This is a genomic window from Pseudomonas sp. NFPP07, assembly GCF_900115645.1.
Taxonomy (GTDB): Bacteria; Pseudomonadota; Gammaproteobacteria; order Pseudomonadales; family Pseudomonadaceae; genus Aquipseudomonas; species Aquipseudomonas chlororaphis.
Window position 1 is genome coordinate 57,672 of record NZ_FOXG01000001.1, and the last position, 56,730, is coordinate 114,401.

54 protein-coding genes and 1 pseudogene (2 of these 55 running past the window's edge) are annotated in these 56,730 nt (G+C 62.6%); 32 read left to right on the plus strand and 23 right to left on the minus strand.

Annotated elements, in window-relative coordinates; all coding sequences use genetic code 11:
- Both BM019_RS00235 and BM019_RS00240 read left to right on the plus strand, forming a co-directional pair.
- Positions 1-99, plus strand: the 3' portion of a protein-coding gene (locus BM019_RS00235; RefSeq protein WP_009044917.1) for a 3'-5' exonuclease. 444 nt of this gene lie to the left of the window's left edge; only the last 99 of its 543 coding nucleotides appear in the window; its start codon lies beyond the left edge, outside the window; the stop codon is at positions 97-99.
- An 81-nt stretch (positions 100-180) separates the two neighbouring features.
- Positions 181-465 carry a pyrimidine/purine nucleoside phosphorylase gene (locus BM019_RS00240; protein WP_007930001.1) on the plus strand — a complete coding sequence of 95 codons (285 nt, stop codon included), beginning with the start codon at positions 181-183 and terminating at the stop codon, positions 463-465.
- Between the two features lie 80 nt (positions 466-545).
- On the opposite strand, the gene BM019_RS00245 is transcribed toward BM019_RS00240, so the two are convergent.
- Both BM019_RS00245 and BM019_RS00250 read right to left on the minus strand, forming a co-directional pair.
- On the minus strand, positions 546-1,349 hold the full coding sequence (locus tag BM019_RS00245; RefSeq protein ID WP_062825103.1) for an MOSC domain-containing protein: 804 nt from the start codon (positions 1,347-1,349) through the stop codon (positions 546-548).
- Between the two features lie 99 nt (positions 1,350-1,448).
- A complete protein-coding gene (locus BM019_RS00250; RefSeq protein ID WP_009044919.1) occupies positions 1,449-2,384 on the minus strand; it encodes a chemotaxis protein CheV in 936 nt (311 codons plus the stop codon).
- A 539-nt stretch (positions 2,385-2,923) separates the two neighbouring features.
- Between BM019_RS00250 and BM019_RS00255 the strand changes: the two genes are divergently transcribed.
- From BM019_RS00255 to BM019_RS00265, 3 genes are all read left to right on the plus strand, one after another.
- On the plus strand, positions 2,924-3,391 hold the full coding sequence (locus BM019_RS00255; RefSeq protein ID WP_009044920.1) for a hypothetical protein: 468 nt from the start codon (positions 2,924-2,926) through the stop codon (positions 3,389-3,391).
- Between the two features lie 504 nt (positions 3,392-3,895).
- Positions 3,896-4,789: a sensor histidine kinase gene (locus BM019_RS00260; RefSeq protein WP_085531666.1), complete on the plus strand. Its 894-nt coding sequence runs from the start codon at positions 3,896-3,898 to the stop codon at positions 4,787-4,789.
- Complete coding sequence (locus tag BM019_RS00265) at positions 4,786-5,445, plus strand: response regulator (protein ID WP_009044922.1); 660 nt, start codon at positions 4,786-4,788, stop codon at positions 5,443-5,445. Before BM019_RS00260 ends, BM019_RS00265 begins: the two co-directional genes overlap by 4 nt.
- Here BM019_RS00265 and yegS read toward each other — a convergent pair.
- On the minus strand, positions 5,442-6,344 hold the full coding sequence (gene yegS, locus BM019_RS00270; protein ID WP_092417354.1) for a lipid kinase YegS: 903 nt from the start codon (positions 6,342-6,344) through the stop codon (positions 5,442-5,444). The genes BM019_RS00265 and yegS overlap by 4 nt on opposite strands.
- 224 nt (positions 6,345-6,568) lie before the next feature.
- On the opposite strand from yegS, the gene BM019_RS00275 reads away from it, so the two are divergent.
- Complete coding sequence (locus tag BM019_RS00275) at positions 6,569-6,832, plus strand: hypothetical protein (protein WP_009044924.1); 264 nt, start codon at positions 6,569-6,571, stop codon at positions 6,830-6,832.
- 58 nt (positions 6,833-6,890) lie between these two features.
- Here BM019_RS00275 and glp read toward each other — a convergent pair whose 3' ends face one another.
- Both glp and moaB read right to left on the minus strand, forming a co-directional pair.
- The gene (gene glp, locus BM019_RS00280) at positions 6,891-8,078 is read right to left on the minus strand and encodes a molybdopterin molybdotransferase MoeA (RefSeq protein WP_175510572.1); all 1,188 of its coding nucleotides are present in this window, start codon (positions 8,076-8,078) and stop codon (positions 6,891-6,893) included.
- A 22-nt stretch (positions 8,079-8,100) separates the two neighbouring features.
- Positions 8,101-8,640: a molybdenum cofactor biosynthesis protein B gene (moaB, locus tag BM019_RS00285; protein ID WP_007923271.1), complete on the minus strand. Its 540-nt coding sequence runs from the start codon at positions 8,638-8,640 to the stop codon at positions 8,101-8,103.
- 79 nt (positions 8,641-8,719) lie between these two features.
- On the opposite strand from moaB, the gene BM019_RS00290 reads away from it, so the two are divergent.
- Both BM019_RS00290 and BM019_RS00295 read left to right on the plus strand, forming a co-directional pair.
- The gene (locus tag BM019_RS00290) at positions 8,720-9,115 is read left to right on the plus strand and encodes a glycosyltransferase family protein (protein WP_062825099.1); all 396 of its coding nucleotides are present in this window, start codon (positions 8,720-8,722) and stop codon (positions 9,113-9,115) included.
- A 71-nt stretch (positions 9,116-9,186) separates the two neighbouring features.
- The gene (locus BM019_RS00295) at positions 9,187-9,408 is read left to right on the plus strand and encodes a YgdI/YgdR family lipoprotein (RefSeq protein WP_007923269.1); all 222 of its coding nucleotides are present in this window, start codon (positions 9,187-9,189) and stop codon (positions 9,406-9,408) included.
- Positions 9,409-9,489: 81 nt separating this feature from the next.
- Here BM019_RS00295 and BM019_RS00300 read toward each other — a convergent pair whose 3' ends face one another.
- The 4 genes from BM019_RS00300 to BM019_RS00315 form a co-directional block, all read right to left on the minus strand.
- Entirely contained in the window at positions 9,490-10,380 is an 891-nt protein-coding gene (locus BM019_RS00300; protein ID WP_009044927.1) for a pseudouridine synthase, read from the minus strand.
- Between the two features lie 88 nt (positions 10,381-10,468).
- A complete protein-coding gene (locus tag BM019_RS00305; protein WP_007923266.1) occupies positions 10,469-10,789 on the minus strand; it encodes a hypothetical protein in 321 nt (106 codons plus the stop codon).
- 56 nt (positions 10,790-10,845) lie between these two features.
- A complete protein-coding gene (locus tag BM019_RS00310) occupies positions 10,846-11,274 on the minus strand; it encodes a S24 family peptidase (protein ID WP_009044928.1) in 429 nt (142 codons plus the stop codon).
- A gap of 112 nt (positions 11,275-11,386) precedes the next feature.
- On the minus strand, positions 11,387-11,623 hold the full coding sequence (locus BM019_RS00315; protein ID WP_009044929.1) for a glutaredoxin family protein: 237 nt from the start codon (positions 11,621-11,623) through the stop codon (positions 11,387-11,389).
- 216 nt (positions 11,624-11,839) lie between these two features.
- Here BM019_RS00315 and BM019_RS00320 point away from each other — a divergent pair, with 216 nt between their 5' ends.
- Positions 11,840-13,798: a cation:proton antiporter gene (locus BM019_RS00320; RefSeq protein WP_092417356.1), complete on the plus strand. Its 1,959-nt coding sequence runs from the start codon at positions 11,840-11,842 to the stop codon at positions 13,796-13,798.
- Between the two features lie 49 nt (positions 13,799-13,847).
- Here BM019_RS00320 and BM019_RS00325 read toward each other — a convergent pair whose 3' ends face one another.
- The gene (locus BM019_RS00325; protein WP_092417357.1) at positions 13,848-15,056 is read right to left on the minus strand and encodes an ammonium transporter; all 1,209 of its coding nucleotides are present in this window, start codon (positions 15,054-15,056) and stop codon (positions 13,848-13,850) included.
- A 332-nt stretch (positions 15,057-15,388) separates the two neighbouring features.
- On the opposite strand from BM019_RS00325, the gene BM019_RS00330 reads away from it, so the two are divergent.
- From BM019_RS00330 to BM019_RS00375, 10 genes are all read left to right on the plus strand, one after another.
- Complete coding sequence (locus BM019_RS00330) at positions 15,389-15,703, plus strand: ElaB/YgaM/YqjD family protein (RefSeq protein WP_007923257.1); 315 nt, start codon at positions 15,389-15,391, stop codon at positions 15,701-15,703.
- A gap of 1 nt (position 15,704) precedes the next feature.
- A complete protein-coding gene (locus BM019_RS00335; RefSeq protein WP_009044932.1) occupies positions 15,705-16,091 on the plus strand; it encodes a phage holin family protein in 387 nt (128 codons plus the stop codon).
- On the plus strand, positions 16,088-16,429 hold the full coding sequence (locus BM019_RS00340) for a hypothetical protein (protein WP_007923255.1): 342 nt from the start codon (positions 16,088-16,090) through the stop codon (positions 16,427-16,429). Before BM019_RS00335 ends, BM019_RS00340 begins: the two co-directional genes overlap by 4 nt.
- A gap of 135 nt (positions 16,430-16,564) precedes the next feature.
- Positions 16,565-17,728 carry an EAL domain-containing protein gene (locus BM019_RS00345; RefSeq protein ID WP_009044933.1) on the plus strand — a complete coding sequence of 388 codons (1,164 nt, stop codon included), beginning with the start codon at positions 16,565-16,567 and terminating at the stop codon, positions 17,726-17,728.
- Positions 17,729-18,044: 316 nt separating this feature from the next.
- On the plus strand, positions 18,045-19,376 hold the full coding sequence (locus BM019_RS00350; RefSeq protein ID WP_092417358.1) for a deoxyguanosinetriphosphate triphosphohydrolase: 1,332 nt from the start codon (positions 18,045-18,047) through the stop codon (positions 19,374-19,376).
- 858 nt (positions 19,377-20,234) lie between these two features.
- Positions 20,235-21,857 carry a ShlB/FhaC/HecB family hemolysin secretion/activation protein gene (locus tag BM019_RS00355; protein WP_239691040.1) on the plus strand — a complete coding sequence of 541 codons (1,623 nt, stop codon included), beginning with the start codon at positions 20,235-20,237 and terminating at the stop codon, positions 21,855-21,857.
- A gap of 111 nt (positions 21,858-21,968) precedes the next feature.
- A complete protein-coding gene (locus tag BM019_RS00360; RefSeq protein WP_092417360.1) occupies positions 21,969-26,939 on the plus strand; it encodes a hemagglutinin repeat-containing protein in 4,971 nt (1,656 codons plus the stop codon).
- Between the two features lie 297 nt (positions 26,940-27,236).
- Positions 27,237-27,863 (plus strand): response regulator transcription factor, encoded by a 627-nt coding sequence (locus BM019_RS00365; protein WP_009044936.1) that lies wholly within the window; start codon positions 27,237-27,239, stop codon positions 27,861-27,863.
- 191 nt (positions 27,864-28,054) lie between these two features.
- A complete protein-coding gene (locus BM019_RS00370) occupies positions 28,055-30,076 on the plus strand; it encodes an ATP-binding protein (protein WP_239691033.1) in 2,022 nt (673 codons plus the stop codon).
- A gap of 206 nt (positions 30,077-30,282) precedes the next feature.
- Positions 30,283-33,231: an HD domain-containing phosphohydrolase gene (locus BM019_RS00375; protein ID WP_092417362.1), complete on the plus strand. Its 2,949-nt coding sequence runs from the start codon at positions 30,283-30,285 to the stop codon at positions 33,229-33,231.
- 6 nt (positions 33,232-33,237) lie between these two features.
- Here BM019_RS00375 and BM019_RS00380 read toward each other — a convergent pair whose 3' ends face one another.
- Both BM019_RS00380 and BM019_RS00385 read right to left on the minus strand, forming a co-directional pair.
- Positions 33,238-33,720, minus strand: coding sequence for a GAF domain-containing protein (locus tag BM019_RS00380; RefSeq protein WP_092417363.1), 483 nt, complete (start codon positions 33,718-33,720; stop codon positions 33,238-33,240).
- A complete protein-coding gene (locus tag BM019_RS00385) occupies positions 33,717-34,607 on the minus strand; it encodes an ATP-binding protein (protein WP_009044939.1) in 891 nt (296 codons plus the stop codon). The genes BM019_RS00380 and BM019_RS00385 overlap by 4 nt, the downstream gene beginning before the upstream one ends.
- Positions 34,608-34,771: 164 nt before the next feature.
- Between BM019_RS00385 and BM019_RS00390 the strand changes: the two genes are divergently transcribed.
- Positions 34,772-37,093: a hybrid sensor histidine kinase/response regulator gene (locus BM019_RS00390; protein WP_009044940.1), complete on the plus strand. Its 2,322-nt coding sequence runs from the start codon at positions 34,772-34,774 to the stop codon at positions 37,091-37,093.
- Here BM019_RS00390 and BM019_RS00395 read toward each other — a convergent pair.
- The 3 genes from BM019_RS00395 to msrB form a co-directional block, all read right to left on the minus strand.
- Entirely contained in the window at positions 37,077-37,538 is a 462-nt protein-coding gene (locus BM019_RS00395) for a MarR family winged helix-turn-helix transcriptional regulator (protein ID WP_092417364.1), read from the minus strand. The two genes, BM019_RS00390 and BM019_RS00395, sit on opposite strands and share 17 nt — an antisense overlap.
- Complete coding sequence (locus BM019_RS00400) at positions 37,535-38,020, minus strand: glutathione peroxidase (protein WP_092417365.1); 486 nt, start codon at positions 38,018-38,020, stop codon at positions 37,535-37,537. Before BM019_RS00400 ends, BM019_RS00395 begins: the two co-directional genes overlap by 4 nt.
- Before the next feature lie 113 nt (positions 38,021-38,133).
- Complete coding sequence (msrB, locus tag BM019_RS00405; protein ID WP_007931439.1) at positions 38,134-38,526, minus strand: peptide-methionine (R)-S-oxide reductase MsrB; 393 nt, start codon at positions 38,524-38,526, stop codon at positions 38,134-38,136.
- 224 nt (positions 38,527-38,750) lie between these two features.
- Here msrB and BM019_RS00410 point away from each other — a divergent pair, with 224 nt between their 5' ends.
- A complete protein-coding gene (locus tag BM019_RS00410) occupies positions 38,751-39,962 on the plus strand; it encodes a pyridoxal phosphate-dependent aminotransferase (RefSeq protein ID WP_025805478.1) in 1,212 nt (403 codons plus the stop codon).
- Between the two features lie 301 nt (positions 39,963-40,263).
- On the plus strand, positions 40,264-41,154 hold the full coding sequence (gene htpX, locus BM019_RS00415) for a protease HtpX (protein WP_007931437.1): 891 nt from the start codon (positions 40,264-40,266) through the stop codon (positions 41,152-41,154).
- A 69-nt stretch (positions 41,155-41,223) separates the two neighbouring features.
- On the opposite strand, the gene BM019_RS00420 is transcribed toward htpX, so the two are convergent.
- Positions 41,224-41,886, minus strand: a complete 663-nt coding sequence (locus BM019_RS00420; protein WP_092417366.1) for a thiopurine S-methyltransferase — start codon at positions 41,884-41,886, stop codon at positions 41,224-41,226.
- A 101-nt stretch (positions 41,887-41,987) separates the two neighbouring features.
- Here BM019_RS00420 and BM019_RS00425 point away from each other — a divergent pair, with 101 nt between their 5' ends.
- Positions 41,988-42,755: a DODA-type extradiol aromatic ring-opening family dioxygenase gene (locus BM019_RS00425; protein ID WP_092417367.1), complete on the plus strand. Its 768-nt coding sequence runs from the start codon at positions 41,988-41,990 to the stop codon at positions 42,753-42,755.
- 113 nt (positions 42,756-42,868) lie between these two features.
- On the opposite strand, the pseudogene BM019_RS00430 reads toward BM019_RS00425, so the two are convergent.
- Positions 42,869-44,576, minus strand: a pseudogene (locus BM019_RS00430) (DEAD/DEAH box helicase).
- Between the two features lie 85 nt (positions 44,577-44,661).
- Between BM019_RS00430 and BM019_RS30705 the strand changes: the two are divergent.
- The gene (locus tag BM019_RS30705; protein ID WP_175510547.1) at positions 44,662-44,997 is read left to right on the plus strand and encodes a hypothetical protein; all 336 of its coding nucleotides are present in this window, start codon (positions 44,662-44,664) and stop codon (positions 44,995-44,997) included.
- Positions 44,963-45,754 carry a crotonase/enoyl-CoA hydratase family protein gene (locus BM019_RS00440; RefSeq protein ID WP_009044947.1) on the plus strand — a complete coding sequence of 264 codons (792 nt, stop codon included), beginning with the start codon at positions 44,963-44,965 and terminating at the stop codon, positions 45,752-45,754. Before BM019_RS30705 ends, BM019_RS00440 begins: the two co-directional genes overlap by 35 nt.
- Positions 45,755-45,831: 77 nt before the next feature.
- On the opposite strand, the gene BM019_RS00445 is transcribed toward BM019_RS00440, so the two are convergent.
- Entirely contained in the window at positions 45,832-46,587 is a 756-nt protein-coding gene (locus BM019_RS00445; RefSeq protein ID WP_092417368.1) for a spermidine synthase, read from the minus strand.
- A 161-nt stretch (positions 46,588-46,748) separates the two neighbouring features.
- On the opposite strand from BM019_RS00445, the gene BM019_RS00450 reads away from it, so the two are divergent.
- A complete protein-coding gene (locus tag BM019_RS00450; RefSeq protein ID WP_007931431.1) occupies positions 46,749-48,095 on the plus strand; it encodes a class II 3-deoxy-7-phosphoheptulonate synthase in 1,347 nt (448 codons plus the stop codon).
- 46 nt (positions 48,096-48,141) lie between these two features.
- Here BM019_RS00450 and BM019_RS00455 read toward each other — a convergent pair whose 3' ends face one another.
- Positions 48,142-49,353: a winged helix-turn-helix domain-containing protein gene (locus BM019_RS00455; RefSeq protein WP_092417369.1), complete on the minus strand. Its 1,212-nt coding sequence runs from the start codon at positions 49,351-49,353 to the stop codon at positions 48,142-48,144.
- 64 nt (positions 49,354-49,417) lie between these two features.
- Positions 49,418-49,639, minus strand: coding sequence for a DUF1127 domain-containing protein (locus BM019_RS00460; RefSeq protein WP_009044950.1), 222 nt, complete (start codon positions 49,637-49,639; stop codon positions 49,418-49,420).
- A gap of 97 nt (positions 49,640-49,736) precedes the next feature.
- Between BM019_RS00460 and BM019_RS00465 the strand changes: the two genes are divergently transcribed.
- Complete coding sequence (locus BM019_RS00465) at positions 49,737-50,591, plus strand: LysR substrate-binding domain-containing protein (protein ID WP_162136185.1); 855 nt, start codon at positions 49,737-49,739, stop codon at positions 50,589-50,591.
- On the opposite strand, the gene BM019_RS00470 is transcribed toward BM019_RS00465, so the two are convergent.
- Positions 50,581-51,330: a sulfite exporter TauE/SafE family protein gene (locus tag BM019_RS00470; protein WP_092417370.1), complete on the minus strand. Its 750-nt coding sequence runs from the start codon at positions 51,328-51,330 to the stop codon at positions 50,581-50,583. The two genes, BM019_RS00465 and BM019_RS00470, sit on opposite strands and share 11 nt — an antisense overlap.
- 107 nt (positions 51,331-51,437) lie before the next feature.
- On the opposite strand from BM019_RS00470, the gene BM019_RS00475 reads away from it, so the two are divergent.
- The 4 genes from BM019_RS00475 (at position 51,438) to BM019_RS00490 (ending at position 54,679) form a co-directional block, all read left to right on the plus strand.
- Positions 51,438-52,388, plus strand: a complete 951-nt coding sequence (locus BM019_RS00475) for a LysR family transcriptional regulator (protein ID WP_053262160.1) — start codon at positions 51,438-51,440, stop codon at positions 52,386-52,388.
- 75 nt (positions 52,389-52,463) lie between these two features.
- Positions 52,464-52,925: a MarR family winged helix-turn-helix transcriptional regulator gene (locus BM019_RS00480; RefSeq protein WP_009044953.1), complete on the plus strand. Its 462-nt coding sequence runs from the start codon at positions 52,464-52,466 to the stop codon at positions 52,923-52,925.
- A gap of 279 nt (positions 52,926-53,204) precedes the next feature.
- A complete protein-coding gene (locus tag BM019_RS00485; RefSeq protein ID WP_009044954.1) occupies positions 53,205-53,624 on the plus strand; it encodes an organic hydroperoxide resistance protein in 420 nt (139 codons plus the stop codon).
- Between the two features lie 41 nt (positions 53,625-53,665).
- On the plus strand, positions 53,666-54,679 hold the full coding sequence (locus BM019_RS00490) for an alpha/beta hydrolase (RefSeq protein WP_092417371.1): 1,014 nt from the start codon (positions 53,666-53,668) through the stop codon (positions 54,677-54,679).
- Between the two features lie 81 nt (positions 54,680-54,760).
- Here BM019_RS00490 and BM019_RS00495 read toward each other — a convergent pair whose 3' ends face one another.
- Together BM019_RS00495 and earP are read right to left on the minus strand one after the other, a co-directional pair.
- Positions 54,761-55,333, minus strand: a complete 573-nt coding sequence (locus BM019_RS00495; protein WP_007931398.1) for an elongation factor P — start codon at positions 55,331-55,333, stop codon at positions 54,761-54,763.
- A gap of 48 nt (positions 55,334-55,381) precedes the next feature.
- Positions 55,382-56,515, minus strand: coding sequence for an elongation factor P maturation arginine rhamnosyltransferase EarP (gene earP / locus BM019_RS00500; protein ID WP_092417372.1), 1,134 nt, complete (start codon positions 56,513-56,515; stop codon positions 55,382-55,384).
- A 122-nt stretch (positions 56,516-56,637) separates the two neighbouring features.
- Here earP and BM019_RS00505 point away from each other — a divergent pair, with 122 nt between their 5' ends.
- Positions 56,638-56,730: the 5' end (the start) of a hypothetical protein gene (locus BM019_RS00505; RefSeq protein WP_092417373.1), read on the plus strand. It continues 303 nt past the right edge of the window; the window shows 93 of its 396 coding nt (coding positions 1-93); it begins with the start codon at positions 56,638-56,640; its stop codon lies beyond the right edge, outside the window.

The window sequence follows — 56,730 nt, forward strand, 5'->3', positions numbered from 1 at the left end:
CTGCAACTGGCCGGACTGCAGTTCACCGGCCAGCAGCATCGCGCCCTGGAAGATGCCCGCAATACGGCGCGTTTATTGCCTCTGATTCTTCCCGGCTGATCCGTCCGCGCAACAGGTGACGCATCTGAAGGCCTTGTGCATACTGGCCGGCCTTTTTGACCCCTTTTTGAGGAATCGCCCATGTTTAAAGTCAACGAGTACTTCGACGGCACCGTCAAGTCGATTGCCTTCGGCACGGCCGAAGGTCCAGCCACTATCGGCGTCATGGCTCCGGGCGAATACGAGTTCGGCACGGCTCAACGGGAAATCATGCACGTGGTTTCCGGCGCCCTGACCGTCAAGCTGCCTGACAGCAACGACTGGGAAACCTTTGCCGCCGGCAGCCAGTTCAACGTACCGGCCAACAGCAAGTTCCAGCTGAAAGTGGCCGTCGACACCGCCTACCTGTGCGAATACCGCGGCTGATCCCTCCGGGAGCTGATCCTCGGCGATAAAAAAATGCCCGTATCTGACGATACGGGCATTTTTCGTTTCTACACCACCGACTATTCCAGCACGGTGACCGGCATACCGACCTCCAGCCGGCCGATGCCATCGTTCACCAGATTCTGCCCGAACATCGCCCCGCCTTCTTGCGCCCGGTACTGCTGCAGCGTGGCCAGCGGTTCACGGTCGGCGCTGCGCTCGCCAGTCTGCGGATCGATGGTGGTGAGGATGCAACGCGCACAAGGCTTGACCACCCGAAACTCGATATCGCCGATGCGGATGCGCTTCCAGCCATCTTCGGCGAAGGCCGGGCAGCCCTCGATCACCAGGTTCGGGCGAAAGCGCAGCATTTCCAGGGGACGGCCGACACGACTGGACAGGTCTTCCCGGGAGGACTCGCCAATCAGCAACAGCGGAAAACCGTCGGCAAAGGCCACCTGATCGTCATCCTTGCCGTAACCGGCCTGAGTGGTGCGCGCACGCTCCGGGGGGACCTGTACCAGGCGGGTCGGCTTGCCGATGAAGTCGCTCAGCCAGGCATGGGCTTCGTCGCCGGCATCCGGTACGCGCAGGGTATCGCGCCAGATGGTCACGCCACGTAACGGGGCATCCGCACCAGGCAGTGGCACATCGAGGGATGGGTAGCCGGGAGCACTGAGGGTCAGCCCTCCCTCGGCGTTCCAGAGCGCCGAAAGCTGGCTCATATGCGGGACCGCGCGTTGGGTCAGGAAGCGTCCGCTGGGCTCATCGACCAGCATCCAACGTCGATCTCCCTCCAGCCCCAGCCTGTCCAGCGCGACCTGTTGCAGGGACTCGCCCTTGCCGGATTTCAAGGGGTATCGATAAAGCGCGCTGAGACGCATGGCCAGCTCCCGGGTAGCAAAAAAAGCAACCTTATACGAGCCGGCCCGCGAATCAAAGAAGCACCTGCCGCACAGACGTCGCTCCGGCCAATGCTCCCGTCAGGCGGGAACTTCGTCCAGCATCAGGCGCTGGCGCACCACGTCGACCAGTTTGTCCGGCTGGAACTTGGACAGGAAGTTGTCGCAACCGACCTTCTTCACCATCGACTCGTTGAAGCTGCCGGACAGGGAGGTATGCAGCACCACGTAAAGGCCGCGCAGACGAGGATCGTTGCGGATTTCGGTGGTCAGGCGATAGCCGTCCATTTCCGGCATTTCGGCGTCGGTGAACACCATCAGCAGCTTGTCGGTCATGTCGACCCCGGTATCGGCCCAGGCCTTGAGCATCTTCAGGGCCTTCAGGCCGTCGCTGGCAATGTGCATCTTCACCCCCAGCTGGCCCAGGGTGTCGCGCAATTGCGACAGCGCCACGTTGGAGTCGTCCACCAACAGCACTTCACGGCCGCGGGCACGCTCGAGCACCGGATCGTCGAGCTTGTCGCGCGAGACCTTGGCGTTGTAGGGAACGATTTCGGCCAGGACCTTTTCCACGTCGATGATCTCGACCAGTTGATCGTCGACCTTGCTGATCGCCGTCAGGTAATGCTGGCGCCCGGCACTGGTCGGCGGCGGCAGGATGGCTTCCCAGTTCATGTTGACGATGCGGTCGACGCCTCCCACCAGGAAGGCCTGCACCGAGCGGTTGTACTCGGTGACGATGATGGTGCTGTTGGGACCCGGCACCAGAGGCCGCATGCCGATCGCCTGGGACAGGTCGATGACCGGCAGCGTCTGCCCCCGCAGGTTGACCACGCCACAGACGAACGGATGGCGCTGGGGCATCAGCGTCAGCTTTGGCAATTGCAGGACTTCCTGCACCTTGAACACGTTGATCGCGAACAACTGTCGCCCGGCCAGACGAAACATGAGGATTTCCAGGCGATTCTCACCCACCAGTTGCGTGCGTTGATCTACCGTGTCGAGAATGCCGGCCATGTAATGACTCCTGGGCTTGTTCTGATGAATTCACTAACGCGGGTTATCGGCGCGATTCGCCGAATCTTGACCTGCGTACAAAATGCCATGCAAAGGCATTGATGTCACATTAACATCATGCTTTACTGACTTCGCGATTTCATCCGCCCAAGCTCCCGCCGCGACCTCGTTTTCAGCACTTGGTTCCCCTTTATAAGGGAATCCCCTACCGGCAATCAGGACCAACCTGATATTCGCAATATCCAATAGCCATTAATGTGACGCCATTCTCATTGCATGAATGGAGTCAGGCTTTTGTTTGTGATCGCAGGAAGATGGGCTGGTGCCCCTTCGAGCCCCCCCGCCTCCGCTGTCCAAGCGTGGCCGACACACCGTGCTCGGCAGTCTGTCGCCTGCGGACTAAACACCAGCACAGCATCTTCGTCCATTGAGAACCAATCAGATTCGTCCTATATCCCACGGCATAACCGACGTAATACCTTACAGCCGCTCACAAAACGGACCATTCCATCATCTGACGTGGCGTCGTGGAGACAAGCATGCTGATCGACGATAAAGAGTGGCACCAGTCACCCGACTTTCTGCTTGAGGCAGAAGCACTATTGGCCAAGTCTGTTGAATGCCTGAACCATCTCAACCTGATCAGGAACGATCAGGACGCCATCGATTGCATGTTGTCCACTCTGCTCAAGCTTGCCGAGAAAACCGACGCGCTGGCGCTGCGCAGCACCGCCGAATTCTCGCGCCAGGTTCATGCGTTGCTGGATCACTCCCATCCTCATCCGGACATGAACGAGCAGATCCTCGACACTCTCGGGGAGTGCTTCAGCCTGATGGCCTGGCAGCTTGAACTCGTCGATCCGGTGACCGGGCAACTGAACCTCGATGGCAACGAACAGGCCACTCTCATCGAATCCCTCGCCGTGCAAATCGACCCTTTGCCCGCCCCCCTGTCCTGCCACCAAAATTCGTTCAAAGTTTTTTCGATCGCCAAGAGAAACGCATAGACCCTGTCGTTAATACCTAACTTCAGTCGTTAGATATGTCGTGACATTGACCAGCATCATGTCGTTATCCAATATTTCATGCCTGTTAACGACAGAACCAACTAAGACAACTAAATAAAACCAATCCCGAGACTTCAAGTGCTCTGAATCTCGCCTACCCGTTCGCGCAAGGCCAGATACAGTCACTGTTTGAGCGGAGCCAGTTAAAACAAGCGAATCGGAACATACGTCCCAAAAGGCAATATTCCTGACCCGCTGGACATATATAGAGGCGCGACCAACGGTAGCTAAGCTGATACTATGCCAGCCACTAAACGACATCCTTAATGGCACTGTGATTTCAGATTGATCTTGTTACACACCTGATCAGTGCAAGGCTTGCTCCCAACGAATAGACCGCGTTAATTGAAGCCGCATACTCAAACAATACCGTATTCCAAACCGGGGCCCGTCAGTCGACTTGACCGGTCTCCCCGCAGCGAACATTCATTGGCTCCATCCGCTATGTACGCCAGCCTCAAGTCAACTGCCACCAGACTTCTCTCTCGAATAAACCTGCGCTGGCTCAACCTGTTGCTGTGCTCATGCTCGGCACTTGGAAGTCTGGCTGTCTATTGCCTGTCGACGACCTTTCCCCTCAGCCTGCTGATCCTGAATCTGGTGGCCCTGGCCAGTGTCTGGGCCTATTACGGCGATTCGCGCAAATCGATCAAGTTCCAGCCTCAGGAACTGGCGGATCGCTTGCTGGAAGTCCAGGAAAACGAGCGCCATCGCCTCAGTCGTGAATTGCATGATGATATTGGTCAGCTGTTGACTGCCGCCAAGCTGCAAAGCGAATGGCTCAAGCGCCGCCTGCCCGAAGACCTGCAACAGCATTGCACGACGCTTCAAAGCACATTGGAAGAAACCCTGGCCAAGGTGCGCGATGTATCGGCCATTCTCAATCCCCGGCAATTGGCCAGCCTGGGCCTGGAAGCCAGCCTGCGGGCACACTTGCTGAAGACCCTGGAAAACACTTCCGTGCACTGGAGCCTGGAATGCAAGCAACGCCTGGCAGGCATCCCCGAGGAGATGGCGGTGGCCGCCTTTCGTATCACTCAAGAAGCCGTCACCAACATGCTGCGTCACGCCCAGGCGGATAACCTGCTGGTACGACTGCAACGCCTGCCCGAGGGCCTTTCGCTGTTTATCAGCGATGATGGCCGTGGCTTTTCCCCGGCGACCAATCCAGGCGCGCAAGGACAACGCGGCATGGCGGGCATGGCGGAAAGAATCGCGCAACTGGGTGGCACCCTGAAGGTTTCCAGCCAGCCCGACCAGGGCACACAAATCGAAGCACTCTTCCCCTGGGCGCCTCGCGCACTCGAACGGGCCAGTACGAATAAGGTTTTACATTGACCTGCAATTTACTTCTGGTGGATGACCACTCGCTCATCAGGGCTGGCGTGCGTGCCCTGGTCATGGACATTCCTGGCTATGCCGTGATCGGTGAAGCCAACGATGGCGCACAAGTACTGGAAATGGTCGAGAGGCTGTCGCCGGACATTATCCTGCTGGATATTTCCATGAAGGATATCGGCGGCCTTGAAGCCCTGAAGAGACTCAAGGTGGTGCACCCGCAGAGCAAAGTACTGATTCTCTCGATGCACACCGATCCGGCGCTGATCATGCAGGCCCTGGAATCCGGTGCTCATGGTTATCTGCTCAAGGACACCACCGCCAACGAGCTCGAGCACGCGCTCGACGCCTTGCGCAACAACGAGCGTTATCTCAGCCCGGCCATTGCCCACACGGTGATCAACCAGGCGCTGATCCGCGTGCAGAAGCCCCATCCGGAACCCGTTGAAACCCATAACCTGACCGCACGCCAGCTGGAGATCCTGCGCCTGATCGTTCGCGGCAAATCGACCCGCGAAATCGCTCATGGGCTGGGCCTGAGCATCAAGACCGTGGAAACCCACCGCTCGCAGATCATGAAACGCCTGCAGATCTATGATGTGGCCGGTCTGGTCCTGTTTGCCGTCCGCGAACAGATCATCAGCCTCGACGATTAAGACGCCGAAGCCGCCAACAGCGGGGAGTCTTCCGGCAAATGCACCCGCAATGCCCCTGGGAGCGCGCGAAAACGCAGGTTTTCGCCTTGCAGGGGCTCACCGTCGAGATTGATATCCAGCCCCTCGGACACCTTGATTTCAACCCAGGGCAGGCGCGTGCGCACAAACAGGTTGTCGATTCCCCAGCCGCCGGCCAGCAGGTCCTTCAAGGTGCCCACCAGCTCCTGGGGGGCCGGCAGGATACTGACATCCAGCAATCCGTCATCGGCCATCGCCTCAGGGCACAGCAGATGCCCACCACCGGCCTGGCGCCCGTTGCCGATCCCCAGGGCCAGCAACTCGCCGCGCCAATGGAAATCCGGCCCCTGCAGTTCACCGTATGCCGCATGCAGTTCGTTGAAACGGGACAAACCAGTGAACAGATAGGCCGCCCCCCCCAGAATCTTTTTCAGGTCCTCGGAGGTATTGGCCGTCACCTGGCTGCCGAACCCGCCCGTGGCCATGTTGAGAAATACCTGGCCACCGACCTCGCCGAGGTCGATCGCCCGTGCCGGCACGTCGAGCAGGTTCAATGCCTCATGGGGCAGCAACGACACGCCAGCCGCCCGCGCGAAATCATTGGCCGTGCCCAGCGGCAGCAACACCAGGCTGGCATCGTGGGCCTGCGCCGCCATGGCCTCGGCGATATCACGCAAAGTGCCATCACCGCCTCCCGCGATCAGGCGGGTGTAACCGGCCACGAGGGCTTCATCCACCAGGCGCTGGGCGTCGCCCGCTTCCCATGTCAGGCGGACCGCCAGCTCCCAACCCTCTTCACGCTTGCGCTCGACAGCCGCGCGGACCTCTTCGTTGAGGGCCTGCTTGCCGTGCAGTATCAGCATCGCCTTGCGTTCGCTCATCGCTCATCACTCCTGTCATTCGAGGGCCATTGAAGGATGTTGACCCTCAGCCCATGAGAAAAAGTCCGATCGGGATGTAATCAATTTGTCCCCGTCAGGCCGTCTGCTGGCTGACCGGTAACTTTTCTGACCGCAGATTGAGAATCACCTGAATTGACCCGAAACAGACAATCGGAGAATGTTCATGGCAGGCGAACGACGCCTCAAACAGGGAAGCGAAACACATGGATGACAAGAAATGCTTTGAACGCTCGAACTCCGCGCTCACTCGACTGGAAGGGAGCATCCTGCTCAGTACAGGCAAACACCCGGAACTGAGTGTCCATCAAGTACATACCCGTGACCCCGAGCATAAGCCCGACAGCAAGCTTCATGCCTTGCTCAAGAAGCTCGCGTGGGTGTTGGCCTATGCCGGATTTATATCGGCACTGCTGTCCTGGGGACTGAACAGCCGTTTTGGCTTGCTGATCCTTTTACTCCTGCGTTGATGGGTGGGGCTCTGGAGGATGGACCCGGCGCTGCCGATCAGGTCCACCTCCCCTGGAGTCAGCCCAGGACTTCACTCAATGGGATGAAGTTGACCCAATCGCCCTCAACCAGCGTTCGCTCTTCCAGTACCTCGACCAGCCCCTCGGCCCAAGCGGCACTGCGCAAGACCCCGGAACTCTGGTTCCGATAGATGATTGCCCTGCCCTGTTCCAGGCGCCCACGCAGATACTCTCGGCGGTTCCCCGGCTTCGGCCAGGCAAACCCGGCTGGAACCTGGAACTGCAAGGGCTGCAGCTCCTTCACTCCCTGGCGCCGCAAAATATAGGGGCGGGCCAGCAAGGCAAAGGTCACCAGTGTCGAGGCCGGGTTACCGGGCAGGCCGATCACCGGCACACCGCGGAAATGCCCGAAGGTCAACGGTTTGCCCGGCTTGATCGCCAGCTTCCAGAGGGCCAGCTCGCCCTCTTCTCTTAAGGCGATGCCCAGGAAATCCGCCTCGCCCACCGATACACCGCCGGTGGACAGGATCAGATCCACATCCGCCAGCTCGGCAAGGCGATGCCGGGTCGTGGGCAGATCGTCGGGCAGGATGCCGCCGTCGATCACCTCACAGCCCAGACGCTGCAACCAACTGCACAGCAGGACACGGTTGCTGTTGTAGATCTGCCCGGGACCCAGCGCTTGCCCGGGCTCTACCAGCTCGTCGCCGGTGGAGAGCACGGCGACCCGCACTCGACGCACCACCTCCAGTTCCGCGCAACCCAAGGAAGCAGCGAGCCCCAGCTCGATCGGCCCCAGCTGCGTTCCGGCCACCAATACACACTCGCCGACCGTGGTTTCCTGGCCTTGGGGACGAATGTTCTGCCCGGCGCTGAGCGGCTCGGTAAAGGACACCCGCCCATCGGTCTGAACCTCGGCGTTCTCCTGCATTTCCACGCAGTCGGCTCCCGCCGGGACCGGCGCCCCGGTGAAGATGCGTGCGCAGGTACCGGGCGCCAAAGGCTCGGGCGCCTGGCCGGCGAAAATGCGCTGGCTGACTACAAGGGCCTCACCACGCCAATCCGCGGCACGCAAGGCATAACCGTCCATGGCGCTGTTGGGCCAGGGCGGAAGATCCAGGGTAGAAACCAAATCGTCGGCCAAGACCCGGCCTTGAGCCGCCGCCAGCGGCAGCCGCTCGCGCTCGAGAATGGGAGTAGCCTCGGCCATCTCCAGCAAACGGGCCAATGCGACCTCGACCGGCATCAAGGCGCCGGTCTTGCCCGGCTTACCCACGGGATTCACAAGGCGCCGCCTGTTTCAGGTGCGTGACGAAATTACACGGCCGGTGCCGCGAATCCAGCTGCTCGGCGAGGATGCCGTCCCAACCGGTACGCACCGCGTTGGTCGAGCCCGGCAGGCAGCACACCAGCGTGCCGTTGGCCAGCCCGGCCAGGGCCCGGGACTGCACGGTGGAAGTGCCGATGTCGGCGACCGAGATCTGGCGGAACAACTCGCCAAAGCCGTCGACCTGTTTGTCGAGCAGGCAAGACACGGCTTCCGGGGTGCTGTCGCGGCCGGTGAAACCGGTGCCGCCGGTGATCAGCACCACCTGGACCAGGTCGTCGGCGATCCAGGTCGCCACTTGTGCGCGAATCTTGTAGAGATCGTCCTTGAGCAGGACGCGCGCGGCCAGGTTATGGCCTGCAGCGCTCAGGCGATCGACGAAGACCTGGCCGGAGGTATCGGTCTCCAGGGTCCGGGTATCACTGACAGTCAGCACCGCGATGTTCAGGGGTGCAAAAGGTACATCAGCCTTGGCTTTCATAGGCTCGATCCAGTTGTAGGAGAAACAGCCCGGTGTTATATCACAGCGCTCTCTTTGCCCGCCCCTGTGGAGACGTGCCATGACCCAGCGCGCAGATTTGCTGCCCTGCTCCATTCTGCTCCTGGCCGGTGGACGCGGCCAACGCATGGGCGGAAGGGACAAGGGGTTGCCCTGCGACGTGCCGCGCATCGATGCGCAACTGATCGACGCCATGCGACAAAGCGCCGCCCTGCATCCGGACAAACCGCTGATGTTGCGCCATGGCGAGCACTGGGAACCCTTGCTGTGTATCATTCCGCGCACGCTGCTCGGCACCTTCGACGGAGCCTGGCAGAACGGTGAGCGCAGCCCCGGACGTATCATGCGCGGGCTGGATGCTCAGGCCCTGCAATGTCCGGCAAACGATCCCCGATTGGCTAATCTGAATACACCAGAGCTGTTAAGCCAGCAGCACGGCGTGTCAGAATGCCCTTAACTCAAGGAACTTGCAGGCGTTGCATACGTCTCAAGCACAGCAACTAAAAGTATTCATCTCGGAGACACATAATGATTCAGCGGACTCTCGCCACTCTCATGCTTGCACTGGGCCTTGCCACTCTCGCCGGTTGCGCATCGCCTACTGTGATCACCCTGAATGACGGTCGCGAAATCCAGGCCGTCGATACGCCGAAATACGATGAGGATTCCGGTTTCTACGAGTTCGAACAACTGGACGGCAAACAAACCCGCATCAACAAGGATCAGGTTCGTACGGTAAAAGAGCTGTAATCCATACCGTTACTGCCTTGAACGATAAAGCCCGCTTTCGCGGGCTTTATCGTTTCTGGCAACAGCAAGCAGTGGCCTGGATTACCACTGCAAGGTGATCCGACTCTCGAACTCGCGCTCCTCCCCTGTCAGCGGGTCGGTAAAACGCAGCCCCTGGGCCAGCAGCTTGAGCGGCTTGGCGTAATCGTCCTCCACATCCTTGAGCGCATCGGGATAAAACGGGTCGTTGCAGATCGCCGCCCCCAGCGCACTCATGTGCACCCGCAACTGGTGCTTTTTGCCGGTCACCGGATACAGCCCATAACGCCAGAGGTCACCGTTCTTTTCCCGGACCTCCAGTGCCGTTTCCGTATTAGGCGTACCAGGCCCTTCCTGCATGCGGAAAAAGGGCTCGCCATCGACCAGGCGGCTTTTATGCACCCGCGGGAACTCAAGACCGGGCAAGGCCGGTGCGATGGCCTCGTAGCGCTTGTCGATCCTGCGCGTCGGGAACAGCGACTGATAGGCCGAGCGACTTTGCGGATTGGCCGAAAACAACACCAGGCCCGCCGTATGCCGGTCGATGCGATGCAGAGGCACCAGGTGGGGATTGTCCAGGCTGCGGATCAGGCGGCGCAGCAAGGTTTGCTCGACATATTCCCCCGCCGGGGTGACCGGCAGGAAATGCGGCTTGTCCGCCACCACCAGGTGCTCATCGACGTAGAGGATCGACTCCTGCACCGGGATGATCTTTTCGTCGGGCACTTCGCGAAAATAATGAATGCGCAGGCCTTCGCGGTACGCCAGGTCGACACCGATCGGTAGTCCCTGTCCATCGAGCACCCGGCCGCGGGCGATCCGGCTCAGCCACTGCTCGCGGCTGATGGTGCTGAAATGGTCACACAGGCAATCCAGTACGGTTGGCCATGAACCGGGGGGCAGGTACAGGGTGCTGGCCTGATGCTGTGCGGCAAAAAAAGGTACGGAAGACATACAAAAGCTCGAGCGGACAATGCAGAGCGACATTATCCAACATGGGTCCCGGGGAGCCTAGGAGAGTTTCCCCCTCCGGAACCTGCGACTAAGCCCGGGCCACGCCGGCTTGCGCGGCGGCATCGGTGAACTCCTTCAGCCAGCGCAGCACATCGACCGCCTCCCAGCGGGCCGGGTCATACAGCGCATACAACAACCCCTGATACCCCACCACGTCCAGTTGCCGGTGATAACCCGCACGCTGGAACAGGGCTTCGATTTCCGCGAAACAGGTATTGAAATGCAGCTTGTTGAACGGTGTCTTGCCTTCCGTGACCAGGCCGTCCAGGCGCAGCTCGAGTACCGCTTCGCGCACCACATCGGCAGACATGCGGTTCACACTGCTCTTCAATTGTTCGACATTGACCATCATCAGTCCTTCTACCCTCTCATTCATCCACTGAGCACACGCCCTGCGCCTCGATATCAGCCACGGCCGACATAACTGACCACCCACAACACCACGCCCCAGATTTGCGCCGAGTCCCGATCGTCCAGGGGGATCGGTGCAACCGAAGGTCGCGCCGCCTTGAGCAGCAGCCCACCCTTGGGATCGGGCGCCAGCAGGCGCACGCCATAGGCGTCTTCGCCATCGAGATGGGCCACCACGTACTGATCCACCGCCGGGGCCGCCGAACGATCGACGATCAGCCGGTCGCCGGGATAGATCCCGAAGCCCAGCAGACTGTCGTCATCCACCAGCACCGCACGGATCTGCGGCGCTCCGAGCCCCACAGTGCGATCCAGGGAAAAACCGCCTTCGAACGTGAGCCCGGCGGCAAACCCGTCGTGCCCTGCATGCTCGGGCGACAGGTGCTGCAAACGCTCGGCGCGGGCGAGGATTGTGAGAGACATGACGAACCATCCCGATAACTGTACGCATATACAGTAACCGAATAATCGGGATCCCGCCAAGGGATTGCAGCGCAGGCGACAAACGGAAAGGGTCGTGCCAGCGACAGCCGGCTCAGCGCAGGAAGGCCACCACCTGCTCGGCATCGAACGGCCAGCCCAGCTCGGCGCCGTTGTCCACCCGGCGCAGGACCGGGATACGCAGGCCATACGCCTCGAACAGGGTTTCGTTTTCCGCGATATCCACCAGCTCGACCATCAGCCCGTGCTCCACCAGCGGCATCAACTCCGCCTCGGCGAGTTCGCACAGGTGGCAGCCCAGGGTGCCGAACAGCTGACATTCAGGAGGCATGACAGACAGACCGAAAAGAGACAGGCGCTTATTCTAGGCTCGCGGGAAAAAGCCGTCGACCGATGAACGCAATACCCTGCGGCCAACAATGGCCATCGTCGAGCATTCTGCCAAACAGCTGATGCAGGTCAGCGCCGCCAACTTGCGGTTGAGCGACCCTCGCGGCTTTTTTTGCCTCTACGCTCTGTCATTACAACCCGCCGCCCGGAGATGTCTGTGTTCGCCAATCTGTTGATCATCCTTGCTTCATCCCTGGTGGTGATTGCCCTGTTCCGCCGCCTGCGCCTGCCGCCCGTGCTGGGCTACCTGTGCGTGGGCCTGCTGGTGGGGCCGACCGCCTTCGGCTGGGTCAACGACAACGAAAACCTGCCTGACCTGGCGGAGTTGGGGGTAGTGTTCCTGCTGTTTTCCCTGGGACTGGAGTTTTCCGTCTCGAAAATGCTGGCCCTGCGCCAGGTGGTATTCGGCCTGGGCAGCCTGCAAGTGCTGTGCAGCGGCGCCGTCCTTGGCGGCCTGCTGATTCTCGCCGGCGTACCGCTGATCCCGGCGCTGCTGCTCGGTGCGGGCCTGGCGCTGTCCTCCACCGCCATCGTCAGCAAGGAGCTAGGCAGCCTCGGGGAAATCTTCAGCAGCCACGGGCAGAATGCGATCGGCGTGTTGCTGTTCCAGGACGTGGTGGCCGTGCTGTTGCTGACCCTGGTGCCGGTATTCGCCGGCGACACCGAACAGGCCTGGTACTGGGCCCTGCCCCTGACGCTGGGCAAGACCGCCCTGCTGTTCATCGGCCTGGCGCTGGCCAGCCGCTGGCTGCTGCCACGGCTGTTCCACGAGGTGGCCGCCTCCCATTCCGCCGAGCTGTTCGTGCTGCTGGCCCTGGTCATCGTCCTGCTGACCGCCTGGCTGACCCACCTGCTCGGCCTGTCCCCCGCCCTTGGTGCGTTCCTCGCCGGCATGCTGCTGGGGGAAAGCCGTTACCGGCACCAGATCGAGGCCGATATCCGGCCGTTCCGCGACATTCTGCTGGGGCTGTTTTTCGTCAGCATCGGCATGCTGATCGACCTGCAATTGTTCGCTAGCCATGCCCTGCTGGTCCTCGGCCTGACCCTGGCCCTGATGCTGATCAAGGGCGCCGTGGTGGCACTGTTGCTCAAGCTGCGCGGCAGCGACGGCGAGACGGCCTGGCGCAGTGGCCTGGCCCTGGCCCAGGGCGGCGAGTTCTGTTTTGCGCTGATGGCGCAGATGCAGCAGAGCCAGTTGATGCCGGCCGAGCTGAGCGGCCTGCTGCTGGCCGCGACCTTCTGTTCGATGCTGCTGACGCCCCTGCTGCTGCGCGCCGCCCCGGGCATTGCCGCGCGCCTGCACCGCAAGCCGAACCAGGAGGCCCACCTGGAAGAAATCAGCGCCCTCAACGCCGCATTGCAGGACCATGTGGTGATCTGTGGATATGGCCGCGTCGGCCAGTCGATCGGCCGTTTCCTGCGCCGCGAACAGCAACGTTTCATTGCCCTGGACGACGACCCGGTGCGGGTCCAGGAAGCCGCGGCCGGCGAAAGCTGCGTGCATTACGGCGACTCCCGCCGCGCCGAGCTGCTGGCGGCGGTCGGCCTCGAACGCGCGCGGCTGCTGGTGATTGCCGTGGACAAGACCGACATCGCCCTCAACGTGCTGAAAAGCGCGCGCCGGATCAACAGCGACGTGCCGATCCTGGTGCGCACCCGGGACGACAGCCAACTGGCCGAACTGAAAGCCGCCGGCGCCAGCGAAGTGGTGCCGGAGCTGCTGGAGTCAAGCCTGATGCTGGCGTCCCATGCGCTGGTGATGCTCGGGCTGCCGGAACACCAGGTACAGATCAAGGTCGATGAAGTCCGCCACAACCGCTATCGCCTGCTGCATGGTTTCTACCATGGCGCGCAGACCGACCTGCTGGACAATCGCGGCCAGCCGCGGGTGCTGATGCATGCGGTCAATCTCGGCAGCGCGGCCCACGCCTGCGACCTGGCCCTCGGCGAGCTGGCGCTGGAGCAATTGGGCGTGGATGTGCAAGGCGTGCAGCGCGATGGCCGCGACCTGGAGCTGGCCGCCGGCACCCTGCTGCGAGCCGGCGATACGGTGTTGATGTCCGGCCCGCTGGCGGCCATCGAAGCGTCGGAGGCGCGCCTGCTCGGCGGCCAATGATCAGCGGCAAGCAGCCCTCGCCGGGGACTCCAGCCAGGGCCGCATGGGCTCAGTCCTGGCTGACCGCGCCGATCTTGTGCAGCGACAGGTCGGCGCCGTAATACTCCTGCTCCTGGGTCAGGCGCAGGCCGCAGAGCGCCTTGATCGCGCCGTACACCATAAAGCCGCCGACCAGCGCCACCAGCACGCCCAGGCCGGTACCGATCAACTGGCTGACCAGGCTGACACCGCCCAGGCCACCCAAGGCGCTCTGGCCGAAGACCCCGCAGGCGATACCGCCCCACACGCCGCACAGCCCGTGCAGTGGCCAGACACCCAGCACATCGTCGATCTTCCAACGGGTCTGGGTGGCGATAAAGCACCAGACGAACAGCGCGCCGGCAATCGCCCCGGTGATCAGCGCGCCCACCGAGTGCATCAGGTCGGAGCCGGCGCAGATCGCCACCAGCCCGGCCAGCGGGCCGTTGTGCAGGAAGCCCGGGTCGTTGCGCCCGACGATCAGCGCCGCCACGGTGCCGCCGACCATGGCCATCAGCGAATTCACCGCCACCAGCCCGCTGACCGCCTGCAGGGTCTGCGCGCTCATCACGTTGAAGCCGAACCAGCCGACAATCAGGATCCACGACCCCAAGGCCAGGAACGGGATGCTCGACGGCGCGAACGCCACCAGCTTGCCGTCGCGATAACGACCGTTGCGCGGCCCGAGCAACAGCACCGCGGCCAGCGCCAGCCAGCCGCCCATGGCATGCACCACCACCGAGCCGGCGAAATCATGGAAGCCCGCGCCAGAGTTCTCCTGCAACCAGGCTTGCAGGCCATAGTTGCCGTTCCACACCAGGCCTTCGAAGAAGGGATAGATAAAGGCCACGATCAGCGCCGTGGCGCAGAGCTGCGGGACGAACCGCGCACGCTCGGCGATGCCGCCGGAAATGATCGCCGGGATGGCCGCGGCGAACGTCAGCAGGAAGAAGAACTTCACCAACCCGTAGCCGTGATCGGCACTGATCACCGCCGCCGGTTGCAGGAAGCTGACGCCATAGGAGATCCAATAGCCTATAAAGAAATAGGCCAGGGTCGAGACCGCAAAGTCGCTGAGGATCTTCGACAAGGCGTTGACCTGGTTTTTCTGGCGCACCGTGCCCACCTCGAGAAAGGCGAAGCCGGCATGCATGGCCAGGACCATGACCGCACCGATGAGGATGAACAGGGTATTGGAACCATGGACCAGAGTGTCCACAGCGCTTTGCAGATTTTCCATGGAATGGGCAGACCTGATATTCAGGAAAAAGCCACGAGCCGCTCGAACGCTTTTTTGCACCAACTTGGCACCGAAGGTCCTGTCGACCCAGGTATTACGACCCATTTTGGCGCGACGCTTTTGCGAGAGGGATGTATCGCTCGGGGTGTTTCCATAAGTGTTGATTTTTTAGGGTAAGGTTTTAGCTGCCAGGCACCGCATCCTGCGCGCTTTCGGCGCAACCACCCGTGTTTACGCACCAGGACAAAGCAAAAGCTGTACCAGACAATTGCACTGAACCTTCGCGCAAGGCTCATACTCGAACCCTTCAGAACGCCACTACGGAGATAACCATGGCCAGCAAAACCACCAAGACAGCTCAAGAAACACTGATGGCGGACTTTCAGGCACTGGTCAGTGACACGGAACGTCTGCTGGAACACACCGCCACCCTGGCTGGCGACCAGGCAGACCAATTACGCACGCAGATTCACGACAGCCTGCTGCGCGCCCGCGAGACCCTGCAACTGACTGAACAATCGCTGCGCGAACGCGGCCAGGCGGCGGTCACCGCCACCGAAGACTATGTGCAGAGCAACCCCTGGCAAGCAGTGGGCATCGCGGCGGGCGTGGGCTTTCTGATCGGCCTGCTGGCGACCCGGCGCTGATATGGCTATCGGTGAATCCGGCTCCACGGCGGGCCAAGGCTCTTCAACGCGGCGCCTGGGCGCTGCTTTCCTGGGTTTGTTGCACAGCCACGTCGAACTGTTCGGCATCGAGTTGCAGGAACAGAAAGCCAGAACCGTCAGCCTGCTGCTGTTCGCCGGGCTGGCCCTGGTGTTCGCCCTGCTGTTGTTGATAGGCCTGTCGGCGCTGGTGCTGATCCTGTTCTGGGACACCTATCGCCTGACCGCCATCATCGGGCTGTGCGTCTTCTATACGCTGGCGGCGCTGTTCTGCGCCCTGCGCCTGAAGGCGGCGATTTTCGACGAGTCCTCGCCCTTCCACGCCACCCTTGAAGAGCTGGCCAACGACAGGGAGCGCCTGCTGCCATGAGCCTGCCTGACATCCCGCAAACCAACTCCCGGCGCGAGATGCGCAAGGCGCTGATCCGCCTGCGCATGGAAATGCACCGCCAGGAAATCCGCCACGAATCCCAACAGTTGCTGCAACCTTTGCAGCGGGTCCGGGGCCTTGGCCAGAGCTGGCAACAGGGCTTGGGCATCAAGCACGCGCCGTTGTGGGGCGTGGCTGCCGTGACCCTGTTGGGGTTTCTCACCGGCAAAGGCGCCAAGAGCGGCAGCGTCAGAAGCTTCGCCCGGCTGGTGCGGCTCAGCGCCGGCCTGTTGCCGCTGATCAAGCTGGTCATGCAAGGTTCTTCGAACAAGCACTGAGCCGCCATCTGGCTGCATTCTTGCAATCATTCCCGCAATAGCTGCGCACCCGGCCTCTCCCACGAGAGGTCGGGTCGTGCCTGCCTGTTGCGTCGGCGCAGCGCCAGGATCAACAAGATCAACCAAGGAGGCCCCGTGATCGACGGGCAACCGCTTGCCTGCTTTCAACCCTTCATCGACACCGCCACCGGCCGTATTGCCGGTGTCGAAGCCCTGGGCCGCCTGCGCCAACCGAACGGCCAGCTGCTGTCGGTCGGCCCATTGTTCAACGATCCCCGGACCTCCTCGAGCGCCCTGCGGCGGCTCGACCGGCTGATTCGCGCCGACGCCCTGAGCCGCCTGCATGAAGCGCCCGCCGACTGGTTCCTGAGCATCAACATCTCGCCCCGCTGGATCAGCCGCCTGCGCGCCGGCCAGCCCTTGCCGAGCCTCAGGCAATTGCAGCAACAGGGCGTCGATCCGCGGCGCGTGGTCTTCGAAATCACCGAACTGAGCGGCAACAGCCAGCGCCTGAGCGAAGTGGTGGCGCGCTACCGCGAAGCCGGTGTGCGGATCGCCATCGACGACTTCGGCGCCGGTTACTCCCAGCTCGACCGGGTGCTGGCCCTGCAACCGGACATTCTCAAGCTCGACATGCGCCTGTTCCAGGCCGCGGCCCGTGGCGGGCCCAGCAGCGACGTGGTCAAGGCCCTGGCGCAGATGGCCGAGAAAACCGGCTGCTGGATTATCGCCGAGGGGGTCGAGAGCGAAACCGAACTCAACTTCGCCCTGGAATGCGGCTCGCGCTATGTCCAGGGCTTCCTGTTTGCCCGGGCCGAGCAGGCGTTCTTCGCCAGCGATGCTTTCGTCGCGCCTTTTGCCCGGGTACGCCAGCGCTATGTGCAACAGAAACTGACCGAGCGCGGACGCCTGATGCAGATGCGCCAACAACTCGCGGAGCTGATGGCCCTGCTGCAGGACTGGGCCCAGGCCCGGGCCCCGATCGAACGGTTGCCCCAGCTGGATGCCTTTCCCTGGTTGCTGCGCTTCTATCAATGCGATCGCCACGGCACCCAGCTGACGCCGAACCTGGAATGGCGCCACGACCGCTGGCAGGCCGACCACAGCTACGTCGGCCACAACTGGTCGTGGCGCCCGTACTTCTACCACCTGCTGGCCGAGGGCTGGGACGAGCGGCGGCTGACCCTGTCGAACACCTACCGCGACGCCACCAGCAACCAGTACTGCCTGACCGCCGGGCAGTTCTTCGACAATGGCCAGCGCCTGCTGTTGATCGATATCGATGCCGCGGGGCTTTAGGGTCTGTACGAAAAGTCGGCGAGCGAAGGTCAGGCAAGGCAAAAACAGGCGAGGAACGGCCGGGGTCGCGTTCGACTTTAGGGGCCTAAATGAGCATTCCGATCGGACTCGCGCACGAGCCTGTTTCTGCGTAACGCCGCAGGCGTCTAGCGCGCAGCATGGCCCGCGTAGCGCCGAAGGCGCCCAGCGCGCAGCCACTTTTCGTACAGAGCCTAGTGGCGTGCGTGGTCGGCCCCGTTATTCAACCTGTTCCCCTTGCAGGCGCTGGCGCGAACCGGGAAGCTAGCCCATCAGTCATTCGACGGAGAGACCCGCCTTGGATTGGCATACCCTGCTTACCCGCGAACGCCTCGGAAAGCCGCTGCACAGCTCTGAAGAACTGGGCCGCAGCCCCTTCCACAAGGATCACGACCGCATCATCTTCTCCGGTGCCTTCCGCCGCCTGGGCCGCAAGACCCAGGTGCACCCGGTGTCCAGCAACGACCATATCCACACGCGCCTGACCCATTCCCTGGAAGTCAGTTGTGTTGGTCGCTCCCTGGGCATGCGGGTCGGCGAGACCATTCGCGACGCCCTGCCCGAGTGGTGCGAACCCAGCGACCTGGGGATGGTGGTGCAATCGGCCTGCCTGGCCCACGACATCGGCAACCCGCCGTTCGGCCACTCCGGCGAAGACGCGATCCGCCACTGGTTCCAGCAGGCCGCCGGACGCGGCTGGCTGGACGCCATGCACGAAAACGAGCGCAACGACTTCCTCAACTTCGAAGGCAATGCCCAGGGGTTCCGGGTGCTGACCCAACTGGAATACCACCAGTTCGACGGCGGCACGCGGCTGACCTACGCCACCCTCGGCACCTACCTGAAGTACCCCTGGACCGCGCGCCACGCCGACTCCCTGGGCTACAAGAAGCACAAGTTCGGCTGCTACCAGAGCGAGTTGCCGTTGCTCGAACAGATCGCCACCAAGCTCGGCCTGCCGCAACTCGAGGAACAACGCTGGGCCCGCCATCCGCTGGTGTACCTGATGGAGGCCGCCGATGACATCTGCTATGCCCTGATCGACCTCGAGGACGGGCTGGAGATGGAGCTGCTCGACTATGCCGAAGTCGAGTCGCTGCTGCTCGGGCTGGTGGGCGACGACCTGCCGGAAACCTATCGCCAGCTCGGCCCGCGGGACTCGCGCCGACGCAAGCTGGCGATCCTGCGCGGCAAGGCCATCGAGCACCTGACCAACGCCGCCGCCCGGGCCTTCGTCGAACAGCAGGACGCCCTGCTCAGCGGCACCCTGCCGGGCGATCTGGTGGAGCACATGCACGGCCCGGCCAAGCGTTGCGTGCTCAATGCCAAGGACATCGCGCGCAAGAAGATTTTCCAGGACAAGCGCAAGACCCTGCACGAGATCGGTGCCTACACCACCCTGGAAATCCTCCTCAATTCGTTCTGCGGCGCCGCGCTGGAACAGCACGGCGGACGCACGCCGTCGTTCAAGAACCGGCGGATTCTCGACCTGCTGGGCAACAACGCGCCGGATCCGAACGGCTCGCTGCATGCCTCCTTCCTGCGCATGATCGACTTCATCGCCGGCATGACCGACAGCTACGCCAGCGAAATGGCCCGGGAAATGACCGGGCGTTCCAGCCCGCAATGACCCGCCGTCGAGCGGCTACCTCGCGTTATCGAGGTGGCCGTTCGAGCGGTTTCTCGTGAGTCGACAACTAAGGAATTCCCCCAGTCTCTTCTCAGGCAGTAACCGGCCACCGCCGTTACTTCAACTTTGAAATCCCGGCCACTTCACACTGTATTGAGAGTGCCGTTCACTTCCAGCAAGTTCGCCAGACGTCATCCAGATCGACAATATTCCACACACCCGCACCCACCTAGAGCACTTGCTCTATAACTAGCGATATTGACCGATACATACAGCCCGATAAGCAAGCCAACTAGGCTGAATTAAACAGATCGTTAACGACACAACCAAACATCCTACCTTTACCTTTCGATACATCTGCCTAGCCTTCAGGCAGAAACCCTTGCAGCACAAGGCCCCTAAGGATGCCCCACGATTACAAATTCCGTACAAATCAACTTTATCGTTTCCGCTAGTCTCGACCCCTAATGGGTTAACCAGGATTAATTTCACTCCGCGACAGATCGTTCCCCTTTCATGACCCTGCCCGAATGATCGGTGCAAAAAACAAATAGCAAGCGAACTAAGTACCCACATTAAAACTTCGGCTTCACCTGTTAGTTCAGCAGGCATTTGCAAAATAGTTTCACCCCCCGCTGTAACAAAGAGCGCGCTCAGGACTCAAGCGTCAAAATGGAAGTGAGTACACGGAATGAATCCGTGTCGATAAGTTGTTCCCGCACTTCCTCATCCGTTTTCCACTATTAAGGATGTCGAGTGCCCTATACGTCCTCAAGTCACCCCAGCTGTCACCCTGGCCTGCGCGGCTGGTTGCTGCTCTCGCTGCTGGCCGGGGCCCTGCCCGTGGCCGCCGCCGATATGCCACAACCGGGTCAGGAAGCCCTGCGCCTGCAGCAACAGCAACAGCGCGACCTGCAACAACTGCAGCTGGAACAGCGCCAGCGCCAGTTGCAGCGCGGCAGCTTCGGTACGCCGGCGGTAACTCCCGCCGAAACCGCCCACGGTGGCGAGGATGAACAGTGCTGGGCCCTGAGCGGCACGCGGATCGCCGGTGTCACGCTGTTCAAGAAAGACCAATTGAACCGCCAGCTCGAACCCTATATCGCGCCCTGCATGGGCGTGAACGGGATCAACCGCCTGCTGGCGCAGATCACCCGGATCTATGTCGAGGCCGGCTACATCGCCAGCCGCCCTTACCTGAGCAGCGCCCCCGCCGCCGGCCATTCGCTGGATATCGTGGTCGACGAAGGGTATGTCGAGGCCGTCGAGCTGGCCGACCAGAGCCTGCCGGTTTCCCTGGCCGGGGCCTTTCCCGGCATGCTCGGCGAACCGTTGAACCTGCGCGACCTGGAACAGGGCCTGGACCAGCTCAATCGCCTGCGCTCCCTGGACCTGACCGCCGATATCGCCCCCGGCAGCCAGCCCGGCGCCTCGCGGATCATCCTGCGCTCGCGCAGCAGCGGCGCTTCGCGCTGGGCCCTGGGGCTGGGTGTGGATAACCTCGGCAGCGCCAGTACCGGGCGCGATCGCAACTCCGTCAACCTGAGCCTCGACAGCCCGCTGCAACTCAACGACGCGCTCAACCTGAACTTCAGCGACACCCTCAATCACGGCCCGCGCTACAGCCGCAGCGCCAGCGTTTTCTATTCGATCCCCTACGGCTACTGGACCTACAGCCTGTTCGCCAGCCATGCCGAGTACCGTGCGCCGTTCAAGCTCAGCAGCGTGACCTTCTACAACAGCGGGCGCACCGACCTGCTCAGCCTGCGCGCCGACCGCGTGCTGTGGCGCGACCAGGGCCACCAGTTGAGCGCCAACCTGCAACTGGCCCACAAGGATGTCGACAGCTACCTGGAGAAGGTCCGCCTGGGCATCCAGAGCCCGACCCTGACCGTGGCCGAAGCCGGGCTCAACCTGTTCTGGCTCGACAGCGCGGTATGGAACCTCGATGTCAATTACGCCCAGGGCCTGACCTGGTTCGGCGCCGACCGCGACTCGCAACAGGTGCAGAAAAACCTGCCGCAGGCGCAGTTCCGCAAGTACCGCGCCAGCCTCAGCCAATGGCGCAATGGCCGCTTCGGCAGCCAGCCCTGGCAGTGGCAGAGCCAGCTGTCGCTGCAGTACAGCCCCGACCCGCTGCCGGCCATCGAACAACTGCTGGGCACCGACGACTCCGCCGTGCGCGGCTATCGCGAAAACAGCGCCTCGGGCGCCATCGGCGGGATCTGGCGCAACACCCTGCGCCTGCCGTTGCAGAACGATCTGCCGGTCAAGCTGACCCCGCGCCTGGCCTTCGACCACGGCCGGATCAAGGCGCAAGAAGGCGCCAGCAGCGAGCGCCTGAGCAGCGCCAGCATCGGCCTGAACCTGAGCTGGAAGAACCTGCAAGTCGATGTCGATTACCAGCACAGCCTGGAAACACCCGAGCGTTTTCACCATGAATCGCCCACCTGGCTGACCCGCCTGAGTGTGCAGATCTGAGGTTCCGCGAACCGTGCATCAGCCTGAAAAAAACAGCCGAGCCTGAACACCACAGCAGCGTTGCAACGAACAACGCGCACTGCCACTCGGCCCACACATAGAGAGCTTCTTATGCCCGATAACACATCTGTGTTTCACCTGTCCCCCAGGGGCAAACTGCGCCTGGCCATCGCCAGCCTGCTTCTGGTCTCCCATCTGCCGCAGGCGCTGGCCGGCGGCATCACCGTGGCCCCGGGCCCGGGCGGTATCCCGCAGCTGCAGAACCAGAACGGCGTGCCTATCGTCAACATCGTCGCGCCCAATGGCGCCGGGCTCTCCCATAACCAGTTCCTCGACTACAACGTCGATCGCCAGGGCGTGGTGCTGAACAACGCCCTGCAAGCCGGCGCCTCGCAACTGGCCGGGCAGCTGGCTGCCAACCCGCAGTTCCATGGCCAGGACGCCAGCGTGATTCTCAACGAGGTGATCAGCCGCAACGCCTCGGCGCTCAACGGCGCCCAGGAGATCTTCGGCCGCGCCGCCGACTATGTGCTGGCCAACCCCAACGGCATCTCGGTCAACGGCGGCAGCTTCATCAATACGCCGAACGCCAGCCTGCTGGTGGGCCGCCCCGAGCTCAACGACGGCAAGCTGCAAGCCCTGAGCACCCGCGACGCCAAGGGCCAGTTGACGGTCGAGGGCCGAGGCCTGAGCAACACCAAGGGCAGCATCAACCTGATCGCCCCGCGCATCGACAGCCAGGGCGACCTTACTGCCGGCGACCAGCTCAACCTCACCGTCGGGCGCAACCGCGTGGACCCGGCCAGCGGCAAGGTGCTGAGCACCGATCCGGTCGGCAACACCCAGGAGCAGCGCATCGACGCCAGCCTGTTCGGCGCCATGCAAGCCGGACGCATCAACATTGTCAGCACCGCCGAAGGCGCGGGCGTGCGGGTCGGCGCGGTGCAGGTCAAGGGCGACAACGGGGTGAATATCGCGTCCGCCGGCGACCTGCACATCAGCGGCCAGGCCAGGCCCGACAGCCTCGACGCCACCCGTACCGGCGTGCACAGCAGCCAGGGCGACGTGCAGTTGCGCAGCGGCCAGGACCTGAGCCTCGCCGCCACCGATGTCAGCGCTCGCGACATCAAGCTCGACGCCGGGCGCAACCTCACCCTGAGCGCCATCGAAAGCCGCAAGCTCCAGGAAAAGCGCGAGCAGTGGCACAACAGCACCATCGGCATCACCTGGGAAACCTACGACCGCACCCTGACCGACAGCGACAGCCGTCAGCACGGCAACCAACTGACCGCCCGCCGCGATGCCGAGCTCAAGGCCCGCGCCAACACCGAAATCCAGGCCAGCCAGATCAAGGCCAAAAACAACCTGACAGTCGACAGCGGTGCCGACCTGCGCCTGACCGCCGCCACCGAAACCCACGACCAACGCGACCAGGGCCGGCACCGCAAGCACCTGTGGAAAGCCGACTGGGACAAGTCCAGCAGCGAACAGCGCAGTATCACCAGCCAGTTGGAGGCCAAAGAACAGTTACAACTGACCAGTCGCAAGCAGCTGCAACTGCAGGGCGCCGAACTGGCCAGCAACAATATCGAGCTGACCGGGCGCCAGGTGGACATCACCAGCGCCAGCCGCACCCAGAGCAACAACGACAAGTCCTACTCCGGCGACCTGGTCGGCGGTAGTTTCTTCGGCAAGAACGGCGACGGCGACAAGGGCAAGACCCTGAACAAGGGCAGCAAGGTCAACGCCAAGGGCGACCTGATCGTCAAGGCCGACGAAGTCCGCATCAGCGGCAGCCAGGCCCGTGGCGGCAAGCAGGCCAGCGTGATCAGCGAAAACGGCTCGCTGATCATCGACGGCGTGCAGGACCGCTCCCACGACAACAGCTACAGCAAGGACAGCAAGTTCTTCGGCATCACCAAGGACGAAAGCCGGCAGAACCGCAAAGACAGCACCACCGTCACCAGCGACCTGCGCTCGGACAGCAACCTCGAGCTTAAAAGCACCCAGGACATCGCCATCAGCGGCGCGCAAGTGACCGCGACCGGCAAGCTCGAAGCCAAGGCTGGCGGCGACATCAAGATCGACTCGGCGCAGGACACTACGCAGAGCGAAAAAACGACCCACACCCGTGGCTTCGACGCCTATGCCAAGGAGAATGCCCCGGGCACCCGGCAATACCGTGCCGGCGTGCGTTACGAAGACCAGCAGAAAACGGTCAAGACCAGCGACACCCAACAACAGGGTTCGAGCCTCAGCGGCGGCAGCCTGGAAGTCGCTGCCAAGGGCAACCTGAGCATCAAGGGCGGCGACCTGAAAGCCACCCACGGCGATGCCAGCCTCAGCGGCCAGCAGGTCGAGCTGCTGGCCGATCACGACCAAAAGAGCAGCAGCACCGACACCCGCACCACCGGCGGCGGCTTCTACTACACCGGCGGCCTGGACCGCGCCGGCAACGGTGTGGAATTCGCCCACAGCAGCACCCAGGACACCCGCGATACCCGCACCGCCAACACCACCGGCATCAATGCCACCGGCAACCTGACCATCAAAGCCGGCAACACCCTGGTGACCGAGGGTGCCCAGGTCAAGGCCGGCGACAAGCTGCTGGTGAAGGCCGAGCAGGTCGACAACCGCGCGGCGCGCGACAGCGAGTCCACCAGCCACAAGGAAAACACCTGGAGCGCCGATATCGGCGCCAACGTCGAATACAAGGGCCTGACCCGCCCGGTGGAAAAAGCCATCGAAGGCGTGGCCCAGCGCAAGTTCCATCAACCGGGCCTGCTCGATGCCCTGGAACAACCCAATGTTGGCCTGGACGTGGAAGTCGGCCACCAGAACAAACAGCGCACCGAGCAAGGCAGCACCGCCGTGGTCAGCCAGTTCACGGGTGGCCAGGTCGGGGTCAAGGTCGCCGGCCAGTTGCAGGATGAAGGCAGCCGCTACGAGGCGACTCAAGGCGCGCTGAAGATCGACGCCGGCAGCCAGGTGGCCAAGGCCGCCAGCGATACCCACAGCAGCAGCGAGCAGGCGCTGGACGCCAAGGCCGGCGTGCGGGTCTACACCACCACCGGCGAGGACGTGAACGTGCGTGGCAGCGGCGCTGGCGGCAGCAGCGACAAGCGCAGCGACAAGCGCAGCGACAGCAGCAAGGCGGTGGTCGGCAGCTATGTCGGCAAACAGGGCGTGGATATCGCGCTGAACGGCGATGGCCAGTACGAAGGCAGCCGGTTCGATGGCGGCGACGCCGGCGTCAAGCTGCACAGCGGCGGCGAACTGGCGCTGAACCAGGCCAATGACCGGCAGAACAGCAGCGACTCCAGCCTGCGCGGCGATGCCTCGCTCACCGTCGGTAGCGCACCGGGCGCCAACGGCAATAACCTCAACCTCGGCGCCGGCGTACAACTGGACCACAAGCGCCTGGATCAGCAGGACAGCCAGGCGCGGGTCGCGACTATCCAGGGCAAGGGCCCGGTCGAGTTGACCAGCGGCGGCGACCTGATCCTCCAGGGCACCACCATCGGCAGCAAGACCGCCAAGACCGGCGACATCAACCTGAACGCCGGCGGCAAACTCGACCTGCAGGCCGCGGTCGACACCCATAGCAGCCAGGGCAGCAACCTCGGTGGCGGCCTGACGGGCGGCGCCAGCAAGACCAGCAGCGAGCAGAGCAGCGGCAAGAGCGCCAGCCTGAGCGCCAACTTCAACATCGGCCGGGTCTCGGAACAGGACCAGAACCAGACCGGCGGGCAACTGCACAGCAATGGCCAGGTAACACTCGCCAGCGGCTCCGACAGCACTACCGCGCTGCACCTGCAGGGCACTCAGGTCGAGGCCAAGGGTGTCACCCTCAGCGCCGACCAGGGCGGGATCTACCAGGAGTCGGCGCAGTCCACCCAGGCCCACAACAACTGGGGCCTGACCCTGGGCGCCGGCGGCAATGGCGGCAAGACCACCCGCGCCGACGCTGGCGAACACGACTCGCCGAAAACCGATCGCGGTATCCACGCCCGGGCCAAGATCGACGTCGAGCAACTGCACAGCACCACCCAGCACAACAGCCTGATCAAGGCCGACCAGGTGACGCTCAATAGCAACGGCGACACCCATCTGGCAGGGGCGCGCATCGACGCCAATCAGGTCGATGGGCGGATCGGTGGCGATCTCAAGGTAGAGAGCCGCAAGGACCAGCTCAGCAGCACCACGGTCAACCTCGATGCCCGCCTGGACGCGGAGAAGAACCAGCCTGGCGTGGTCGACAAGCTGACCAAACAGACCGGCCCGCTCAAGGACAAGCTGCAGGCCAAGGCCGAAGGCGGTTTCGACAAGCACCGCGAGAAGCTGGAAAACGTCGTCGACAAAGGCACCGAGCGCCTGACTGCGGCCAAGGACAACCTGGTGAACAAGGCCGAAATCGCCAAGGAACGCCTGGGCGAGAAATTCACCCGCAGCGGCAGCTATGACGTCAACCCGGAACCCAAGGGCGCCTTCGGTCGCGGCGTGGACAAAGCCAAGAGCTACCTCGCCGACAAAACCGAAGCCTTGGGCGATCGCTTCTCCAGCCTCAAGGAACGGGTCTGGCCGAAAACCAGCGACAGCTACGCCGTCAGCGAGAAAACCGGCGCTGGCAGCAAGCTGACCAACACCGCGCAAGGCGTGCTGTTCGGCGACAAGAGCGGCAACACCTCCTACACGCCGACCCTGAACCTGAATGTCAGCCGTCAGAGCAAGGACAGCGTGGCCGAGGCTTCTGGCATCAGCGGCAGCCGCGGGGTCAACCTGCAGGTGTCGGGTGAAACCCAGCTGAGCGGCGCGCGGATCGGCGCCAGCGAAGGCAAGGTCGACCTCGGCGGCTCGACCGTCACGAGCACCGCGCTGGCGGGCACGGATTACCGCGCCGACGTCGGGCTCAACCTGTCGAAGTCGCCGGTCAACCTGGCCCTCGGCGCCAAGGATGAGCTGACCCGCAAGCAGGACGACGCCACCCGCAACGACCAGGCGTTCAACCTGGGGCCGCTGCGCGTCGGCGGCCATAGCGACAGCCAGCTGCTGCAGGCCGGCATCGATCAGAAAGCGCCCTGAGGCAAGCGCTCCGTAAGCGGCTGCCCCCCATGAACGGGGGGCAGCCTTTGCCTGGCTCCCGTCTCTTCTCAGCGCCCTTTATTGCCCTGCGAAAAAGTGCACTAAACCGCCAATATCTCCTTACCTTTTACATGGCTGGATACTCATTCCTACTTTCAACTGAAAAACCGCTGTAATCCGAAACCGTCTTTCATGTAAGAACTGCCTTATTGTCCCCAACCCCGCCTTAACCCGCATATATCCACTGTCCTGCCTGCGCTAAGGTCCAGACCTGTATTTATTTCCACGGGTTTGACCATGAGTTCTGTTTTCATCATCGACGACCATCCCGTTATCCGACTGGCCATCCGCATGTTGCTGGAACATGAGGGTTATAAAGTCGTCGGCGAAACCGATAACGGTGTCGATGCCCTGCAAATGGTTCGCGACAGCATGCCGGACCTGATCGTGCTCGATATCAGCATCCCCAAGCTCGACGGGCTGGAACTGCTGCTGCGTTTCGGCGCCCTGGACAAGTCCTTGCGGGTGCTGGTGCTGACGGCACAATCGCCGGCCCTGTTCGCCGCGCGCTGCATGCAGGCCGGGGCCTGCGGCTATGTGTGCAAGCAGGAAGACCTGAGCGAAGTGCTCAGCGCCATGAAGGCGGTGCTGTGCGGCTACAACTACTTTCCGAGCCATGCCCTGCAAACGCCGCGTCAGGATGAAACGACAAACAACGAACTGAGCCGCTTGATGTTGCTCAGCGATCGGGAATTGATGGTGTTGCAACTTTTTGCCAAGGGCAGCACCAGTACGCAAATAGCCAACAGCATATTTCTCAGTGGCAAGACCGTCAGTACCTATAAAAAAAGAATCATGCACAAACTTCGCGCGACTTCCATGGCGGAACTTATCGAGTTGGCACAACGTCACGAACTGGTGTGAGAAACAGGATGTTCAAACCCATTCTTTATTATTTAACCCTGACGGCCACGGCAGTTTCGCTGTTCCTGTTGTTTGGCCTGGCCGAGGCCGGGCAACCAGAGTTGGCAAAGACATCCCTCCCTCAGTGCCCTGACACGGCGCCTTGTCTTGAATCGGCCGCCTCCCCGCCTCTCGATAACGGCCATCGCGGGTTGCTCCTGCTCACAGGCCTGGGGCTCGGCGTGCCGCTGCTGGCGTCCCTGGGCTGGAATGCCTGGCTGCACCGGCGACTGACCCAGCAGCAACAGGCCACCCATGACTTCAGGCAGCAGCTCGCCTTCATGCAGGCCTGGATCGACGGCGTGCCGCATCCGACTTACGTGCGCGACCGCCAGGGCCTGCTGCAAAGCTGCAATGCCAGCTACCTGGAAAGCTTCGCCGCCCGGCGCGAAGAGGTCATCGGCAAAAACCTGTTGCAGGGACTTTTGGACGATCCCCAGCAGGCCCGCGAATATCACGCCGACTACCAGCGCGTCATGGCGCAAGACAGCCCGCTGCTGCGTGACCGGCCACTGCGCCTGAACGCAGAGGAACTGACCGTCCAGCACTGGGTCCTGCCCTACCGGGACGCGAACGGCGAGGTCCAGGGCATCATCGGCGGCTGGGTCGATATCAGCGAACGCCATCGGCTCAGCGACAGCCTCAAGGCCGCCCTACAACAGGCCGAAGCGGCCAGCCTGGCGAAAAGCGCTTTCCTGGCCAGTACCTGCCACGAACTGCGCCGCTCCATGAATGCCCTGATCGGTGCGCTGGAACTGCTGCGGCAGCGCACCGACAGCCAGTCCCAGGATCGTCCGGTCATTGAAATGGCTTATCGCTCGGCCCGGGCGATGCAGGACCTGGTCGACGACACCCTCGATATCGCCCGCATCGAATCGGGGTGCCTGGACCTGGCGCCCGAATGGCTCGAGCCGCGCGCCCTTGTCGAATCCATCGTCAGGGAGTTCGACAGCCAGGCCCGGAAGAAACACCTCAAGCTGCTACCGACCTTCCACTCCAGCGTCGAGCCGGTCGATGTGCTGCTCGACCCACTGCGTTTCAAGCAGGTTCTGGGCAACCTGCTGCACAACGCGATCAAGTTCACCGAACAGGGTCAGGTCAAAATCCATCTCGACCTGCAAGCGGCCACGCAGCCGCAACAGGTGCGGCTGATGCTGCAAGTGACGGACAGCGGCATCGGCATCGACGAGCAAGATCAGCACAAGCTGTTCGAACCCTTCTTCCAGGCCCAGGCGCGCATCCCATCCAGACCTGACGGCGCAGGGCTGGGCCTGACCATTTGCCGCCACCTCTGCGAGCTCATGCAGGGCACGCTGCAACTGACCAGCCAGCCGGGCATAGGCACGGAAGTCCGGGTCCTGTTGCCGCTGGCCTGTCAGCCAGCGCGAAAACCCGCGCCCCTCGTCGAGCCACTCATTGCCCCTGCCACCCGGGCCTTGAACGTACTGGTGATCGATGACCATGCGGCGGACCGCCTGCTGCTGAGCGAACAACTGCACTTTCTCGGGCACCGTTGCCGCACCGCCGAAGACGTCGAGCAAGGCTTCGAGCTCTGGTGCAAGGGGTTCTTCGACTTGCTCATCGTCGATTGCAACATGCCGGGCATGCACGGCTACGACCTGGTCCGCGCCATCCGCGAGCATGAACGCCTGGAGTCCCGTGCGGCTTGCCGGGTATTGGGGGTGACCGCCAGCCCCAGGCCGCGAGAGAGGCAGCAGTGCGAACAGGCCGGCATCGACGACTGCCTGTTCAAACCTGTCGGCCTGGCGACCCTCAGCCATAAACTGGCGGGCCTGCAACCGCGGCCCTGGAATGGCGTGTTCAGCCTGAAGGCGCTGCGCACTCTGTCCCGCGGCAAACCGCAGTTCGCCCTGCGCATCCTTACCGAACTGCTGCATTGCAGCTACCGGGACCGCCAGCAACTGATGGCCCTGCCCTGCGAGCCCCCGCTCCAGGCACTGGCGGAACTCGCCCACAAGATCAAGGGCTCGGCCCTGATGGTGCAGGCAAAAGACCTTGAAGCGCAGTGCGAAGCCCTTGAGCAGGCTGTTTTGCAAGACGCGGACAGGCAAACCCTGATGCAACGCAGAACCGCCCTGGAACAGGCCATGCTCAAGCTCGAACGGGCCCTGCTGTGGCAAATCGATCAACAGCACAGCCCAGCCACGACCTGATCCCCATCACCAGCGCAGCAACTTGTGGGGCGGCTAGTTGCCAGACAAATATCAAAAAGCCACTATTCTGTCAGTCGGCCCCAAACGCCTCATGGCAATGCAATTCGCAACGCCCCCCGGAGCTGCTTCCCCTGAGCGCAATGCACCTGCCTTAACTATGCTCAAACGTTGAGTTGCGCATCACGCGCCCCCTGGAGAGAGCTGCAATGCCAAGCACGCTGTCGTTCGATAAACGCCGATTTCCTCTCCATGTGCATATCAGCGTGATGTTCACCTGTCTGCTTCTGCTGACCGGCGTGGTGCTGGGCGTTTTCAATTACCAGCAGACCACCCGCATCATCCTTTCCAGCAGTGAAAAACTGTTCCAGCGCATCGAACAGGACGTGCAACTGGACCTGAAAGCGACCTACGAACCGATTCGCCATCTGCTCAGCCTGCTGGTGGGCAACCCGGCCATCCAGGCCGGCGACCTCGAGCAACGCCTGGCGCTGCTTGGGCCTTTCAGCCAATCGCTCAAGGACAACCCCGACCTGGCCTCACTCTATGTGGGTTATGCCGATGGGGATTTTTTCATGGTCCGGCCCTTGCGCACCCAGGCTTTGAAACAAGCTCGCCAGGCCCCTGAAGCCGCGGCCTACGAAGTCTGGAGCATCGAACGTGACCGCCACACCGGGCAACTGCATTCGCAGTCGCTGTTCTACGACGCCAGCCTCGGCCCCGTCAGCCGCCGCGACAATCCCCAGGAATCCTACGACCCGAGCGCCCGCAACTGGTTTGCGGGCGCCAAGGACGACACCGATCAGATCACCACCGAGCCCTACGTCTTTTTCTCGACCCGCAACGTCGGCACCACCCTCGCCCGCCGCAGCGGCAACCATGCGGTGATCGGGGCCGACCTGACCCTGGAACAACTCTCGGCGACCCTGGCCAAGCATCGGGTCACGCCCAGCACCGAAATCGCCCTGGTGGATGGCAATGGCCATGCCGTGGCCTACCCGGACAGCCGTCGCCTGATCGTCGAAGAACAGAGCGCCCGGCTGATCCGCGCCAATGACCTGAACCCGGCCCTCGACGCGCTGCTGCAAGGCAAGGTCCAGGGCAATCGCCTGCAACTCAAGGATCGCCAATGGATAGTTGCCAGCCGGCACCTGCAGGAAGGTGGACCCGGTGGGTTGCAGCTGGCGCTGCTGGTGCCCGAGGACGAGCTGCTGGCGGACGCCTATCGCATGCGCTGGCAAGGCGCACTCATCACCTTGGGCATTCTGCTGTTGTGCCTGCCGCTCGGCTGGTTGACCTCGCGCGTGCTGGTCAGGCCGCTGCGCGCCCTGGTGCAGGAAGCCGATGCCATCCGCAGTTTCGATTTCGATTACCCGCTGACGCGCCGCTCGCCCGTGCTGGAAATCGATCAGTTAAGCGTGTCGATGGCCCGCATGAAGGACACCCTGGCCAGCTTTTTCGAGATCACCGCCAGCCTTTCCGCGGAAACCCGCTTCGACCCGTTGCTGCAACGGGTGCTGGTTGAAACCATGAAGATCGGCCAGGCCCAGGCCGGGCTGATCTACCTGCGCGAAAACGATGGCATGAACCTCAAGCCCCACGGCCTGATCATCGCCGGTGTTGTCCAGGACTTGCAGGCGTTCGATGTACGCAGCCAGGACATCCAGCACGAGGCAAGCCCCGCATGGCTGCGGCAACTGGCGAACGGCGAGAGCCTGGTCACGACCCTGGGGTTCGAGCAGGCGGCCGACCTGCAAGGCGTGCTGCTGGCGATGAACTGCCCCAGCGTGCACCTGATCGGTATCCGCCTGCACAATCGCCACAACGAAACCGTCGGCATCCTTGTGCTGCTGCTGGCCGACAGCGGCCAGGAAGCCGACCTGGAAAAACTCGGCCCGGACCGCGTCGCGTTCCTGCAGGCGGTTTCCGGCGCCGCGGCGGTCAGCATCGACAGCCAGCGCCTGCAGAACCGGCAAAAACAGTTGCTCGACGCCTTCATCCAACTGCTGGCCGGGGCGATCGACGCCAAGAGCCCGTACACCGGCGGGCATTGCCAGCGAGTGCCGGCGCTGACGCTGATGCTGGCCCAGGCCGCCGCGGCCAGCCAGCAGCCGGCGTTCAGCGCCTACCGGCCCAGCGAAGATGAGTGGGAGGCCTTGCATATCGCCGCCTGGTTGCACGATTGCGGCAAGATCACCACCCCCGAGTACGTGGTCGACAAGGCCACCAAGCTGGAAACCCTGAACGACCGCATCCATGAAATCCGCACCCGCGTCGAGGTGCTCAAGCGCGATCTCTGGATCGACTATTGGCAGGCCCGCGCCCAGGGTGGCGATGACGCTTCGCTGGCGGCGATCCGCGATGCCGGCCTGGCAGAACTGGACGACGACTTTGCCTTTATCGCCCGCTGCAACCTCGGTAACGAAGCCATGGCCGAGGCCGATCTGCAACGACTTGAAAGCATTGCCCGGCGCACCTGGAGCCGCACCCTGGACGACCGCCTGGGCGTGTCATGGGAAGAAAACCACCGCCAGCAACGCACACCGTCACCGACCCTGCCGGTCACCGAACAGTTGCTGGCCGACAAGCCCGAGCAGCTGATCGAACGCAACCCCGCCGAGCTGATCCCGGCGGACAACCCCTGGGGCTTCAAGCTCGATGTGCCGCCCTACAAGTACAACCGTGGCGAGCTGTACAACCTGAAAATCGGCAAAGGCACCCTGACCCGGGAAGAGCGCTACGTGATCAATCACCATATGGTGCAGACCATCCTGATGCTCAACCACCTGCCCTTCCCCAGCCATTTGAGCAGCATTCCCGAGATCGCCGGCGGCCATCACGAGAAAATGGATGGCAGCGGTTATCCCAAGCAGCTGAAACGGGAGCAGATGAGCCTGCCGGCGCGGATGATGGCGATCGCCGATATCTTCGAAGCCCTGACGGCGGCGGACCGCCCCTACAAGAAGGGCAAGACCCTGAGCGAAGCGCTGGGCATCATGGCAACCATGTGCCGCACTGCCCATATCGATCCGGAACTGTTCGAGCTGTTCATCCAGACCGGGATCTACCAGCAGTACGCCGACCGCTTCATGGAACCGCAGCAGATCGACGGGGTAGACCCCGAGGCCGTGCTGGGCAAGGCCGGGCTTAGGGACTGACGAGGCTCAGCAGTCGGTCAGGCGCAGGAAGATCGCCGCCAGGCGCTCGATGCCAGCCTGGTCCTCGAGGGTGAAGCGGGCGATTTGGGGGCTGTCCAGGTCCAGCACGCCGATCAACCGTCCATCCTTGACCAGGGGCACCACCAGTTCACTGTTGGAAGCGCTGTCGCAGGCGATATGCCCGGGGAACGCGTGCACATCCTCGACCCGCTGGGTCTGCAGGCTCGCCGCGGCCGCGCCGCACACACCACGACCGAAGGGAATGCGCACACAGGCGATCTGGCCCTGGAACGGGCCGAGCACCAGTTCCTCGTTGCGATTGAGGTAGAACCCGGCCCAGTTCAAGTCGTCCAGCTGGTTGAACAGAAACGCTGAGAATTGCGCGGCGTTGGCGATGAAATCGCGCTCGTCGGCCAGCAACGATTCCAGCTGGGCGCACAGCAAGGCATAGCCGTCCAGGCCTTTGCCGGTGTTCTGCAGATCGATCATGCTTTTTGCTCCAACAGCTTCAAACCTACCCAGTAGCGCGCGAACTGATACGCGCAGCGACCATTGCGATTGCCACGGCCGGTAGCCCAGCGCACGGCGAGGATGTCCAGGGCTTCGTCACGCTGCCATTGCAGGCCGGCCTTGCCTCCCAACTCGCCGATCCAGTGCTCGACCACGTTCAGGTAGTGCTCCTGGGTGAAGGGGTAGAACGACAACCACAGGCCAAAACGGTCCGACAAGGCAATCTTGTCTTCCACCGCTTCGCTCGGGTGCAACTCGCCATCGACGCGCTTCCAGTTCTCGTTGTCGCTTTCCTTCTCCGGAACCAGGTGCCGGCGGTTGGACGTGGCGTATAGCAGCACATTGTCCGGGGCCTGCTCCAGCGAGCCGTCGAGCACGCTCTTGAGTACCCGGTAGTCGCCCTCGCCCGACTCGAACGACAGGTCGTCGCAGAACAGCACGAAACGCTGCGGCAGCTTGACCAGTTGCTCCACCACCCGCGGCAGGTCGGCCAGGTGATCGCGCTCGATCTCGATCAGGCGCAGGCCGTGCTGGGCATGCTCGGCCAGCAGCGCGCGGACCAGCGACGATTTACCGGTGCCGCGCGAGCCCCACAGCAAGGCGTGGTTGGCCGGCAGGCCGTCGAGAAACTGGCGGGTATTGCGCCCCAGCTGGTCGCGCTGGTTGTCGACCCCGATCAGATCGGACAGGCGCATGTCCAGGCTGACCTCCAGCGGCAGCAGGAAACCGCTGCGGCCTTCACGCTGCCAGCGCGCGGCCAGGCATTGGGTCCAGTCGATGGCTTGTCGCGGCGCGGGCAACAGCGGCTCGATACGCGCCAGAACCGCATCGGCGCGCTCAAGAAAAGCATTCAATCGAGATTCCACGACTTCTCCTCGGGCAGGTTCCCAGTAATGATGTGGCACGCAGACGCAACGACCTTCTGCATGCCTGGTCTACCGCAGGCGAACGGCGCCGGGCCCTGCCGGCACACACTGACGATCAGCTATGCTTGCCCAGCGAAGGGAAACGGAAATTGGTTCAACACCCCATGGACATCAAGTTCACCAACCGCCTGTCTTACAAGCAAGCCAGGCTCACTGTGCTGGTCGGGTTTGTCCTGGGGACGGCGCTCAGTCTGCTGCAGATCGGCATCGATTATGCCAGTGAAGATGCCTCCATCAACCGGGAAATCAACGCCCTTCTGGAAATCAGCCACAATCCGGCCTCGCGTATCGCCTACAACATCGACGCCGAACTCGCCCAGGAGCTGACCCTCGGCCTGCTGCGCTCGCCGGCGATCATCCGCGCCCGGCTGATCGACAACAACGACACTTTGCTGGCCAACGTCACCCGACCGGCCCAGCAAAGCCCCTACCGGATGCTCAGCGACTTCCTGTTCGGCGCCAAGCGCGAGTTCCAGGACCGCCTGTACCTCGATCACCTGCCCTCGGAATCCCTCGGCGTCCTGCACCTGGAAGTCGACACCTACTCGTTCGGCAGCCGCTTCCTGCGTCGTGCGGAAATCACCCTGATCAACGGTTTCGTGCGCAGCCTGATCCTCACCGGGCTGCTGCTGGCGCTGTTCTACGTGATGCTGACCAAACCCCTGGTCGGCGTCATTCGCGAACTCAGCGGCCGCGACCCGCGCAGCCCCGACCAGAGCCGGCTGGACTTCCCGCCCAGCCACGAACAGGACGAGATCGGCGTGCTGGTCAAGGTCGCCAACCAGCAGTTCGACAACATGGCCACCGAGATCCAGCAACGGCGCAATGCCGAAAACCGCCTGACCGACTATCTCGGGCAGCTGGAAAACATCGTCTCGGCACGCACCACCGAGCTCAAGGCGATCAACGACCGGCTGAGCCAGTCCAACGAAGAACTGGAAGTCGCCCGTAGCACCGCCCTCGACATGGCCCAGGCGCGTGCCGCCTTCCTGGCCAACATGAGCCATGAAATCCGCACGCCGCTCAACGGCCTGCTGGGCATGATCGCCCTGTCGCTGGACAGCCCGCTGAACGCCGAACAACGCCAGCAACTGTCGATCGCCCACGACTCCGGCAAAGTGCTGGTGGAGCTGCTCAACGATATTCTCGACATGTCCAAGTTCGACGCCGGCCAGCTGGAGCTGGAGCGCATCCCCTTCGACCTCGGGGTACTGGTGGAAGACACCGCCAACCTGCTGTCGCAGAACGCCGCGCCGAGCGTCGAGCTGGCCTGCCTGATCGAGCCGGAGTTTCCGGCCCTGGTCCTCGGCGACCCCACGCGCGTGCGGCAGATCGTCAGCAACCTGCTGTCCAATGCCCTCAAGTTCACCCGCTTCGGCCGTGTCGATGTGCGCCTGCGTACGTTCGAGGACGGGGTCAGGATCGAAGTCTGCGACACCGGCATCGGGATCGCCCGCGAGGCCCAGGTGAAGATCTTCCAGCCCTATACCCAGGCCGGTGCCGGGATCACCCGGCAATACGGCGGCACCGGCCTGGGCCTGGCCCTGACCTACAACCTCTGCGAAGCCATGCAGGGGCGCCTGAGCATTAGCTCGGAAGTGGGTTTCGGCAGCCAGTTCTGTGCCGACCTGCCGCTGCCCTGCCACACGCCAGCCAGCCCACCGCCGCCGCTGCACGGCCAGATACTGGCCATTACCTCCGAAGGCAGCGGCCTGGCCGAGTTGTTGAGCGTGCAGTTGCCGTTCTGGGGGCTGGAGTATCGGCGCTGCGATCTCGATGAGTCACTGCTCGGGCAGAAGCCGGACCTGTTGATCACCGACTGCCCGGAATGCCTGTTCGGCCTGCGCCCGAGTATCAGCGCACCCATTCTGCTGGTCACCGCCTACGGCAGTTTCCTGCCCAGCGAAGAAGCCAGCGCCCTGGCGCCGTTGCAGCAACAGGCGCGGCCATTGGCGCGCAACGCCCTGTATCAGACCCTGCGCCGGGCCCTGCTGGCCGAAACCGCGGTGATCAACGAAACCCAGCTGGAAACCCTGGCGCCCCTGCGCCGCGCCTTCATCCTGCTGGTGGAGGACAACCCGGTGAACCAACTGGTGGCCAAAGGCATGTTGAGCAAGCTCGGCTGCGAGGTGACCGTCGCCTCCCAGGGTGCCGAGGCCCTGGACGTGCTGGAGCACCAGCATTTCGACCTGGTGCTGATGGACTGCAACATGCCGGTGATGGATGGCTACGAGGCCAGCCGGCAGATCCGCCGCAGCGGCCGCTGGCCGGACCTACCGATCGTCGCCCTGACCGCCAATGCCATGCCCGAAGAGCGCGAGCGCTGCCGGGCCGCGGGCATGAGCGACTACCTGTCCAAGCCCTTCCGCCGTGAAGAGCTGATTGCCCTGCTGGACCTCTGGGTGCCGACTACGACAGCGCTTTGACCTGGGCCAGCAGCCGGTCCAGGCCATGGCGCAATTCGCTCAGGCCGTCGAGGTCGACCCCACTGTCGCACAACAGCGCGGCCTTGAGCGGCGGCACCTGATCGCGCAGGCCCAGGCCGGCCGCGCTCAGGCTCAGGTGTACTTCGCGCTCGTCGCGGGGCGAACGCTGGCGCTGCACCAGTTGCAGCTGTTCAAGGCGCTTGAGCAACGGCGTCAGGGTCCCGGAATCCAGCGCCAGGCGTTCCCCCAGTGCCTTGACCGTCGGCAGCTCGGGGGGCGTGGCCTGCCATTCCCAGAGCACCAGCATCACCAGGTACTGCGGGTAGGTCAGCCCCAACTGGTCGAGCATCGGCTTGTAGCCCCGCACCACGGCCCGCGAGGCGGCGTACAGCTTGAAGCACAGCTGGCTGTCGAGTTTCAGCGAATCGGCGAACAGGTCGGTCATTTGAGCAGGGCTTCGATCTCGTCGGTCAGGTCCTGAGGCTTGGTGGCCGGGGCGAAACGCTTGACCAGCGCGCCGTCCTTGCCGATCAGGAACTTGGTGAAGTTCCACTTGATACCCTGAGAACCCAGTACCCCCGGCGCGCGTTTTTTCAGCTGCACGAACAGCGGATGCGCCTCGGCGCCATTGACGTCGATCTTCTTGAACAGCGGAAAGCTGACGCCGTAGTTCAGCTCGCAGAACTCGGAAATGGCCCCTTCGTTGCCCGGCTCCTGCTTGCCGAACTGGTTGCAGGGAAAGCCCAGTACCACCAGGCCCCGGTCCTTGTAGGTCTGCCACAGTTCTTCCAGACCCTTGTACTGCGGGGTGAAACCGCACTTGCTCGCAGTGTTGACCACCAGCACGGCCTTGCCGGCAAAGTCGGCCAGGGTCTTTTGCTCGCCCTTGATGGTGGTACACGGAATGTTCAGCAATGTGTCACTCATGGCGCGGACTCCGAAAAATGAAAGGTCCGATAAAAGTAGTACTCAATTAAATTGTGTGCAATTTAATAAATCGAAAAGCGATTCCGAAAAATCGCCTTGGCCGCCCGCTCCGGTCAGCGTGGAACCAGGTCCAGGCACACCGAGTTGATGCAGTAGCGCAGGCCGGTCGGCGGCGGACCGTCCGGGAACACATGCCCCAAGTGCGCATCGCATTTGGCGCAGACCACTTCGGTACGGATCATGCCGTGGCTCAGGTCACGGATCTCGACCATGGCGCTCTCGCCGATCGGCTCGTAGAAGCTCGGCCAGCCGCAACCGGAATCGAATTTGGCCCTGGAGTCGAACAACGGCGCATTGCAACAGATGCAGTGATACACACCGTCGGTCTTGGTGGCGTTGTACTTGCCCGAGAACGGTCGTTCGGTGCCTTTGAGGCGACAGACGTTGTACTGCTCCGGATCGAGCATGGCACGCCATTCTTCAAGGGTTTTTTCCAGCTTTTCCATGGTCCTTCCTCTGCAACTGAAAAAGCCCGATCTGTATCTTTTCCACGGATCGGGCGGCACGTATGATTGCGCCTCGTTAGACGCCAGTCTGGCAGCCGTGTTACACGGGTTCAAACGGATTTTGCCGCCGCGAACCCAGGCTTCAGGCCTGTGTGCAAACGCAGGATTCCCAGTACGGTAGCTCACTCACCGTCTGGATCGTTCATTTTCGGGAACACATCGCCATGCAGGTCAGCAAATCGAACAAGCTCGCCAACGTCTGTTATGACATTCGCGGCCCAGTGCTCAAGCACGCCAAACGCCTGGAAGAGGAAGGCCATCGCATCCTCAAGCTGAACATCGGCAACCCGGCGCCTTTTGGTTTCGAAGCGCCGGACGAAATCCTCCAGGACGTAATCCGCAACCTGCCGACCGCACAGGGCTACAGCGACTCCAAGGGCCTGTTCAGCGCGCGCAAGGCCGTCATGCAGTACTACCAGCAAAAGCAGGTGGAAGGCGTCGGCATCGAAGACATCTACCTGGGCAACGGCGTTTCCGAACTGATCGTCATGGCCATGCAGGCCCTGCTCAACAACGGTGACGAAGTGCTGGTCCCGGCCCCGGACTATCCGCTGTGGACCGCGGCCGTGAGCCTGGCCGGCGGCAACCCGGTGCACTACCTGTGCGACGAGCAAGCCAACTGGTGGCCGGACATCGCCGACATCAAGGCCAAGATCACCCCGAACACCAAGGCCCTGGTGATCATCAACCCGAACAACCCGACCGGCGCGGTGTACCCCAAGGAAGTATTGCTGGACATGCTCGAACTGGCACGCCAGCACAACCTGGTGGTGTTCTCCGACGAGATCTACGACAAGATCCTCTACGATGATGCCGTGCACGTCTGCACCGCCTCCCTGGCGCCTGACCTGCTGTGCCTGACCTTCAACGGCCTGTCCAAGTCCTACCGGGTGGCCGGTTTCCGTTCCGGCTGGGTGGCCATTTCCGGTCCCAAGCACCACGCCCAGAGCTACATCGAAGGCATCGACATGCTGGCCAACATGCGCCTGTGCGCCAACGTGCCGAGCCAGCACGCCATTCAAACGGCGCTGGGCGGCTATCAGAGCATCAACGACCTGGTGCTGCCACCGGGCCGTTTACTGGAACAGCGCAACCGCACCTGGGAACTGCTCAACGACATCCCCGGCGTCAGTTGCGTCAAGCCTATGGGCGCGCTGTACGCCTTCCCGAAAATCGACCCGAAAGTCTGCCCGATCCACAACGACGAGAAGTTCGTCCTGGACCTGCTGCTTTCGGAAAAACTGCTGGTGGTTCAGGGCACCGCCTTCAACTGGCCATGGCCGGACCACTTCCGCGTCGTGACCCTGCCGCGGGTCGATGACCTGGAACAGGCGATCGGCCGTATCGGCAGCTTCCTCAAGTCGTATCGCCAGTAAGCCTTGCGACGCAGTGCGGCCGCCCCGGTCGCACTGCGATTAATTCAGCAACACTTCTGTACTCCCTGCTACGCCTACCCTTCTGTATCTTTGCCTTGCGCCTTGTGCCCAGTGGTTGCATGCCTCTGAAGTGCGGCTCGGCTTCCGGTGGCTGCCCAACTGCGACAGAAAGCTCATGCAAGCGTCTAAAATCAGCCTGCAGGACACAGTTTGAAATAGTCACCCGGTTGAATAGGCCGGTGCCGCACCTTATATACCCCGCAGAACGCTACATCTTTAGCATGAGGAGATTTCTACAACCATGATGCGCATCCTGCTGTTCTTGGCCACTAACCTGGCGGTCGTGCTGATTGCCAGCATCACCCTGAGCCTTTTCGGCTTCAACGGGTTCATGGCGGCCAATGGGGTTGATCTCAACCTCAATCAGCTGCTGGTTTTCTGTGCGGTCTTTGGTTTCGCCGGTTCCCTGTTCTCGCTGTTCATCTCCAAGTGGATGGCGAAAATGAGCACCAGCACCCAGATCATTACCCAGCCTCGTACTCGTCATGAGCAATGGCTGCTGCAAACCGTCGAGCAACTGTCCCGCGAAGCCGGGATCAAGATGCCCGAAGTCGGTATTTTCCCGGCCTACGAGGCCAACGCCTTCGCCACCGGCTGGAACAAGAACGACGCGCTGGTTGCGGTCAGCCAGGGCCTGCTCGAGCGTTTCTCGCCCGATGAAGTGAAAGCCGTGCTGGCCCACGAGATCGGTCACGTGGCCAACGGCGACATGGTCACCCTGGCGCTGATCCAGGGTGTGGTGAACACCTTCGTGATGTTCTTCGCGCGCATCATCGGCAACTTCGTCGACAAGGTGATCTTCAAGAACGAAGAAGGCCAGGGTATCGCCTATTACATCGCGACCATCTTCGCCGAACTGGTCCTGGGCATCCTGGCCAGCGCCATCGTCATGTGGTTCTCGCGCAAGCGCGAATTCCGTGCCGACGAAGCCGGTGCGCAACTGGCCGGTACCGCGGCCATGATCGGCGCCCTGCAACGCCTGCGCTCGGAACAGGGCCTGCCGGTGCACATGCCCGACACCCTGAATGCCTTCGGCATCAACGGTGGCCTCAAACAAGGCCTGGCTCGCATGTTCATGAGCCACCCTCCGCTGGAAGAGCGTATCGACGCCCTGAGCCGTCGTCGCGGCTGATAACGCTGGCAAACACAAAAAAGGGCGACGCAAGTCGCCCTTTTTCATGGCCTGGAAAAAGGCCGGGGCTCAGCGCGCCAGCAAGCGATAGACCCGTTCTTCGAGGCGGGTCACGCCGCCCTGGAGAAACTTCCAACTCTCGCCAAGAATGTCCCGCACCTCCTCGACCCGCAGCTGCCAGCGCTTACCGAGCAAGGCCTTGACCTCGTCATCGAGCACGGCGAAAGGCGGCCCCGCCATCAGCGCCTGGTCGTAGTCCAGGGTGATCAGCAGCCCCTGGCAGCCCTGGGGCAGGATGGACTGCAGATGCGCCGCATACCGCTCACGCATCTGCGGCGGCAAGGCGATCAACGCCGCCCGGTCGTACAAAGCCTGGCAGTCGGCGACATCCGTGGCCTGCAGGGCAAAGAAGTCGCCGCACCAGAGCTGGATCGGGCCGTACTCATAGACCTTGAATCCACCTCGAAGGCTGACCTGCGGCTGCACCTGCTGCTCGCTGAAAAAGTCCTGGATGGCCTTCTCCGACAACTCGATACCCAGCACCTGATGACCCTGGCTGGCCAGCCAGCTCAGGTCCAGGCTCTTGCCGCACAGCGGCACCAGCACCCGCGAACCCGACGCCAGCTCCAGCTCCAGCTGGGGCCAGTAGCGTTGCAGGTAAGGATTAACCTCGGACAAATGGAAGCCGATCTGATTCTGTTCCCACCGTTTGTGCCAAAACTCCGGCTGCATAAATCACCCTGAAATTCGATCAAAAACTACAAAAACTTATATTAGATTTAGATCAATGATCTGATTGAAGATGGTGCATCTTAACGCTCAGGACCTTATTCATGCTCCCTAGCCTGTTCATCTCCCACGGATCACCGATGCTCGCCCTGGAACCCGGCGCCAGCGGCCCGGCCCTCGCCCGCCTGGCCGCCGAGCTGCCGCGGCCCAAGGCCATAGTGGTGGTGTCGGCCCACTGGGAAAGCCAGGACCTGCGGGTCAGCAGCAACCCGCGACCGCAAACCTGGCATGACTTCGGCGGCTTTCCCGCCGCGCTGTTCGCCGTGCAGTACCCGGCCCCCGGCCAGCCTGAACTGGCGGAACAGGTGGCGCAGCTGCTCAGGGCCGACGGCCTGCCGGCGCAGCTCGACGACCAGCGCCCGTTCGACCATGGGGTCTGGGTACCGCTGTCGCTGATGTACCCACAGGCGGATATTCCGGTGGTCCAGGTTTCCCTGCCCAGCCGAATGGGCCCGGCCTTGCAGACCCAGGTCGGCCATGCCCTGTCCAGCCTGCGGCAACAAGGGGTGCTATTGATCGGCTCGGGCAGCATTACCCACAACCTGCGCGAACTGGATTGGCACGCTGGCCCGGAAAGCATCGAGCCCTGGGCCAAGGCGTTCCGCGACTGGATGATCGAGAAGCTCGCCGCCAACGACGAAGCCACGCTGCACGACTACCGTCGCCAGGCACCGAATGCCGTGCGCAGCCACCCCAGCGATGAACACCTGCTGCCGCTGTACTTCGCCAGAGGCGCCGGTGGCGACTTCAGCATCGCCCATCAAGGCTTCACCATGGGCGCGCTGGGCATGGATATCTATCGCTTCGGCTGATGCCACTGCCGGGCCTGGCGCATCACGATGCGACAACTGATCCAACCCCCAGGCAAAAAAAATCCCCGCACCAGGCGGGGATTTTTTCGTTCAACCAATCAGCTCAGTACTGATCAGTCTTCGCGATAGCGACGCAGCTTCAACTGCTTGCCGGCCACACGAGTGTCCTTCAGTTTGGTCAGCAGACGCTCCAGACCGTCCTCCGGCAGCTCGACCAGGCTGAAGCTGTCACGCACCTGGATGCGACCGATGGCTTCGCGGGCCAGGCCGCCTTCGTTGAGGATGGCGCCCAGCAGGTTCTTGGCCGCGATACCGTCACGCGCGCCCAGCGCGGTACGGCAACGGGCACGACCTTCAGCCAGAGGCATCGGCGCGCGACGCTCACGCTCACCGCGATCAGGACGATCGCCGGAACGCTCAGGACGGTCGCCACGTGGCGCGCTGTTTGGCACCAGTGGGCGTTCCTTCTCGATCGCTGCCAGATTCAGCGCCTGACCGTTGGTGGCCTTGCGCAGCAGGGCCGCGGCCAGGGCACGTGGGCTGCAACCGATATCGGCGGTCAGGCGATCCAGCAGATCACCGTGGGTCGATTCAGCGTCAGCGACCAGCGGCGACAGGCTGTTGGTCAGCTTCTTGATGCGCGCGTCGAGAACGGCTTGAGCGTCCGGCAGGCGAACCTCGGCAACCTTCTGACCGGTTACACGCTCGATCACTTGCAGCATGCGGCGCTCGCGTGGAGTCACCAGCAGCAGCGCACGACCTTCGCGACCGGCACGGCCGGTACGGCCGATACGGTGCACGTAGGATTCCGGGTCGTACGGCATGTCCACGTTGAATACGTGGGTGATGCGCGGTACGTCCAGGCCACGGGCAGCAACGTCGGTCGCCACAACGATGTCCAGGCGGCCATCCTTGAGAGAGTCGATCACACGCTCACGCTGGTTCTGCGCGATGTCGCCGTTCAGCGCAGCGGCCTTGTAGCCTTTGGCTTCCAGGGCACTGGCCAGGTCCAGGGTCGCTTGCTTGGTGCGTACGAACATGATCAGGGCGTCGAAATCTTCCACTTCCAGCAGGCTGAGAACGGCAGAAGTCTTCTGGTCAGCGTGAACCAACAGGTGAGCCTGTTCGATCGCGGTAACGGTCTGGGTCTTGCTCTGGATCTTGACGTGTTTCGGGTCCTTCAGGTGACGCTCGGCGATCGCGCGGATCGACTGCGGCAGGGTGGCCGAAAACAGTACGGTCTGACGGGTTTCCGGCATGGCCTTGAAGATGACTTCCAGGTCATCCATGAAGCCCAGTTTCAGCATTTCGTCGGCTTCGTCGAGAACCAGGTGGTTCACGGTAGCCAGGACTTTTTCGTCGCGACGCAGGTGGTCGCACAGACGGCCCGGAGTGGCGACAACGATCTGTGCGCCATTACGGATTGCTTTCAGTTGTGGGCCCATCGGCGCGCCGCCGTAGACAGCCACAACAGTTACGCCCGGCATTTGCTTGGCGTAGGTTTCGAAAGCGGTTGCAACTTGCAGCGCCAACTCACGGGTTGGGGCCAGGATCAGAGCTTGCGGCTCGCGCTTGGACGGATCAATGCGGTGCAGGATAGGCAGGGCGAACGCGGCGGTCTTACCGGTACCGGTTTGCGCCTGACCAATCATATCGTGACCGGCGAGGATGATCGGGATCGACTGCTGCTGAATGGCCGAAGGCTCTTCATAGCCGGTAGCGACTACTGCAGCGACAATATTGGGATGAAGTTCAAGAGCGGCGAAGCCGCCGATTTCCTGGGTCATGGGTCTGCCTCTAAGTGCATCCGCAAAGACCCATGCTCCAAAGCTGCGCATGCCGTGTAAGACTCAAGAGTCACCCTGGCAGCTTTGTCGGCGGGGATTTGCGAAAACGATTGAAAGAAATGAACGTCAAGGATAGTCCGCGCAGCGGACAAGCAGCCGAAGCTGACTTCGGGGAATTGCATCACCTAAACGAGGCCCGGTTAAAGGCCGGCGCGCACTATACCGGAATTACTCAAAAAAGGGAGTTTTTTTTATCGGAAAAACCCGCTGAATGCCTAGTTGTCACAGGCTTTGCGGATAATCCGGCAAAGGTCTATTTTGCACAGGCCCACGCCTGTCGGGGGATGACGCTTAAACGGTTCATCTTGCCGGCCGATACCGTCGGTCCGAGACACTCTTTACCGTCCGAGGAAATGCCCCATGAGCCAGCCCAGTTGCAGTCGCGTCAGCCGTGAACAGCGTGGTCATCTCTTCCTCATCGGCCTGGACCGGGTCGCCAAGCGCAATGCCTTCGACCTGCAGCTGCTCGATCAACTCAGCCTGGCCTACGGCGAGTTCGAGGCCAGCAGCGAGGCCCGGGTCGCCGTGGTGTTCGGCCATGGCGAGCACTTCACCGCGGGGCTGGACCTGGCCAACGTCGGGGCGAAACTCGCCGAAGGCTGGCAGGCACCGGCCGGCGGTTGCGATCCCTGGGGTGTCTTCGCCGGGCCGCGGGTCAGCAAACCGGTGATAGTCGCGGTGCAGGGCTACTGCCTGACCATAGGCATCGAGCTGATGCTGGCGGCGGATATCAACCTGTGCGCCAGTAATACCCGCTTCGCCCAGCTGGAAGTGCAACGCGGCATCTTTCCCTTTGGCGGCGCCACCCTGCGCCTGCATCAGATCGCCGGCTGGGGCAATGCCATGCGCTGGTTGCTCACCGGCGACGAATTCGACGCCCATGAAGCCCTGCGCCTGGGGCTGGTGCAGGAGGTGATGGCCAGCGAAGACCTGCTGCCCCGCGCCCTGGCCCTCGCCGAACGGATCGCCTGTCAGGCGCCATTGGGGGTTCAAGCCACCCTGATGTCGGCCCGACAAGCCCGGCTCGAAGGAGAAAGCGCGGCAGCGCAGGGGCTGCCGCCGCTGGTGAAGGCGCTGTTGAACAGCGAGGACGCCAAGGAAGGTGTACGAGCGATGGTCGAGAAGCGCCCGGGGGTGTTCAAGGGATGTTGAGCGGTCTGAACCCGTGGTGAATGTGAGGCCCTATCGCAGGCAAGCCTCGCGCCTACAGATACGCTCGACCAGCCGACTCAGGTCGCCGGCCGGATGCACTTGATCAACGGCTGCAACGAATAGCCCAGGCGTGGCACCAGCGCCTCGGCCCGGGCGCTCAGGCCGTCCATGTCCAGCCCCTGCTCCAGGTCGGACGGCACGATCAGAATCACGTTGCCCTCCTTCACCGGCAGCTCCCAGTAATGCCGGTGGTAAAGCCCGCGCAGCAAGGCTGCACCGAGAGGCTTGCCATCGTCGGTGGCCCACTGGTTGATCACCAGCCAGCCGCCCGGGTTGAGGCGCTTCTGGCAGTTTTCCAGGAAACCCCAGGCCAGGTGCCCGATGCCCGGCCCGACATCGGTGTACAGGTCGACGAAAATCAGGTCCGCCGACTCGGCACTGTCCAGCAGTTCGAGCGCATCGCCGACCCGGATATACAGACGCGGATCGTCATCCAGCCCCAGGTACTCGATAGCCAGGCGCGGCACGTCGGGGCGCAGCTCGATGGCCTCGACATCGTCCAGCGGCAGGAACTTGAGGCAGGCCTGAGTCAGGGTGCCGGCGCCCAGACCGAGAAACAGCGCGCTCTCGGGCTGCTCATGGCACAGCGCGCCGATCAGCATGGCGCGGGTGTAGTCGTACTCCAGCCAGCTCGGGTCGGCGGTAAACACGCAGCTCTGCTCGATGGCATCGCCAAATTCGAGGAAGCGGTAATCCGCCACTTCCAGTACCCGAATCATGCCGAACTCATCGTGCACTTCGGCGAGCAGGCGCTCGACGCGCTCCTCAGTCATCTCTTCTCCTAGCCGCGACGGGGCTCAACCTCACCGTCGCGATAAACCGGCCGCTCGGCGCCGAGCGGGAAAGGCGCGATTGTCCGCGAACCGGCGGGAACAGGTCACGCACTAATTGCTGATAACATGCCTGTCCGACCTTAAAAACACCCGAGTCCGTGATGAGCCAACCCTGGAGCCCTGACAGCTGGCGCGCCCTGCCGATCCAGCAACAACCCGTCTACCCCGACGCCGCACACCTGTTGCAGGTCGAGCAGACCCTGGCCAGCTACCCGCCGCTGGTGTTTGCCGGCGAAGCCCGGGAGTTGCGCCGCCAGTTTGCCGAAGTGACCCAGGGCCGTGCCTTTCTGCTGCAGGGAGGCGATTGCGCCGAGAGCTTCGCCGAGTTCTCGGCGGCGAAGATCCGCGACACCTTCAAGGTCCTGCTGCAGATGGCGATCGTCATGACTTTCGCCGCCGGTTGCCCGGTGGTCAAGGTCGGGCGCATGGCCGGCCAGTTCGCCAAGCCGCGCTCGGCCAATGACGAAACCATCAACGGCGTGACCCTGCCGGCCTACCGCGGCGATATCGTCAACGGCATCGGTTTCGATGCAAAAAGCCGGGTGCCGGACCCGGACCGCCTGCTGCAGTCCTATCACCAGGCCACCGCCACCCTGAACCTGCTGCGCGCCTTTGCCCAGGGCGGTTTTGCCGACCTGCACCAGGTGCACAAATGGAACCTGGACTTCATCGCCAACTCCGCCCTGGCCGAGAAGTACAGCCAGTTGGCCGACCGCATCGACGAAACCCTGGCCTTCATGCGCGCCTGCGGCATGGACAGCTCGCCGCAGCTGCGCGAGACCAGCTTCTTCACCGCCCACGAGGCGCTGCTGCTGAACTATGAGGAAGCCTTCGTCCGTCGCGACAGCCTGACCAACGACTATTACGACTGCTCGGCGCACATGCTGTGGATCGGCGATCGCACCCGCCAGCTCGACGGCGCCCACGTCGAATTCCTGCGCGGGGTGAATAACCCGATCGGGGTCAAGGTGGGCCCGAGCATGAACACCGAGGAGCTGATCCGCCTGATCGACATCCTCAACCCGGACAACGATCCGGGCCGCCTGAACCTGATCGTGCGCATGGGTGTGAACAAGGTCGGCGACCACCTGCCGCAGCTGATCCGCGCGGTGGAAGGCGAAGGCAAGAAGGTGCTGTGGAGTTCCGACCCGATGCATGGCAACACCATCAAGGCCAGCAGCGGTTACAAGACCCGGGATTTCGCGCAGATCCTCAATGAGGTGAAGCAGTTCTTCCAGGTCCACGAAGCCGAGGGCAGTTATGCCGGCGGTATCCACATCGAGATGACCGGGCAGAACGTCACCGAGTGCATCGGTGGCGCGCGGCCGATTACCGAAGATGCTTTGTCGGATCGCTACCACACCCATTGCGACCCACGGATGAACGCCGATCAGTCGCTGGAGCTGGCGTTCCTGATTGCCGAGACCTTGAAACAGGTCAAGCGTTGAACCCCTAGCATCGATCATCCAGGGGAAACTGGATGATCGATGCTCGTCAAAGAAACACGCGCAAGCGCTGGGCGCTGGCCCTCGGGCAATTGAGCTGGACATCGGCCAGCCCCAGCCAGTCGGCCATACTCCGCAAGCTGCTCGCCAGCGCCTGTATCCCCTGCTCGTCCAGCCCCTGATCCTCCTCATGCACGGCATGCACCGCCAGGCGCCCCTGCGCTCTTTCTGCCCGCAGGTCGACCCGTGCGGCGATCCGTTCGTGGTGCAGAAACGGCAGCACGTAATAGCCGTACACCCGTTTGTGCTGCGGGGTGTAGATCTCCAGGCGATAGCGGAAATCGAACAGGCGCTCGGTACGACTGCGTTCCCAGATCAGCGAATCGAAGGGAGACAGCAAGGCGCTGGCCGGCACGCTGCGCGGCACCTTGGCCTCTGGCAGGCAATACGCCGCTTGCTTCCAGCCTGCTACCTTGCAGGCCAGCAATTCGCCGCCTTCCAGCAATTCCGCCAAACGCGCCCGGCTGTCTGCCGGCTCCAGGCGAAAATAGTCGCGCAGATCCTTCTCGGTGGCCACGCCCAGGGCGCTGGCGGCATGCAGCAGCAAACCGCGCTGGGCGTCGGCCTCGCTGAGCGGCGAATGCTGCAGGATGCTCGAAGGAATCACCCGCTCCGGCAAGTCGTACAAGCGCTCGAACCCACGCCGGCCAGCGACCGTCACCTCACCGGCAGCGAACAGCCACTCCAGCGCGTGCTTCTCCGCACTCCAGTCCCACCAGGGGCCGGCGCGCTCCTCGCGGGTCGACAGGCTGCCCGCCCCGAGGGCGCCCTGTTCCTCGACCGCGGCCAGCACCCGGCGGATAGTCGCCTGCTGCTCCTGGCCAAAACGCGCCAACTGCTGGTAGATCCCCTGCCCCTGGCTGGCCCGCTGCATGCGCCAGCGCATCAGCGGGTACAGCGACAGCGGCAGCAACGAGGCTTCGTGGCCCCAGTATTCGAACAGCGTGCGTTGCCGGCCCTGGCTCCAGGCAGCCTGGTCCAGCAGTCGCGCGGGATAGTCGCCAAGACGGGAAAACAGCGGCAGGTAGTGCGAGCGCACCAAGGCGTTGACCGAATCGATCTGCAGGATACCCAGGCGCGCGATCAGGCGATTGAGCTGTGCGGGCCTGATCGTCGCAGGCAGCGGCCGCCCGGAAAAACCCTGGGCGGCCAGCGCCAGACGCCGAGCCTGCTTGAGGGAAAAGGACAGTTCTGCGGGCATGGCAATCTCCTTGTCTGCCCGCAAACTACCTCAGTGAGAAGTGGCTTGTGTAGCGCTTTGACATTCACTTGTGCATCGGATCGTCCCAGAACGGCCGCACGGTCTCCCGCTCCACATCCGCGCGACTGAGACCGATATCCTTCAGCGCCTCGTCACTCATGCCGGCCAGCATGTTGCGTTCACGGTGCAGCTCATGCCAGCGGACAATCCTCTGCAGCAAATGCCGCAAGGAAACGCCATGCCATGCCAACCTGTGAGCCAATACAAAACCTTTTTGACCTTTCATCGTCTTGCCCTCCAGTGGGGATGGCTCAAGTCTCCACCCAGGGCTAAGATCAATCCAACGAATGTTTCTTATGCAATACATCTCGGAGTTTGATGAATTGTCCAGCTACCCAAGCATTGATACCGAGGTCCTGCGCACCTTCGTCGCCATCGCCGACCAGGGCGGTTTCACCAAGGCCGGGGAGCAGGTCAATCGCACCCAGTCCGCGGTGAGCATGCAGATGAAGCGGCTCGAGGAAGACGTGTTGCAACGCCAGTTGTTCCAGCGTGAGGGCCGGCAGGTACGCCTGACCGCCGAAGGCCAGGTGCTGCTGGGTTACGCACGGCGCATCCTGAAACTGCACAGCGAGGTGTTCAACACCCTGCGCGAGCCGCACATGGTCGGCACCGTGCGCATCGGTACGCCGGACGATTACGTGATGCGTTTTCTGCCGGGGATCCTGTCGCGCTTTGCCCAGGCCTACCCCTTGATCCAGATCGAGGTGCATTGCGAGTCGTCCAAGCAACTGCTGCTGCGCCAGGATCTGGACCTGTCTATCGTCACCCGCGAGCCGGGCAGCGAAATCGGCCAGTTGCTGCGCAAGGAGCGTTTCGTCTGGGCCGAGGCCCAGGGGTTCTGCCCCCACGAACAGACGCCGCTGCCCCTGGCGATGTTCAACAGCGATTGCTTCTGCAGGCAGTGGGCCTGCAATGCGCTGGACGCCGCCGGTCGCGACTATCGCATCGCCTATAACAGCTCCAGCCTGTCGGCACTGATGGCCGTGGTCAGCGCCGGCCTGGCGATCACCGCGCAGCTGGAAAGCCTGATCACCCCGGACATGCGCATTCTGGGCGCCGCCGAAGATCTGCCCCTGCTGCCCGAGGCCAGCATCATGCTGGTGCGCAACCTCAACACGCCTTCGCCCATCACCGAATGCCTGGCCGAGCACATAGTCGAAGGCTTCAAACTTTAAAGGCGAGCATCACCGCGCAGATCACCAGAAAGCCGCAGAACAGCCCGCGCAGCATGCGCTCGGGCAGCGCGTGGGCGATTTTCACCCCCCAACTGATGCTCAGCAGCCCACCCGCCGCCAGCGGCAGGCCGATCATCCAGTCCACTTCCTGATGCACCCCGTAGGTCACCAGGGTCACCCCGGTGCTGGGCAGGGCCAGGGCCAGCGACAGCCCCTGGGCGACCACCTGGGTGGTGCCGAACACGCTGGTCAGCACCGGGGTGGCAACCACCGCGCCGCCGACGCCGAACAACCCGCCCATGGCCCCGGAAGCCGCACCCAGCACACCGAGCCACGGCCAGGGATAGCGCATCTGCGCCGAAGCCGGGGCATTGGCCAGGAACATGCGCAACAGGTTGTAGGCCGACAAGGCCATCAGGAACGCAACGAAGCCAACCCGCATGACCTGGGCATCGATGCCCACCGCCCAGATCGAACCGAGCCAGGCAAAACAGAAACCCATCAGGGCCAACGGCAACGCATGGCGCGCCTCGATCCGGTTGCGCTGGTGATAACGCCACAGCGCGAGCATCACGTTCGGCACCACCATCACCAACGCCGTGCCTTGGGCGATCTGCTGGTCCAGCCCGAACAGCACACCCAGCACCGGAATCGCAATCAGCCCTCCACCGATCCCGAACAAGCCGCCCACCGTGCCCAGCGCCGCGCCCAATACCACATACATCGCTAAATCGATCACCGCCGCTCTCCTCACTCAGGCCTTGCATGCTACGCAGTCGGCTCTGGTGCGGAAACGCACAGCAACGCACAATGGCTTTGCCAAATTCGCACAGGCAAATGCCCACCATGAACCCCAACGCCCTCACCGACCAGCTTGGCCTGTTCCTCGATGTGCTGGAAGCCGGGAGTTTTTCCGCCGCCGCCCGCCGGCATCCCTTGACCCCTTCGGCGGTGGCCCGGCGTATCGACAGCCTGGAAAGTGCCGTCGGCAGCAAGCTGTTCATGCGCACCACCCACGCGGTGGTGGCGACGGCGGCTGGCCAGGCCTTTGCCGAACGCGCCCGGCGCATCGTCGCCGAACTGCAACTGGCGCGGGCGGAAGCCGTGTCCTTGAGCCACGCGCCGGAAGGCCTGATCCGCATCGACGCTCCCGCGGCGTTCGGCCGGCGACACCTGGCGCCGGCGATCGCCGATTTCCTGATGCTCTATCCGGGGCTGGATGTGCAGTTGCACCTGATCGACAGCTTCGTCGACATGCAGGGCTCGCACCTGGGCAAGGTCGATCTGGTGCTGCGCGCCGGGCAAAGGGTCGATACCCGGATGGTTGCGACATCATTGGCGAGCATCGTGCGCATCGCCTGCGCCAGCCCGGCCTACCTCAAGCTGCGCGGCACCCCGGTGCATCCCGCCGAACTGAGCCAGCACGATGGCCTGGACTGGGACGGTCTGGCTCCACTGTTCGCCTGGCGCTTCGAACTGGACGGGCAGTTGCAGACTCATCGCCCACAACGCATCCGCATGAGTGCCAACAATGCCGAGGCCCTGCTATCCGGAGCCCTGGCCGGACTGGGCATCGCCCACCTGCCGACCTGGCTGGCCAGCGAATACCTGCTGCGTGGGGAACTGTTACCGCTGTTCTGCGAAACCGGCCTGCCCAAACCGGAAAGCGCTGGTATCTACGCCTTGCGCCTGGAACAGCACACCAACGCTCGCAGCCGCCTGTTGCTGGAATACCTGAAGACTCGCTTCAGTCCGATTCCGCCCTGGGATCTGGCCCTGCAGAGCGCCATGGGCTGAGCGCTCGTGAGAATTATCTGGCGCATTAAAGATTCGCCCGCTAGATTCAGGGCGAGTATCGATCAAGGCCCGACCATGAACACCAAAGGCTCCACCCCGGAAAAATGCGACGATCTGCTGCTGGATAACCAGCTGTGTTTCGCCCTTCACTCGACTTCGTTGCTGATGACCAAAGTCTATAAACCACTGCTGCAGGAGCTGGGCCTAACGTATCCCCAGTACCTGGCAATGATGGTGCTCTGGGAGCAGGACGGCCTGACCGTCGGCGAGATCAGTAGTCGCCTGCTGACCGATCCCGGTTCATTGACGCCCTTGCTCAAGCGCCTGGAAGCCGAGGGATTGCTGAGCCGGACCCGCAGCCGCGAAGACGAACGGGTGGTGATCATCGAGCTGACCGAGCAAGGCCGGGCCCTGTATGACCGGGCGCGAGGCATTCCCCAATGCATCCTCGGCGCCAGCGGCCTGACCCTGGAGCAACTGCGCAAACTGCAGGCCGATCTGCTGAACCTGCGCGGCCATCTGCAAGACAGCCTTTAACGGCGCGCTCGCGAGCACGCCCTGCCTTTCTGCAGGAGCGCTTGCTCGCGATTCTCTCTGTTTCGTTGCCGCTAACAGCGTATCGACGAAAAAATTTATCGATAAAAATATTATTTAAATCATTCGCTTAGCCAAAAAATATGGACTGTTGGCAAGCATTTCCGAGTTTTTTTCAAAAAATTATCTTGCGCACAAAATATTTGAGCGATACATTTATTTCGCAATTACTTAGCGCACAAACATTTAGCGCAAAAACTCGAAACCCAAGAGGCTCACACCATGCAAACTCTCTATACCGCAGTCGCAACCGCAACCGGTGGCCGTGATGGTCGCGCCGTCTCCAGCGACAACATCCTCGACGTCAAACTCTCCACCCCCAAAGAACTCGGTGGTGCCGGCGGCCAGGCGACCAACCCTGAGCAACTCTTCGCCGCCGGCTACTCCGCCTGCTTTATCGGCGCCCTGAAATTCGTCGCCAGCCAAAGCAAGCGCAAGATCCCGGACAACGCTTCGATCACTGCGCACGTCGGCATCGGCCAGATTCCTGGTGGCTTCGGCCTGGACATCGACCTGCATATCAGCCTGCCAGGTCTTGAACAGAGCGATGCGCAGTCCCTGGTCGAAGCGGCTCACCAGGTCTGCCCTTACTCCAACGCCACCCGCGGCAACGTCGACGTACGTCTGCACGTGACTGTCTAACCCAGCTGCGCGCCAGCGCCCGCACCGCCCAGGAGACGAACATGAACACTTTCAGCAAGGTCTTGACCGGCAGCCTTCTCGCCCTGTCCATCAACACGGCGTTCGCCGAAGGCGGGGTCGAACACAACACCCAGGCGTTCCTCGACGCCTTGAACGCCGGCGGCGGCAAGCCGATGGAACAGATGACACCCAAAGAGGCCCGCGCCGTGCTGGCCGGTGCCCAGGCCGGGGTCAAGCTGACGCTACCCAAGGCGGATATCAGCCAGAAGACCATCGACGTCGACGGCCAGGCCATCAGCCTGACCATCGTCAGGCCAGCCGGGGTGAAAGGCACGTTGCCAGTGTTCATGTTTTTCCATGGCGGCGGCTGGGTACTGGGAGACTTCCCGACCCACGAACGGCTGGTGCGGGACCTGGTGGTGGGCTCCGGGGCGGCGGCGGTATTCGTCAATTACACGCCGTCCCCGGAAGCTCATTACCCGGTGGCGATCAATCAGGCTTACGCCGCCACTCGCTGGGTGGCCGAGCATGGCCAGGAAATCAACGTCGACGGCAAGCGCCTGGCGGTTGCCGGCAACAGCGTCGGCGGCAATATGGCAGCAGTGGTCAGCCTGATGGCCAAGGACAAGGGCACGCCGGCGATTCGGTTCCAGCTGTTGTTGTGGCCGGTAACCGACGCGAATTTCGAAACGGCGTCATACAACCAGTATGCCGAGGGACACTTCCTCAGCAAAAACATGATGAAGTGGTTCTGGGACAACTACACCACCGATGCCCGGCAGCGTAACGAGATCTACGCTTCACCGCTGCGCGCCACCAGCGCCCAGCTCAAGGGCCTGCCACCCGCGCTGATCCAGACGGCCGGCGCCGACGTCCTGCGCGACGAAGGCGAAGCCTATGCCCGCAAGCTGGACGAAGCCGGCGTGACCGTGACCTCGGTGCGCTACAACGGGATGATCCACGACTACGGTCTGCTCAACGTGCTCAGCCAGGTACCCGCGGTGCGTTCGGCCCTGCTGCAGGCCAGCGAAGAGCTCAAGCAACATCTGAAGTAAGTTTGCCACCCGGACCTTCGGCCACAAAAAAGCCCGACTCGATGGTCGGGCTTTTTCGTGGCTAAGGATTCAAGCAGTGGCTTAAACCTTGGCGCGGCCTTTGTAGGAACCGCCTTCGCGAGTATCGATCTCGATCATGTCGCCGATTTCGATGAAGTCAGCAACCGACAGCTCGGTACCGTTCTTCAGTTTGGCAGGCTTCATCACCTTGCCGGAAGTGTCGCCGCGAGCGGAACCTTCGGTGTAGTCAACCTGGCGCACGATGGTGGTCGGCAGGTCAACGGAAACCAGACGGTCTTCGAAGAACACGGCTTCGCAAACGTCGGTCATGCCTTCTTCGATGAACGGCAGAACAGCTTCGATGTCTTCAGCGTTCAGCTCGTACATGGTGTAGTCGGTGGTGTCCATGAACGTGTAGGTGTCGCCGCTGATGAACGACAGGGTCGCTTCTTTGCGATCCAGGATCACGTCGTCCAGTTTGTCGTCCGCACCGTAAACGGTTTCGGTCTTGTAACCGGTCAGCAGGTTCTTCAGCTTGGTCTTCATGATCGCGCTGTTACGACCGGACTTGGTGAATTCAGCTTTCTGAACCAGCCAAGGATCGTTGTCGATACGGATCACGGTACCGGGTTTGAGTTCTTTACCAGTTTTCATTGCGAATATCCGAATTTGGATGGGATTTACAAAAATCTAGGCCGCGTATCATATCCAATTTAGGTAAAACTGCACCAGCGCCGCAGCAAGATCGGGCTGCGAGCCCTGTTCCAGACACCACTTTTCGGCGTGAGCAGCCACTTCCGGCCAGTGTTCGAGCAGCTTTTTCCAGCCTTGTGTCATCTCGCCTCCGGCATTCCAGGCCCGCCACAGGTCGATCAGCGCCGCCTTGGCCTCTGGTGACAGCCCCCGCGTATAAAGCTCGAGAAAGGCGTCGAGCTTGTCCAGGTGGATGTCTTCGTCCTGTTGATAAATGTGCCAGAGCATCGGCCGGCCGGCCCACTGCGCGCGCACGAACGAGTCCTCGCCGCGTACCGCGTTGAAATCGCAGGACCACAGGAGCTGGTCGTATTCCTCCTGTCGGACGAACGGCAGCACCTGCACCGTCAAGGCCCCACGGACCTGCACTGCACCCGCCGCCAGCGCCTCGACACCCAGCCAGCGTTGTACGTCACCGAGGATCCGCCCCTCGGGAACCAGTAGATGGGTAGCCCGCGAGTCGGCAGCCAGCGCTTGCAGCCAACTGGCCAGGCCGGCGTTCTCATAGGCGAACAGCGACATCAATCGCGCGCCAGGTGCAGCAAATACGTCGAGCCCTTCCAGGAAGCGTTGCCGGGCCAGGGGGTCCTGCTGAAACGCCCTGCGCCGCTCCAGCAATCCAGCCTCACGTAGCAGCCCACCGGTGCCGGCTTGAAACCCAGGAAAAAAGAAGTACTTCTGCACGCCCTTGAACTTCACCGAGGGCAGACCGTGGCAGCCGGTCACCCAGGCCTCGGCGCTGAGGTAATCGAGGTTCAGCCACAAAGGGGTATGTTCACGTTCGGCCATCGCCTCCATATAAGCCGCTGGCAACTGGCAGGCAAAGGCCGCGATCACCACATCGGCAGCCGCCACCGGCGACCACTCGGTTGGCCAGTGACGCACATCGACGCCTTCCTGCCATTGCTGAGGCAAGGCGATATCGATGGGCGGACACAAACGCTCGAAGGCCCGCAGGTCATCCACCCACAGCCGCACCGCGCACTGATGCTCGGCCACCAGTTGCCGGGCCAGCCGCCAGGTCACACCGATATCGCCGTAGTTGTCGACGACGCTGCAGAAAATATCCCAGGAGGCTTTCATTCCGGGCTCCATTTGGCAAAGGCGCCGATTGTCCGCATAAATGGTCACAGACAGAAGAGCCAACGCCGATAATCTTCGTGCGACAATCGCAGCTTGCCGACACCGCCTGCCAGGAGGCTGCCATGCCCTATCGCCCGACACCCCGTCGATCATTACGTATTAGCGTAAACGCACTTCAACTCAGCGGCAGTATTGCCCTGGGATTGTGGCTGGGT

Bases quoted from the DNA above. Each gene is read 5' to 3' on its own strand.
- BM019_RS00340 (WP_007923255.1), top strand. From the start codon at position 16,088: ATGAGCCTGCCTGACATCCCGCAAACCAACTCCCGGCGCGAGATGCGC.
- BM019_RS00380 (WP_092417363.1), bottom strand. From the start codon at position 33,720: ATGATCGATCTGCAGAACACCGGCAAAGGCCTGGACGGCTATGCCTTG.
- BM019_RS00395 (WP_092417364.1), bottom strand. From the start codon at position 37,538: ATGACCGACCTGTTCGCCGATTCGCTGAAACTCGACAGCCAGCTGTGC.
- BM019_RS00290 (WP_062825099.1), top strand. From the start codon at position 8,720: ATGACCCAGCGCGCAGATTTGCTGCCCTGCTCCATTCTGCTCCTGGCC.
- BM019_RS00490 (WP_092417371.1), top strand. From the start codon at position 53,666: ATGAACACTTTCAGCAAGGTCTTGACCGGCAGCCTTCTCGCCCTGTCC.
- BM019_RS00275 (WP_009044924.1), top strand. From the start codon at position 6,569: ATGGATGACAAGAAATGCTTTGAACGCTCGAACTCCGCGCTCACTCGA.
- BM019_RS00410 (WP_025805478.1), top strand. From the start codon at position 38,751: ATGCAGGTCAGCAAATCGAACAAGCTCGCCAACGTCTGTTATGACATT.
- BM019_RS00315 (WP_009044929.1), bottom strand. From the start codon at position 11,623: ATGCCTCCTGAATGTCAGCTGTTCGGCACCCTGGGCTGCCACCTGTGC.
- BM019_RS00455 (WP_092417369.1), bottom strand. From the start codon at position 49,353: ATGCCCGCAGAACTGTCCTTTTCCCTCAAGCAGGCTCGGCGTCTGGCG.
- BM019_RS00440 (WP_009044947.1), top strand. From the start codon at position 44,963: ATGAGCCAGCCCAGTTGCAGTCGCGTCAGCCGTGAACAGCGTGGTCAT.
- BM019_RS00365 (WP_009044936.1), top strand. From the start codon at position 27,237: ATGAGTTCTGTTTTCATCATCGACGACCATCCCGTTATCCGACTGGCC.
- BM019_RS00240 (WP_007930001.1), top strand. From the start codon at position 181: ATGTTTAAAGTCAACGAGTACTTCGACGGCACCGTCAAGTCGATTGCC.
- BM019_RS00330 (WP_007923257.1), top strand. From the start codon at position 15,389: ATGGCCAGCAAAACCACCAAGACAGCTCAAGAAACACTGATGGCGGAC.
- BM019_RS00355 (WP_239691040.1), top strand. From the start codon at position 20,235: ATGCCACAACCGGGTCAGGAAGCCCTGCGCCTGCAGCAACAGCAACAG.
- BM019_RS00260 (WP_085531666.1), top strand. From the start codon at position 3,896: ATGTACGCCAGCCTCAAGTCAACTGCCACCAGACTTCTCTCTCGAATA.
- BM019_RS00245 (WP_062825103.1), bottom strand. From the start codon at position 1,349: ATGCGTCTCAGCGCGCTTTATCGATACCCCTTGAAATCCGGCAAGGGC.
- BM019_RS00390 (WP_009044940.1), top strand. From the start codon at position 34,772: ATGGACATCAAGTTCACCAACCGCCTGTCTTACAAGCAAGCCAGGCTC.
- BM019_RS00475 (WP_053262160.1), top strand. From the start codon at position 51,438: ATGAACCCCAACGCCCTCACCGACCAGCTTGGCCTGTTCCTCGATGTG.
- yegS (WP_092417354.1), bottom strand. From the start codon at position 6,344: ATGAGCGAACGCAAGGCGATGCTGATACTGCACGGCAAGCAGGCCCTC.
- BM019_RS00485 (WP_009044954.1), top strand. From the start codon at position 53,205: ATGCAAACTCTCTATACCGCAGTCGCAACCGCAACCGGTGGCCGTGAT.
- BM019_RS00445 (WP_092417368.1), bottom strand. From the start codon at position 46,587: ATGACTGAGGAGCGCGTCGAGCGCCTGCTCGCCGAAGTGCACGATGAG.
- BM019_RS00480 (WP_009044953.1), top strand. From the start codon at position 52,464: ATGAACACCAAAGGCTCCACCCCGGAAAAATGCGACGATCTGCTGCTG.
- BM019_RS00460 (WP_009044950.1), bottom strand. From the start codon at position 49,639: ATGAAAGGTCAAAAAGGTTTTGTATTGGCTCACAGGTTGGCATGGCAT.
- BM019_RS00400 (WP_092417365.1), bottom strand. From the start codon at position 38,020: ATGAGTGACACATTGCTGAACATTCCGTGTACCACCATCAAGGGCGAG.
- earP (WP_092417372.1), bottom strand. From the start codon at position 56,515: ATGAAAGCCTCCTGGGATATTTTCTGCAGCGTCGTCGACAACTACGGC.
- BM019_RS00310 (WP_009044928.1), bottom strand. From the start codon at position 11,274: ATGTCTCTCACAATCCTCGCCCGCGCCGAGCGTTTGCAGCACCTGTCG.
- htpX (WP_007931437.1), top strand. From the start codon at position 40,264: ATGATGCGCATCCTGCTGTTCTTGGCCACTAACCTGGCGGTCGTGCTG.
- msrB (WP_007931439.1), bottom strand. From the start codon at position 38,526: ATGGAAAAGCTGGAAAAAACCCTTGAAGAATGGCGTGCCATGCTCGAT.
- glp (WP_175510572.1), bottom strand. From the start codon at position 8,078: ATGCCGGTCGAGGTCGCATTGGCCCGTTTGCTGGAGATGGCCGAGGCT.
- BM019_RS00495 (WP_007931398.1), bottom strand. From the start codon at position 55,333: ATGAAAACTGGTAAAGAACTCAAACCCGGTACCGTGATCCGTATCGAC.
- BM019_RS30705 (WP_175510547.1), top strand. From the start codon at position 44,662: ATGAACGTCAAGGATAGTCCGCGCAGCGGACAAGCAGCCGAAGCTGAC.
- BM019_RS00420 (WP_092417366.1), bottom strand. From the start codon at position 41,886: ATGCAGCCGGAGTTTTGGCACAAACGGTGGGAACAGAATCAGATCGGC.
- BM019_RS00255 (WP_009044920.1), top strand. From the start codon at position 2,924: ATGCTGATCGACGATAAAGAGTGGCACCAGTCACCCGACTTTCTGCTT.
- moaB (WP_007923271.1), bottom strand. From the start codon at position 8,640: ATGAAAGCCAAGGCTGATGTACCTTTTGCACCCCTGAACATCGCGGTG.
- BM019_RS00335 (WP_009044932.1), top strand. From the start codon at position 15,705: ATGGCTATCGGTGAATCCGGCTCCACGGCGGGCCAAGGCTCTTCAACG.
- BM019_RS00305 (WP_007923266.1), bottom strand. From the start codon at position 10,789: ATGGTCAATGTCGAACAATTGAAGAGCAGTGTGAACCGCATGTCTGCC.
- BM019_RS00325 (WP_092417357.1), bottom strand. From the start codon at position 15,056: ATGGAAAATCTGCAAAGCGCTGTGGACACTCTGGTCCATGGTTCCAAT.
- BM019_RS00250 (WP_009044919.1), bottom strand. From the start codon at position 2,384: ATGGCCGGCATTCTCGACACGGTAGATCAACGCACGCAACTGGTGGGT.
- BM019_RS00360 (WP_092417360.1), top strand. From the start codon at position 21,969: ATGCCCGATAACACATCTGTGTTTCACCTGTCCCCCAGGGGCAAACTG.
- BM019_RS00300 (WP_009044927.1), bottom strand. From the start codon at position 10,380: ATGTCTTCCGTACCTTTTTTTGCCGCACAGCATCAGGCCAGCACCCTG.
- BM019_RS00295 (WP_007923269.1), top strand. From the start codon at position 9,187: ATGATTCAGCGGACTCTCGCCACTCTCATGCTTGCACTGGGCCTTGCC.
- BM019_RS00450 (WP_007931431.1), top strand. From the start codon at position 46,749: ATGAGCCAACCCTGGAGCCCTGACAGCTGGCGCGCCCTGCCGATCCAG.
- BM019_RS00425 (WP_092417367.1), top strand. From the start codon at position 41,988: ATGCTCCCTAGCCTGTTCATCTCCCACGGATCACCGATGCTCGCCCTG.
- BM019_RS00375 (WP_092417362.1), top strand. From the start codon at position 30,283: ATGCCAAGCACGCTGTCGTTCGATAAACGCCGATTTCCTCTCCATGTG.